This is a genomic window from Mycolicibacterium wolinskyi, from assembly GCF_002101965.1.
GTDB classification, from domain to species: Bacteria; Actinomycetota; Actinomycetes; order Mycobacteriales; family Mycobacteriaceae; genus Mycobacterium; species Mycobacterium wolinskyi.
In genome coordinates, this window is record NZ_LQQA01000030.1 from 512,123 (window position 1) to 569,023 (window position 56,901).

A 56,901-nucleotide genomic window follows, 5' to 3' on the forward strand; every position below is an offset into this window, starting at 1 on the left:
GCTTCCGGGTGCGCCCGCGCGCGCCAACCATTTGAAGCCCGTGAGGGTTTCGGTGTGGTGGGCGCCGTGTGCGGCGGCGATGGCGGCGAGCATGCGCGACGATACGACGGTGCTGGCCACCACGGTGGCCTCGCTGACCGGCCCGGGCTCCACCTGCGACAGGATGTAATCGCCCAGCAGCCAACCCGTTTCGTCGCCGGACAGCATGCGCCAGCCGTCGGGTGTCGGTACTCCGACCGCGCACCGGTCGGCGTCGGGATCCAGCGCGATCGCGATGTCGGCCGAAACATCGGCTGCCAGGCTCAGGAGTTCGTCGACGGCGCCCGGCTCCTCCGGATTCGGGAAGGTCACGGTCGGGAAGTCCGGATCGGGATTGAACTGTGACTCGACCATGTAGACGTCGTCGAGGCCCGCCAACGCCATTGCGTCCAAGATGAACTCGCCACCGACACCGTGCAGCGGTGTGACGGCCACCCGCACCGATCCGGGGGCGCGGCGCACCCGCGCAGCCCGCTCGAGATAGGACTTGATCTGGGCCAGGCCACCCGTTCGGACCGGGACCCGGCGGATCTCGTCGGCATGCGGAGCGCGGCTTACGGCGTCTTCGATCTCCCGGTCGGTGGGGGAGATGATCTGCATGCCGCCGTCGAAGAACACCTTGTACCCGTTGTCGGACGGGGGGTTGTGCGACGCGGTGATCTGGATGCCTGCCGCGGCGGGCATGTGTCGCACCGCGAACGCGACGACCGGCGTCGGGACGGCCGCCAGCATCAGCAGCACCTCGAACCCTTCGGCGGCAAGGACTTCCGCGGCGGCCAGCGCGAATTCGTCCGACTGGTGGCGTGCGTCGCGGCCCACCACCACCTGCGAGCCGCCCAAACCCCGGTCTTTGAGTACGTGTGCGACGGCCCACGTGGTGCGCAGCACGACGGCAAGGTTCATCCCGTCGGGCCCACCGCGCATCGGCCCGCGTAGGCCCGCGGTGCCGAATGTCAGGGGGTGGCTGAACCTTCGGTCGAGTTCATCGGGACTGCAGGCCCGCAATTCGGCGGCGGTCTGCGGGTCGGGGTCGTGGGCGATCCAGTCGTGGGCTGCTGTCGCAATCGACGTCATGAGGCAAGTGTGCCCCCACCAGCCTCCGAGTAAGCAAGCTTGCGCAGCACCGGCGCGACGAGCATCAGCAGATCGAACTCCAGATCGGTGAGGTTGTCGCGCATCGTCGCGTGCAGCCAGGCGTCGCGTTCGGCACGATCCGCCTGTAACAGCGCGGTGCCCGCGGCGGTGATGTCGATGAGTTGACGGCGGCGGTCGTTGTCATCGGGACGCCGGGCGATCAAACCCCGGCCGAGTAGTTCGTTGATGCTGTCGGTCAGCGATTGCACCCGCACGTGCAGGCGCGCGGCGAGTTCGGCCGGGGTGGTGGTGCCGGTCCGGCTGACCTCGCCCAGAAGTTCCATCTGGCTCAGCGTCAGGCCGTGGTCGGGCCGGTGCCGCCGCATCTGACGGGTCACCGCCATCATCGACTCCCGCAGCTCAGTGGCTGACGTCGCGATCATTACCAAGTTATACCTTGGTAACTGTTTGGTTGTCACGGGTATCGATCCAGGCTGAAGTGGTTCATTGTCAAGCTTGTGCTTAAAATATGGGGTCTGGAGGTTGAATGCGACGAATCCTGCGGTGGGCTCTGCTTGTGGTGGTGACGAGCGCCGTCACGGTTCCGCTCACCCTCGTCGGCGTCCCTTCGTCAGCCCTGTTCGCCGCGCTGGCGGTCGGTGTCGCCTTGGCGTTGGCGTCGCTCGCGCCTGATCGGGTGCCGCGTCGGGCCGGCGTGTTGGCCCAGGGTGTGCTCGGCGTCTACATCGGCACCATGGTTCATCAGGACGCCGTCGACGCCCTGCGCTCCGACTGGTTGATCGTGCTGGTGATCGCCGTGGCCACGCTGCTGCTCAGCGTGGTGGCCGGGGCGTTGCTGGGTCTGCATCGCGATGTCTCACCGCTCACCGGATCGCTCGCGTTGGTCGCAGGCGGCGCGTCCGGACTGGTGGCCATCGCCCGCGAACTCGGTGGCGACGACCGCGTCGTCTCCGTCGTGCAATATCTACGGGTGGCGCTGGTCACCGCGACCATTCCGCTCGTCGTGACACTGGTCTTTCATGCCGACCGCTCCCACCCCGCTCCGATGGCGCCCCAAACCGCATCGGCGCCTTGGTATCTCAGCCTGGCCATGATCGCCGTGCTGGTCGCGGTCGGGGCGGTGGGCGGAAAGTTGATCCGGTTGCCCGGCGCCGGGCTGCTCGGGCCGCTCGCGCTGACCGTCGTGCTGCAGTTGACCGGCCTGTCGTTCGGGCTGACCGTGCCGACCGTGCTGGTGCAGGCCGGGTACATGGTGATCGGCTGGCAGGCCGGCGTGGCGTTCACCCGCGAATCGCTGCGGGCCATCGGTCGCATCCTGCCGCTGGCACTGGCTCTCATCGTGGTGCTCGGCGTGGCGACCGCGGGGCTCGGTGTGGTGCTCGCGAACGTCACCGGGGTGACTCAACTGGAGGGATACCTGGCCACCAGCCCCGGCGGCGTGTACGCGGTGCTGGCCACCGCGGTGGAAACCGGGTCGAACGTCACGTTCATCATCGCCGCCCAGGTGCTGCGGGTGCTGCTGATGCTGTTCGCGGCGCCGCTGATGGCCAGGGGCGTGGCCCGCCTCAGCCGTCGTCAGGCCGTCGACGAGCCGGTCGCGGTTGCCACTCGGCGGTAGATGATCGGTTGGGCGGCAACGTCGTTCGCCTTGAAATTCGCGAGCACGAACGTGCGGAACGTGCGAGCGAACAGCAGGCTCGGCAGAAAATCGCGCAGCGCGGGCCAGCTCGCGTGGTTGACCACGCTGTAGTCGTTCTTCTCGCCGGGCAGTGGGCGCAGCAGGGTCGAGTCGGCCAACGCGGTGTGTCGCTGGAACCAGCCCGCGGTGTACTCCCACACGTCGTACACGGTTTCGGCGTCGTCGCAGTGGAAGTAATTGAACAGAAACCAGCGGTCACTGCTGTGGTCGACATCGGCGATGCGGGCGGCGTTGCCTGCCGCGACCCGATACGTATGCCGCGCGCTCTGCTGGATCGCGGCCGCCATGGCGCGGTAGGCGTCGTCGTCGCGCACCGCGTCGGCGGCGTCCGCGGTGGCGGTGCGCACAAGGACCACGACGTCGTAGCGGGCCGGCCGCACACCTGCGTGCCGCAACAACTCCGAACCCTCGCCAGGCGGTCGCAACGTCCCTCTGAACACGACGGTTTCGACGACGTCGTCGCGCTGGGCCAGCTTCTCGGCCGATGCGGCGAGCCGCGCGATCAGCCGGTGTCGTGCTCGCGACGGCGCGGCGATCGGGCCGGCCCAGCGGCCGACCTCGGCCGCGATGACCAGAAATCCGTCGGGCGTGGGTTCCGTCAGGCGCGCCGTGACGGCGAGGTGATCGTTCACGAGTTCCATGGGTTTTCCTTCCTCGATCTCAGCGACGGTCCAGGCCGGACAGTCGCCAGGCCAGCGTGCGGCGCACGGCGGGGAGCTTTCCGGCCAGTCGCATCACGCGGTTGCGGATCGCGCGGCGGCGCGCGGTCGCCAGTTCGGTGAGCCGGCTCGCCATCGCGACCACGCCTTCCGCGGTGCGGTGGCGGCTTGCGGCGTACTCGTCGAGCACGCTGTCGGGGCTGCCGGTCAGCACTTGCGCGAGGCTCTGCGCGACCGCGACGGCGTCCTCGATGCCGAGGTTCATGCCCTGCCCGCCCGCGGGCGAATGCACATGTGCGGCGTCTCCGGCCAGCAGGATGCGGTTGTGCCGGAACGAGTCGGCGATGCGGTGGTGCACCCGGAAGCGCGAGCCCCACACGACACTTTCGACGACGGCGGGCCGGGCAACCGGTCCGCGCTCGTCGAGCAGGCCCTGCACGAATGCGACATCGGGGTGTTGCGGCGCCTCGTCGACGGTCGCGACGATGCGGTACATCCCGTCGGGCAGCGGCGCGACCACCACCAGGCCGGCCGGTGAGAAATAGAGGATGACCTCGTCGGCGGGCACGCCGCCCGAGAGCCGGACGTCGGCCAGCGCGAAGGATTCGGCATAGGTGCCGCCGGTGAACGCGATGCCCGCTTGCTCCCGAACCGTGCTGTGCATGCCGTCGGCGCCCACGAGGTATCGAGCGGTGATCTGCTCGCCATCGACGAAGGTCGCGACGACATGCGTGTCGTGCTGAGCGATCGCGGTGACGGTGGCCGGGCGAATGACCTTTCCGCCCAGCGCTTCCAGGCGATTGAGCAGGAACGCCTCGGTGTCGGCCTGCGAGATCATCAGCGTGTACGGGTAGCGCGTGGGCAGGTCGTTGAACGGCACCCCGATGAGAAGGGCGTCGCGGTCGCGGATCGTAAACGTCGGTGTGTGCACGCCACGCGCGACCAGATCGTCGACCACGCCGTAGGGCTCCAAGAGCTCGAGTGTGTGTGAGTGGACGACGGCCGCCCGGGAGGTGTTCGCCCCTTCGGCTTGGCCGTCGACGACGACCACGTCGTGACCGAGTTGGGTCAGCACGATGGCGGCGGTCAGTCCGACCGGTCCGGCCCCGACGATCAGCACATCTTTCATGTCCGTTCCTCGCTTCCGCTTTGTCAACAACTGTTGGTCAACGCTTGTTGGCATCACGCTATGCGCGTTGTCGCGATATGTCAACACATGTTGGCCTACACTTGTTGGCATGAGACGACCGGCAGCTGAGACGAAGTCCGTGATCCTGGCCGCGGCACGCGAACGATTCGCCGCCGACGGCTACGAGCGCGCGACGATCCGCGCGATCGCGGCCGATGCGGGGATCGACCCGTCGATGGTCATGCGCTATTTCGGCAACAAGGAAGGGCTGTTCGCCGCTGCGGCCGAATTCGACCTGGAGCTACCGGACCTGACCGCGGTGCCACGCGATCAGGTCGGGATGGCACTGGCCGCACATTTCCTGGAGCGCTGGGAGCGCGACGAGGCATTGCTGATCCTCCTGCGCGCCGGCGTCACCAACGACGCCGTCGCCGAGCGCATGCGAACGATCTTCGCCGCACAGCTCGCCCCCGTCATCGCCAAGACCACCGGCCACGCCGCCGACACGCCACAACGGGCCAGCTTGGCGGCCTCACAGGTGCTCGGCATGGCGCTGTGTCGCTATGTGCTGGCGTTTCCGCCGTTGGTGGCTATGGATCGACAGCAGATCGTCGACTGGATCGGGCCGACGCTGCAGCGGTATCTCGTGGGTTAGAGGCGCTCGACCACCGAAGCCAGCAGCGCGCCCATCCGCGTCGCCGACTGCCGCCCGGCTTCCAGCACCTCGGCGTGGCTGAGCGGTTGGCCCGTCATGCCCGCGGCCAGGTTCGTCACCAGCGACACCGCGAACACCTCGGCGCCGGCCGCGCGCGCGGCGATCGTCTCGTGCACGGTCGACATGCCGACGAGGTCGGCACCGAGCGTGCGCAGCATCCGGATCTCGGCCGGGGTCTCGTAGTGCGGGCCGGGCAGGCCGGCATAGACGCCTTCGGCGAGATCGGGCTCGATCTCGCGGGCCAGTGCGCGCAGCCGTGGCGAGTAGGCGTCGACCAGATCGACGAACTGCGCGCCGACCAGTGGTGAGCGAGCGGTGAGGTTGAGGTGATCGCTGATCAGCACGGGCTGGCCCACCTCATACTCCGGACGCAGGCCACCCGCCGCGTTCGTCAGCACGACCGTGCGCACGCCGGTCGCGGCGGCGGTCCGCACCGGATGCACGACGTGCTGCAGGTCATGGCCCTCATAGGCGTGGATGCGGCCGACCAGGACCAGAACCCGATGTGCGCCGATGCGGACCGACAGCACCTGGCCGCCGTGACCGGCGGCGCTGGGCGGGGTGAAACCGGGAAGTTCGGCCATCGGGACCACCGCCACCGGATCGCCGAGTTCGGCGACCGCGGGTGCCCAGCCCGATCCGAGGACGACTGCCACGTCGTGGTGTTCGACGCCGGTCCGTTCGGCGATGGCTTGTGCCGACGCGAGGAGCGAATCTGGTGCTGCGGGGGCGGGGCTGTCGGTCACGATAGGCGAGCTTAACCGCGTCTTCGCGGTGGTGAGATACTGCCAAGATGCCCACCGCCACCGCATCGCTATGCGTCGAAGACGCCGTCAACCGGCGTCGTGGCGACCTCGTCGAACTGTCGCACTCGATCCACGCCGAGCCGGAGTTGGCCTTCGCCGAACACCGCAGCTGCGCCAAGACCCAAACTCTCGTCGCCGAATACGGCTTCGAGATCACCGCGGCGCCCGGCGGGCTCGACACCGCGTTTCGGGCGTCGTACGGCAGCGGGCCGCTGGTGGTCGGGGTGTGCGCGGAATATGACGCGCTGCCCGAGATCGGACATGCGTGCGGGCACAACATCATTGCGGCGTCGGCCGTCGGGACCGCGCTGGCACTGGCCGAGGTTGCCGACGACCTCGGCCTGACCGTCGTGCTCGTCGGCACGCCTGCTGAGGAGCTGGGTGGCGGAAAGGTGTTGCTGCTCAACGCCGGAACCTTCGACGACATCGCCGCCTCGGTCATGCTGCATCCCGGTCCGGTCGACATTGCCGCGGCCCGGTCACTGGCGCTGTCGGAGGTGACCGTCGACTACACGGGCCGCGAATCGCACGCCGCCGTCGCCCCGTACCTGGGCGTGAACGCCGGTGACGCGGTCACCGTCGCCCAGGTGGCGATCGGCCTGCTGCGTCAGCAATTGATGCCGGGCCAGATGGTGCACGGCATCGTCACCCATGGCGGCCAGGCCACCAACGTGATCCCGGGCCGGGCCGAGATGCGCTACACGATGCGGGCCACCGACATGGCGGCGCTGCGCGAACTGGAAGGGCGCATGGCCGGCTGCTTCGAGGCCGGTGCGCTGGCCACCGGCTGCGAGCACCAGGTCACCGAGACCGCACCGGCCTACGCCGAACTATTGCCTGATCCCTGGCTTTCGGAGACGATTCGCGCCGAGATGGTTCGGCTCGGGCGTGATCCGCTGCCCGAGAGCGTCGAGGCGAGCGTGCCGTTGGGCAGCACCGACATGGGCAACATCACGCAGGTGATGCCGGGCATTCACCCGGTGATCGGCATCGACTCGGGCGGCGCGGCCATCCACCAGCCCGCGTTCGCGACGGCCGCGGTGGGACCGAGCGCGGACAAGGGCGTGGTCGAAGGCGCAATCATGTTGGCGCGCACCGTCGTTCGGTTGGCCGAAACGCCTGCCGAGCGTGATCGCGTGCTCGAAGCACAGCAGAGGAGGCAGGTGCGATGAGCGTGTTGTCGCACGCCGCCGCGCGGTGGTTGTCGGCGAACTACGACGAGATGGTGTCGTGGCGTCGCCACATCCACGCCCATCCAGAGCTGGGCCGTCAGGAATTCGCCACCACCGAGTTCGTCGCCCGCCACCTCGCCGACGCCGGGCTCAACCCGAAGGTGCTGCCCGGCGGAACCGGGCTGACCTGTGACTTCGGGCCCGAGGACGGCCCGCGGATCGCATTGCGCGCCGACATGGATGCGCTGCCGATGGCCGACCGGACCGGGGCGTCGTACGCGTCCACCGTGCCCAACGTCGCCCACGCGTGCGGCCACGACGCACACACCGCGGTGCTGCTGGGTACTGCGCTCGCGCTGGCGTCGGCGTCGGAACTCCCGGTCGGCGTGCGGCTGGTCTTCCAGGCCGCCGAGGAACTCATGCCCGGCGGCGCGATCGACGCCGTCAACGCCGGCGTCCTCAACGGGGTGTCCCGCATCTACGCGTTGCATTGCGATCCGCGGCTGCGGGTCGGCCGGGTCGCGACCAAGCCGGGTCCCATCACCTCGGCCGCCGATTCGATCGAGATCACCCTGCACTCACCCGGCGGGCACACCTCGCGGCCACACCTGACCGGCGACCTCGTCTACGGGCTCGGCACGCTGATCACCGGCCTTCCCGGGGTCCTGTCCCGCCGTATCGACCCGCGGCATGACACCGTCATGGTGTGGGGCGCGGTCAACGCAGGCGTCGCCGCCAACGCCATCCCGCAGATCGGCACGCTCGCCGGCACCATCCGGACCGCGAGCCGCGACACCTGGCTGACACTGGAATCCATTGTGGAAGAGACGGTTACGTCGCTGCTCGCACCGCTGAACATCGAGCACAGCCTGAACTACCGGCGTGGTGTGCCGCCCGTCGTCAACGAAGAGGTGTCCACCCGCATCCTCACCCACGCGATCGAGGCCGTCGGCCCCGACGTCCTCGCCGACACCCACCAGTCCGGCGGCGGCGAGGACTTCTCCTGGTACCTCGAAGAGGTGCCCGGAGCGATGGCCCGGCTCGGCGTGTGGAGCGGCCAAGGCCCTCAGCTCGATCTCCACCAGCCCACCTTCGACATCGACGAGCGTGCCCTTGGCATCGGCGTGCGCACGATGGTCAACATCATCGCCGCCTCAGCCTGATTGCCCAGCAGCCTCGCGCCGGCGGGTTGGCGGGTTGCCTCGCACCGCGAGCGACCGTGTCTGTACGCCGACACGCCGCATTTGGGCGACATTTTTGCGTCACTCGCGGCTCACGAGCGCCCATAGGCTGTCGGTGTGACCGACACACCCGATGACGAATTGTCAGCGGCAACCGCGGCCGTGCGGGAAGCGGAGTCTCTGCGGCGGCGGCTCGACGCCGCGAAGGTGGCGGCCAAGGAGTCGGCCGATCGCGCACAAGCGGCCCAGCGGCAGGTCGCGGCCGAGGCCCGCGACGTGGCCAAGCTGGAATCGTTCTCGCTGACGATGATCCTGTCGCATCTCAAGGGCTCACACGACGACGCGATGGCCCGCGAGACGACCGAGCACCAAGCCGCCGAATACGAGTACCGCACACAGCAGGCCCGAGCCGATGCCGACCAGCGCCTCGTCGACCATCTCACCCGTCAACTCCAGGCCCTCGGCGATGTCACAACACGCTACGAACAGGCCCTGGCCGCCAAGGAGCAATGGCTGCACGATCACCACGACCCGACCTCGGTGAGGTTGCTCGAAATCGCCGAGCGCCGTGGGCATTTGACGGCCTCCCACACCGAACTCGATCAGGCATACGAAGCCGGTCAGCAGGCGCTGGGTGATTTGCGTTCGGCTGCAGAGCGACTCGACAGCGCGCGGTCGTGGTCGGCTTACGACACGTGGTTCGACGGCGGGATGATCGCCAGCATCGTCAAGGAGAACCGGCTCGACGATGTCGCCGTCCTGCTGAGGTCTGCGGACGGTGCGCTCCGGCGATTCACAACCGAACTCGCCGATGTCCACATAGCCGGTGTGCAAGCCGTCGAACTCAATTCGTTCACAAGGGTTTTCGACGTGTGGTTCGACAACTTCTTCACCGATCTCATCGTGCGTGACCGCATCATCGAGGCGCAGGAGAACGTCGAGAAAGCGATCACCGGCGTCAAGCGGGTACTCGATAACCTCAGGGTGGCCAAGCAGAGCGTCAGCGACGAACTCACCGCCCTGAGAGCTGAGCGCGCGGTCCTGCTCACCACGCACCGCGAGTGACCGTGTCTGTACACCGACACGCCGCAATTCGTGTACCTCGGCGGTCGGTCGTCGCGCGGGGCTGCCCGTGAAAGGCTCTGAACGGCCCACAAAGCGCAAGTTATCCACAACCACACAAATTCGGGCTACCGCCCAACGCTCCGACTGCCGACGATCTTGCACATGGATCAGCAGCTCGAGTCGATCTTCCAGGGGCAGGGCGGTGTCGCGACCAGCGCCCAGATTCTCGCGTATTTCACACGGCGTGAATTGCAGTCTGCCGTGAACTGCGGTGCGTTGGAACGTATTTGGCAAGGCATCTATTGCATCGGTGAACCGGACCTGCAAACGCGACTACGTGGCCTCGACCTTTCCTGCGGTGCCCGGGTACCGGTGTGCCTCGGGACGGCGGCGGCGGTATTCGGTTTCGACACCGAGCAACCGGCCGATCTGCATGTGCTGGAACCGATCGGTTCGCGGCTGCGGTCGGCTGACGGGCTGGTCGTGCATCGCCGCGAGGGCGCGCCCCTCAATGTTGTCGGCGGGCGCTTGGTGACGACCCCGAACTGGACGGCGATCGAGGTGGCTCGCGGTCTGAGGCGTCCGCGCGCGCTCGCGACCCTCGACGCGGCACTCCGCAGTGGCACCTGCACGCGCGCCGACCTCTGGCGGGCGGCCCTCGATCAGGCCGGGCGGCGCGGCATCGTCCATGTGCGCAACCTCATACCGTTGGCCGATCCGCGTGCCGAGTCTCCGATGGAGAGCGAGGCGCGGCTGGTGATGCTCGACGGCGGTCTGCCGGTTCCCGAATTGCAGTACGAGGTCCGCGACGGCAACGGCCAGCTCAGGCGCCTTGATTTCGCCTGGCCGAACGAGCACGTAGCGGTCGAATACGACAGCGCTGACTGGCATGACAATCCCGACGCCTTGCTGAATGACCGTCGACGTACCGCGGCGCTGATGGCCGTGGGGTGGAGCGTCATCGCGATCGTGTTCGACGATGTTCGGCACCGGCAAGGGGAGATGGTCGCGCGGATCAGTGCGCAGTTGCGTGACGCTCGCGCGGCGCGAGCGACCGCTTAGGTACGCGAATTACGGCGTGTCGGCGTACAAACACGGTCGCTCGCGGTGCAAGGGGACCCAAGACAGGCCAAGGGACCCCAAGAGCTACGGGCCGATGTTGCGGGCCGGGCGGGTGCGGAGGTCGTGGACGTACTCCGGCGGCGCGCCGGCGATCTCGGCCGCGTCGGCCATGACGCCGATGTAGCGGGCGGATGGCAGGCCGCCTTCCCAGGCGTCGACGACGTAGAGCCAGGCCAGCACGGGGTCGGTGGTGGTGTCGGAGGACAGCCGGTCCACGCGGCAGCGGATCTTCTTGTGGAAGCCGAGCTCGGAACCCTCCCAGCGGTCCAGCGATTGCTCGTCGGCCGGGGTCATGTCGTAGAGCACGACGAACACCTTGGACAGCGGATCCTCGACGACCGTTGCCAGGGCACCTTCCCAGCCGATGTCCTCGCCGCCGAAGGTCAGCCGCCAGCCGTGCAACCACCCGGTTCCCGCCATCGGCGAATGGGGAGCACGCTGGAGCATTTGCTCCGGATGCATGTTGGATCCATACGCGGCGTAAAGCGGCACGGTAAGACAGCTTAATCCGCAAAGTTCGTTAGGTTAGTGCCGTGGTTACCCGCATCGTGATCCTCGGCGGCGGCCCCGCCGGATATGAGGCGGCCCTGGTCGCCGCGGCCCGAGGCCCGAAGGTCGCCCAGGTCACCGTCGTCGACTCCGATGGCATCGGTGGCGCGTGCGTGCTGTGGGACTGCGTGCCGTCGAAGACGTTCATCGCATCGACGGGCGTGCGGACCGAGCTGCGCCGGGCCCCCAACCTGGGCTATTCGCTGGATTTCGAGCAGGCCAAGATCTCGCTGCCGCAGATCAACGAGCGGGTGAAGTCGCTGGCTTCGGCGCAGTCCAGCGACATCGCGCAGCGGATGCGCAGCGAGGGCATCGATCTGATCGAGGGCCGTGGCGAACTGATCGACGACGTTCCCGGTATGGCCCAGCACCGCATCAAGGTCACCGGCGCGGACGGCCGTGTTCGCCAGTTGACGGCCGATGTCGTGTTGATCGCCACAGGCGCGAGCCCGCGTGTGTTGCCCAACGCCGCACCCGACGGCGACCGCATCCTCAACTGGCGTCAGCTCTACGACCTCGACAGCGTGCCCGACCATCTGGTCGTCGTCGGGTCCGGTGTGACGGGTGCCGAGTTCGTCAACGCCTACACCGAGCTCGGCGTGACGGTGACCGTCGTGGCCAGCCGCGACCAGATCCTGCCGCACGAGGACTCCGATGCCGCCGCGGTGCTGGAGCAGGTGTTCGCCGAACGCGGTGTCACGCTCGTCAAGAACGCCCGCGCCGAGTCCGTGACGCGCACCGACAACGGCGTGCTGGTCACCATGACCGACGGCCGCACGGTGGAAGGCAGCCACGCGCTCATGACGGTCGGCTCGGTGCCCAACACGACGGGTCTCGGTCTGGAGCGCGTGGGCATCGAACTGGGTCAAGGCAATTACCTGACAGTCGACCGGGTGTCGCGCACGTCGGTCCCGGGTATCTACGCGGCAGGCGACTGCACGGGCCTGCTGCCATTGGCGTCGGTCGCCGCGATGCAGGGCCGCATCGCGATGTATCACGCGCTCGGCGAGGCGGTCGCGCCGATCAGGTTGCGGACCGTGGCCGCGGCGGTGTTCACGCGACCCGAGATCGCGGCCGTGGGCGTGCCCCAAGCCGCGATCGACGACGGCTCCGTGCCGGCCCGCACGCTGATGTTGCCGCTCAGCACGAACGCCCGCGCGAAGATGTCGAGCCTCAGCCACGGCTTCGTCAAGATCTTCTGCCGCCCGGCGACGGGTGTGGTGATCGGCGGCGTGGTGGTCGCGCCGATTGCCTCCGAGCTGATCCTGCCCATCGCCCTGGCCGTGCAGAACGGCATACCCGTCGACGATCTCGCGCAGACGTTCTCCGTCTACCCGTCGCTGTCCGGGTCGATCACCGAGGCGGCGCGCCAGCTCATGAAACACGACGACCTGGATTAGCCACGACGGGCCACGCCACGGCCCGGCGGCGGGCAAATGGTTGGAGGGCCACGTAGCCTGGGGATCGTGACTGTCCCGATCTCAGCACCGGGCGACGGGCAAACCCTCCTCGGGCCGCAGCAACGGGCGCAAGCCTGGCAGCAATTAGGCAGTGAGCAATTCGACGTCGTGGTCATCGGCGGTGGTGTCGTGGGAGCAGGCGCGGCGCTGGACGCCGCCACCCGTGGGCTCAAGGTGGCCCTCGTCGAGGCCCGCGACTTCGCGTCCGGCACGTCGAGCCGCAGCTCGAAGATGTTCCACGGCGGGCTGCGCTATCTCGAGCAGCTGGAGTTCGGCCTGGTGCGCGAGGCGTTGCACGAACGCGAACTCAGCCTGACGACCCTCGCGCCGCACCTCGTGAAGCCGCTGCCGTTTCTGTTCCCGCTGACCAACAGGTGGTGGGAGCGGCCGTACGTGGCGGCGGGCATCTTTCTCTATGATCAGCTCGGCGGCGCGAAATCCGTTCCCGCGCAAAAACATCTGACCAAGGCCGGGGCGCTGCGGCTGGCCCCGGGGCTCAAGCGGAGTTCGCTCATCGGCGGCATCCGCTATTACGACACCGTCGTCGACGACGCCAGGCACACCATGACCGTCGCGCGCACCGCGGCCCACTACGGCGCCGTGGTACGGACCTCGACGCAGGTGGTCGCGTTGCTGCGCGAGGGCGACCGTGTCACCGGCGTGCAGGTCCGTGACTCCGAGGACGGCAGCACGACCGACGTGCACGGCCATGTCGTGATCAACGCCACCGGCGTGTGGACCGACGAGATCCAGGCGCTGTCGAAGGAACGCGGCCGGTTCCGGGTCAGGGCCTCCAAGGGCGTGCACGTCGTGGTGCCACGGGACCGGATCGTCAGCGAGGTGGCGATCATCCTGCGCACCGAGAAGTCGGTGCTGTTCGTCATCCCGTGGGGCACGCACTGGATCATCGGCACCACCGACACCGACTGGAATCTCGACCTGGCTCATCCGGCTGCCACCAAGGCCGACATCGACTACATCTTGGGCCACGTCAACACCGTGCTGGCCACCCCGCTGACCCACGACGACATAGACGGTGTCTACGCCGGGCTGCGGCCGCTGCTGGCCGGTGAGAGTGAGGAAACGTCCAAGCTGTCGCGCGAGCACGCCGTCGCGGTTCCCGCTCCCGGGCTGGTCGCGATCGCGGGCGGGAAGTACACCACCTATCGGGTGATGGCGGCCGACGCGGTCGATGCCGCGGCGGAGTTCGTCCCGGCCCGGGTGGCGACGTCGATCACCGAGAAGGTGCCGCTGATGGGCGCCGACGGCTATTTCGCGCTGATCAACCAGACCGAACACGTGGGCCGGCATTACGGACTGCACCCGTATCGGGTGCGCCACCTGCTCGACCGGTACGGCTCGTTGATCGGCGAGGTGCTCGCGATGGCCGATGGAAAGCCCGAACTGCTCGCGCCGATCTCGAATGCACCGGTGTATCTGAAGGTCGAGGCCTGGTACGCGGCCGCGGGCGAAGGCGCACTGCATCTGGAGGACATCCTGGCGCGGCGGATGCGGATCTCGATCGAGTACCCGCACCGCGGCGTGGACTGTGCCCGCGAGGTCGCCGAAGTGGTGGCACCGGTACTGGGTTGGAGCGCAGAGGATGTGGACCGCGAGGTCGCGACCTACATCGCCAGGGTCGATGCCGAGGTGCGTTCGCAACAGCAGCCCGACGACGAATCGGCCGACGCGCTGCGCCAGGCCGCGCCGGAGGCCCGCGCTGAGATCCTCGAGCCGGTACCGCTCACTTGAGAAGACCCGCACCGCTACCGGTGCGCGACGGATTGGGGCCGGCGCGGGTGCGCGTGCACGGCGGCCGATTGGTCGACGAGTTCGAGCGCCGGTTCGGCGCGGGTGCGAAAGTCCGTGCGGGGGAAGTGTTCTCGGTCGACGGCGCCGTTCTCGACGAATCGACCGTGCTGCCGGCGGGTGCTCACGTCTATCTCTACCGCGAGTTGCCCGACGAAGCGGTCGTGCCGTTCGACATCCCGGTGCTGTACCGCGACGACGACATCGTCGTGGTGGACAAACCGCACTTCTTGGCGACCATGCCCCGCGGCAGTCACGTCGCGCAGACCGCACTGGTGCGGCTGCGCCGGGAACTGAATCTCCCCGAGTTGAGCCCCGCGCACCGGCTGGACCGGTTGACCGCCGGGGTGCTGTTGTTCACGACCCGCCGTGAGCTGCGGGGCCGGTATCAGACCCTGTTCGCGCAGGGGCGCGTCGCGAAAACCTACCTCGCCCATGCCCACGGGCAGCCGAGCGTGGCGCTTCCCACCACGTTGCGCAGCCGTATCGTCAAGCGGCGCGGTCAGTTACAGGCCGTCGAGGAGCCGGGCGAACCGAATGCCGAAACCTACGTGGAACCGCTGAACGACGGCCGCTACCGGCTCACCCCGCGCACCGGTCGCACCCATCAGCTGCGGGTCCACATGACCTCGATCGGACTACCGATCACCGGTGATCCGTTCTACCCGAATGTGATCGACGTGGCGCCCGACGATTTCGGCAGCCCGCTGCAGCTTCTTTCGCATCGCCTCGAATTCGATGACCCGGTCACCGGCCGGGCTCGGGTGTTCGTCAGTGCCCGCGAGCTGACGGGCGGGCTACGGGCGTAGGACGACGCGGATGCAGCCGTCGGTCTTGTTCTTGAACATGTCGTAGGCGCGCACGCCCTCGTGGAGGGGTAGGTCGTGGGTGATCAGGATCGACGGGTCCAGGTCGCCCTGTGCGACGTAGTCGAAAAACTGTGGGATGTACCGCTGTCCGTGTTGTTGGGCGGTGCGCAGGGTGAGGCTCTTGTTGGTGAGCATGCCCATCGGGAACTTGTCGGTGAGGCCGTAGATGCCGAGTACCGAGACGACGCCGCCTTTGCGGCAGGCCAGGATCGCCTCCCGCAGCGGGGCGGCGCGGTCGGTCTCCATGCGGAGGGCCTGTTTGGCGCGGTCGTAGACCTGTCGGACGCCGGTGGAATGGCCTTCCATGCCGACGGCTTCGATGACGGCGTCGGGTCCGCGGCCGCCGGTGGCCTCACCGAGGGCTTCCTGGACGCTTTCGATCTCGGCGTAGTTGATCGTCTCGGCGCCGAGTTGTTGTGCGAGAGCGAGGCGTTCGGGGTATCGGTCGATGGAGATGACGCGGCCTGCGCCGTTGAGCAGCGCGCTGCGGGCCGCCATGAGACCGACGGCGCCCGCACCCCAGACGGCGACGGTGTCGCCGCCGGCGATGTCGCAGAAGTCGGCGCCCATGTAGCCGGTGGGAACGGCGTCGGACATGAACAGCGCTTGTTCGTCGGTGACGAAATCCGGTATGGCGAAGCAGTTCACGTCACCGAACGGCACGCGGATGTATTGGGCGTGCGAGCCGGCGTAGCCGCCGAACGGATGGGTGTAGCCGTAGATGCCCGCGGTGGGGGAGCCGAGGATCGGCCGCTGGAGTTCGGCGTTGGGATTGGTGGTGTCGCACAGCGAGTAGAGGTCGTGGTCGCAGTACCAGCACCGGTTGCAGGCGATGAACGACGGCACGACGACGCGGGCGCCGACCTTGGTGTCGGTGACCTCGGCACCGACTTCGACGACCTCGCCCATGAACTCGTGGCCGAAGACGTCGCCCGCGCGCATGCCGGGCAGGTAGCCGTCGATGAAATGAAGGTCGGAGCCGCAGGTGGTGGTGAGCCTGACGGCCACGATGACGTCGTGCGGATTGAGAATCGTTGGGTCGTCAACGGTTTCGACAGCCAGGTCGTTGGTGCCGTTCCAGACGAGAGCTTTCATGAAAGGCCTTTCAGCGGGAGGAGTCGCGGGCGCTGGGGTTGCGCGCGATGGTGGGCACTTCGCCGGTCTGCAGCAGGGCGCGGGCACGATAGAGGGCCTTGAACGTGAGCACGCCGGTGAGGGCGCCGGGACCCGGCGCGGTGACGTGGGCGACCACCTCGGTGCCGCGGTCCCCCGGGGCGTCGGAGAAGTCGAGGGTGAGCCCGGCGGCGCGCTCCGGATTCACGTCGACATAGCGCAGCCGGTTGTCGCCTTCGCAGGAAACCACGCAGTCCCAGACCGGGCCGTCGTCGCCGGCGAAGGTCCACCGGAGACGGTCGGCCCCCGCGTCGGTGACGTCCGCGATGTCGCCGAAGATGCGGGAGAGGCGCTCAGGATCCTGGAAGAGGTCCAGGACTTCGGCGCGTGGGCGGGCGATGGTGATGGCTTGGACGCGCGAGTCGGCGGTGACCTTTTCACCGACCTTCTCGACGACTTTGTGCGCGAGCTGTTTGGCCTGTTGCTTGGCGGTGTCGACGACGTTCATCGGGCCTCCTCGGCTGGGCGTCGCGGGAGACTACCCGGGGTGAGGCGGCCTAAACAGCGCTTGCGGCGCCCTCGAGTCAGCCGGCGCCCGCGGCGATCACCGCGCGGTTGCGTTCGGCGACGACGGGCAGCTCGACCTTGACCAACCGCCGGTCGTAGCTGAGGTAGCCGTTCACCTCGTTCTCGACATCGGTCGTCTGGGTATAGACCGCGCCCGACAGGCCGTCGCTGCGCACCAGGTTCTCGACATCCCGGCTGACCTCGACATACCGCTGCGTCAACCGGGCCGGGCTGTCGGTCATCTCGTACGCCTCCGGCAGGCCCGGCCACCGGTTGTCGGCGAGCGCGAGACCGAGGCCGCCGTACTCGCCCTGCACGATCACGCGATGCTCGGGGCCCTCCTTGCGGACGGGGCCGACGTAGTTGTGGCTGTCGTAGACGTCCCCGGCCCGGCTGTCCGGACGGGACTTGCAGCAGTTGACGCCGCTGTTGGCGTTCACCATGCGTGAGGGGTCCTGCGCCTTCACCTTGTCGGCGATGCGGGCCGTGTCGAATTCACCCCAGCCCTCGTTGAACGGCACCCAGCCGATGATGGACGTGAAACTGCGCAGCTGGTCGACCATCGCGGCGAGTTCCTTCTCGAAGCGCGCCTTCGCCTCGGGGACCGGATCGGGGGACGGGCCAGTCATCGGACCGTTGATCGATTCGCCCAGCGACGGCATGTCCTGCCACACCATCAGCCCGAGTTTGTCGGCCCAGTAATACCACCGGGCTGGCTCCACCTTGGCGTGCTTGCGAACGAAGTTGAACCCCAGCTCCTTCGTGCGCTCGAGGTCGAACTTGAGCGCATCGTCGGTGGGGGCGGTGTAGATGCCGTCCGGCCAGTAGCCCTGGTCCAGCGGGCCGTGCAGGAACGTGATCTTGCCGTTCAACGCGATACGCGGCCGGCCGACCGCGTCCCTGACCGTGCCGATGGTGCGCAACCCGCCGTAGCTGGATACCTCGTCGATGACGCGGCGGGACGGACTCACGAGCCGGACTTTGAGGTCGTAGAGATAGGGATCGTCCGGTGTCCACAGGTGCGGCTTGGCCACCGGGAGACGGACGGGCTGGCCGGGTTTTCCGTATGCGCGCGCGACCTCCGCGCCGCCGGGCTCGGTGACGACGACCTCAACGCGCTGGTAGGTCGTGCCCGGGAGCCTGGGCGTGACGGTGAAGCCGGTCAGATCCGGAGTGATGTCGAGCTTCTCGATATGGGCCGCACTGACCGGTTCCATCCACACCGTCTGCCAGATGCCCGACGCGCCGGTGTAGGCGAGCCCGCGGGGAGCGTTGCGCTGTTTGCCGACCGGAAACCCGCCTGCCTCGTTGCGGTCCTCGACGCGCACGGTCAGCTCCTGGACGGGCGAGCGCAGCAGCGCGCCGGTGATGTCGGCGCTGAACCCGGTGTAGCCGCCCTCGTGGTGGGCCACCTGCTGGCCGTTGACCCAGACGGTCGCGATCTGGTCGACCGCGCCGAAGTGCAGCAGCACGCGTTGCCCACGCCAGTCGGCAGGCACCTTGACGAGCTTGCGGTACCACATCTGATCGTCGTGACGCTGGATGCCGGACAGTGCCGACTCTGTGGGATAGGGGACGAGGATCCGTTCGGTGTACTGGCTCGCCGATGGCGGTTTCTTCTCGGCGTCCTGCAGCGATCGGCCCGTGTAGCTCCATCCGCCGTTGAGGTTGAGCCAACGTTGCCGCACCATCTGCGGCCGCGGATACTCGGGCAGCGCGTTTCCCGGTCCCACCAGCTGCGTCCACGGCGTGGACAATGGAGGCTTCTTACGTTGCCAGATCTCGACGGCCTTGGCCGGTGTACTCACCATCACGAAACCCATCAACGGCACCAGTGCCACTACCGCGAACCGTCGAAGCCACGCGATGATCCCCACCCCCAAATTGTCAGGTATGCAGCAAACATATCGGCCGGTCAGGCCGCATCGTTACACGGCCCTCGCGGTAATGCGTTCACGTTTCATCACCACAGGATTACCCACACGAAAATCAATGGATTGCAATGCGATACGTCACACCGGCACGTCGCAGGCGGGGGATCCCTGGCAAATCAGCGGCATTGCTGCGAGCCTGACGGCATGGCTTTCGTCCGCTGACGGGCAAACTATCCAAAGGGCCGTCAAAACCGCAGCTTCCCGATAACGCAGGCAAAGCGGCGGCAAACGGCGCAACATGAGCGCGTGCGTAAATTGTGGCCAGCGGCTGCCGCGACGCTGATGTTCGTCGCGGGCCTGGTGGTGACCGGCCCGCCGACCGCGCAGGCGACCATCTGTGGATCGATCGGCGGCAGGCATGTCGACGTCACCGGGTGCTCGGATCCCATGTCCGAACTGAACGACGCGCTGGCTCCGCCGCCTCCGCCGGGTTACGTGCCGCCCCCGCCGCCGCCGCCGAACATCAGCGTGTGCGCGAATGTCGGCCGGCGCGTCAACATCAGTGGCTGCGTGTAGCTAGCGAGGCCATTTGGTGCGGCCGTCGCCGCGATCGAGCAGCACGTGCAGCTCGTCCGACCAGGCGTTGAGCCGGTAGCGGTTGAGTACTTTGCGGGTGGCCGCGACCGCCATCGCGCCGAGGGCGACGGCACTCAACCAAATGCCGATCGCTGCGGCCGTCCCGTAGCCGGTCGCGGTTGCGGGACTGGTCGGCGGTGGAACGCGGCGCCCTTTGCCGTCCACCCAGATCTGCACCTGGTCGCCCTCGCTCACCGGCTGCGACGGCCGGATCACGCCGGTGTGCTCCGAACCGGCCGCGGTCCATTTCACGCTGACGATGCTGACGGCGGCGTTGTCGGCGGCCGGCGCACTGTCGGAGACCACGGTGGCCTGGGTCGGGATGCGGGTCTGCGCCTGTTCACGCGCCGAGCGGAGACTCTCGCCGTACACGTCCTCGCCGACGCTGACCGCATAGGGGATGACGAGGACCGCGAACACGGTGGCCAGCACCACGGCCATCGCCTCGATGCGGTCGAATCGCCGAACCAAGGGGTTGCGACCGAGGGCCCGCAGGACCCACCAGCGACGCCGGCTCAACGTGGACACTTTCTACCAGCCTGTTTCGTTCGTGTTACGGCTACATAGCCATGCTGGCACCGCGGCCGCCGGACATGCCAGTTTGCAGGGGGGTTTGGAGGCCAACGTCACATCCAGCTAGAACGTGTTCTACTGACCGGGTGGACCGCCAGAAATTCGATCACCTCTTCGATATGAGCGACCGGACCGTCGTCGTCACCGGCGGCACCCGTGGCATCGGGTTCGCCCTCGCCGAGGGTTTCGTGCTCGCCGGCGCGCGCGTCGCCGTCGCGAGTCGCAAGTCCGACGCGTGTGAGGCGGCGGCCGCCAAGTTGCGTGAGCTCGGCGGCCAGGCGATCGGGGTTCCGGCCCACAGCGGCAACATCGACGATCTCGGCGCGCTCGTGGAGCGCACGGTGTCGGAGTTCGGCGGCATCGACGTCGTGGTGAACAACGCCGCCAATGCGCTGGCTCAGCCGTTCGGCCAGATGACGCCGGAGGCCTGGGCCAAGTCCTACGACGTCAATCTGCGCGGCCCGGTGTTCCTCGTCCAGCACGCGCTGCCGCATCTCAAGGCGAGCCCCACGGCGGCGGTGCTGAACATGGTCTCGGTGGGCGCGTTCAACTTCGCCCCCGCGCTGTCGATCTATGCCTCGGGCAAGGCCGCACTGATGTCGGTGACGCGGTCGATGGCGGCCGAGTTCACACCGTTCGGCATCCGCGTCAACGCCTTGGCGCCCGGGCCCGTCGACACCGACATGATGCGCAACAACCCGCAGGAGGCCATCGACATGATGGTTGGCGGCACGCTGATGAAGCGGCTCGCCACTCCGGACGAGATGGTCGGTGCGGCGCTGTTGCTGTGTTCGGATGCCGGCAGCTACATCACCGGTCAGGTGATCATCGTGGACGGTGGCGGAACGCCTCGCTGAACTCGGCCACGCCGCCGCCCGACGACGCCAGGATCTGGCTGCGGTTTTCCACCTGGAGTGCGGTTTCCAGGCAGCCCGCGTCGATATTCGCCCACAACACCTGCTTGGTTGATTCCAGGCCGAATTTGCCATAGCCGCACAGGGTTTCGGCGATCTCCAGCGCGTCGTCGACCACGTTGGCGCACACCCGCGACACCAGGCCGAGACGCAGCGCCTCGGCCGCGTCGACCCTGCGGGCGGTCAGGATCATGTCGAATGCCGGGCCTGCGCCGATGATGCGGGGCAGGGTGTAACTGACCCCGATGTCGCAGCCGCCGATGCCGAGTTTGATGAATTGCGTGCAGAACCGGGCGGATTCAGACGCCAACCGGATGTCGCTCGCCGCGGCGAGCGCGAACCCGCCGCCGTATGCCGGGCCGTTGACCGCGGCGATGACGGGCTGGCGCAGCCGGTGGAGTTTGACCGTGAGATTGGCGATGCGTTCCTGCCAGCGCATACCGGATCGCGGAAACTCGGTGCCGCCTGCGGCTTCCGGTGGATTCGGGGCGCTCAGGTCCAGCCCGGAACAGAACCCGCGACCGGCGCCGGTGAGCACGACGACGCGGCAGTCGTTGTTGGCGGCGATGTCGTCGATTGTCGCGTGCAGGCCCTCCACGAGCTCGTAGGACAGTGCGTTCAGTTTGTCCGGCCGGTTCAGCGTGATGACGGCGATGTCGGGGCGCGGGTAGGCGACGTCGAGGGCCATGACGGGACCCTAACTTTCACTGTGCCAGCCCTGGACGCCGACGGCGATCATTCGCAATTGTTTGACCGCGGTGCGGTGGATGACGTCGATGGCCGCTGCATCCCCTGCGTCTTCCAGGGCCTCGGCGATCGAGATCATGGCGTTGACGAAGAGGCTGGCCAGGATGTTGAGGTCCTCGCTGCTCCAGTCCTTGAGAGCCGGGAAGCGGGCCAGGTCGATCGCGAGCTCCGAGGTGATCAGCCGGACCTCGGTGCGAATCGCGTAGCGCAGCACCGACACCCCGCTGGAGCGTTCCCGCGCGATGAACCGCCAGTGCTCACGGCGTTCGTTGAAGCTGCCGATGAGGATCTCCGCCGAGGATTCGATGACGTGGTGCGGATCGAGCTTGCCGGCGCGCGCGCCACGCAACATTTCGCGCAGAGAACGGAACGATTCGTCGATGAGTACGAGGCCGAGCGCGTCCATCGAGTCGAAATGGCGGTAGAACGCCGCGGGCACGATACCGGCCTCACGCGTGACCTCACGCAGGCTCAGCGCGCTGAAGCTGCGGTCCTCCAGGAGTTTGAGCGCGGCCGCGATGATCGCCCGACGGGTGGCTTCTTTTCGTTCGTCTCGGGAGAGGGTGTCCCGCGAACGCGACGATCGAGATGTTTCTGCGCGTCGTGTTCGGGTACTCGGCGTACGTCTGTTCACTGATGTGAACCGTACCACAAGCAGCAAATTTATCGTTGACAGCGCCAGTTGTATGCGCGCACTGTGTACACATGTTCACTCAAACACTGACTGAAGGCGTCGGCCGGCGCCTCCTCGCGAGTCGGCGGGTGAGCGCGTTGGCCAACTTGCTCACAGGTCCGCATGGCGTGGACCGCTACACCGAGCTCGTCGAACCGACGTGGACGCGGCGTGACGCGCGCGCCAAGGTGGTCGCGGTACGGCGGCAGACGCCCCGGAGCGTGACTCTGACGCTGGAACCCAACGAGGCGTTCGCCGGCTTCCGGGCCGGCCAGCACATCAACCTGTCCGTCGAGATCAACGGCAGACGCAGGACTCGCTGCTATTCGCCGGCCAGCGCGGAAGGCGCCCGCTACATCGAATTGACCATCGGCCGACACGACGGCGGTCTGGTGTCGAACTACCTGTGCGACCACGCCTATCCGGGCATGGTGCTCGGTCTGGATGCGGTGGGCGGGGATTTCGTCATGCCCGAGGTTTTGCCGCGGCGCATCCTGTTCGTCTCCGGTGGCAGCGGCATCACGCCGGTGATGTCGATGCTGCGCACACTGCGTGCACAGGCGTTCACCGGCGACATCTCGTTCGTGCACTATGCCCGCGCCGCCGACGAGGCCTGCTATCGTGACGAACTCGCCGCGACGCGCGGGGTGCGGGTCCTGCACGGCTATACCCGCAGCACCGACGAGTCCGATCTCGACGGTCACTTCGGGCCCGCGCACCTGGCCGCGGCATGTCCCGACGCCGAACCGGACGCGGTGTTCGTGTGCGGCCCGCCGGCCCTCGTGGACGCGGTTCGCGAGCACTGCCGCAACGTCAGTTCGGAGAGCTTCGTGCCGCCGACGTTCGCGGTGCCTGCCGCATCGACCGGCGGCACCGTCACATTCAGCACCAGTGGCGTCGACGTCGTCGACGACGGCAGGCCGCTGCTCGTGCAGGCCGAAGCCGCCGGGCTGACGCCGGAGAGCGGATGCCGCATGGGGATCTGCCACAGCTGCACCCGCTTCAAGTCCAGCGGCGCGGTCCGCAACCTGATCACCGGTGCGGTCTCGTCCGCCGACTGCGAAGACATCCAGATCTGCGTCACCGCGCCCGTCGGCGACGTCGCCATCGACCTCTGAGCACTCTGACCCGAAAGGATTTGTCATGAATGCACCGAAGTACGCCCTGACCGCCGAGCAGGCCGACGCGTTCGGCCGCGAACTCGACGCCATCCGTGAGCGCGTGATCGCCGACCTCGGCGAACGCGACGCCACCTACATCCGCAAAATCATCAAGGCGCAGCGAACCCTCGAGGTCGGTGGTCGCGCCCTGATGTGGTTCCCGCTGACCTGGCTCCCGGGCACCGCGATGCTGGCGATCTCGAAGATCCTCGACAACATGGAGATCGGCCACAACGTCATGCACGGCCAGTACGACTGGATGGGCGATCCGGCGTTGTCCAGCAAGGCCTTCGAGTGGGACACCGCGTGCCCGGCCGATCAGTGGCGCCACTCGCACAACTACATGCACCACACCTACACCAACATCGTCGACATGGACCGCGACATCGGCTACGGCATCCTACGGATGAGCGAGGACCAGAAGTGGAGCCCGTACTACCTGGGCAACCCGCTCTACGCGTTCCTGCTGATGGTGTTGTTCCAGTACGGCGTGGCACTGCACGAGATGGAAACCGAGCGGATCCGGGCCGGTGAGATCAGCATCGCCGACAAACGTGATGTGCTACGCGGCATCTGGGCCAAGACCAAGAAGCAGACGCTCAAGGACTATGTGGCCTTCCCGCTGCTGGCCGGGCCGTTCGCGCCGTTCGTGTTCGCCGGCAACCTCACCGCGAACCTCACCCGCAACGTGTGGGCATTCATGATCATCTTCTGCGGTCACTTCCCGGACGGCACACAGGAGTTCTCCATCGAGGAGACCGAGAACGAGACGCGCGGCATGTGGTACTTCCGTCAGCTGCTCGGTTCGGCAAATCTCACCGGCGGCAAGTGGTTTCACATCCTGAGTGGCAACCTGTCGTTCCAGATCGAGCATCACCTGTTCCCGGACATCCCCGCGCATCGTCATGCCGAGATCTCCGTCGAGGTCCGCGAGATCTGCGAGCGCTACGGCCTGCCGTACAACACCGGCCCGCTCTACAAGCAGTTCGGGACCGTGGTGCACAAGATCGTCAAGCTCGCGTTCCCATGGGGTGGCAAGCCGAAGGATTCCGAGCCGGTAGACGTCAAAGAGCCTGCGCCCGAACCGGCTCCGCAGCCGATATGTGAGCCCGAGCTCGTCAACTGCTGACGGGCAAGCTGCGTTGCAGCAGCACGGTGTCCAGCCAACGGCCGTGTTTGAACCCGACGGCGCGCAGCCGCCCGGCCTCGACGAAGCCGTGCCTGCGGTGCAACGCGAGCGATGCGGCGGCGTCCTCGGTGTCCACGACGACCGCGATCACCTCACGAATGCCTGCCGCCGCGCAGCCGTCGAGCAGCGCCGTCATGAGCTGCGCCCCGATACCCCGCCCGGCCGCATGCGGCACGAGATAGATCGAGTTCTCGACGGTGTGCCGGTAGGCGGGCCGGGTCTTCCACGGCGCGCAATAGGCGTAGCCGACGATGCCGCCGTCGAGTGACGCTGTGAGAAACGGCAATCCGAGGTCACGAGCCGTCGTCAACCGCCGCTCCCACTCCGCCCGGTCCGGCGGGGTCAGCTCAAACGTCGCGACTCCGCTATCGACGTGGTGGGCATAGATCGCGGCGATCGCGTCGAGGTCATCCGGTGAGGTGGGGCGGATGGCGGCGTTGCACATGAACTCACCCTAGGTGAGCGTTGACCGGTCGGTTGGCTGACTTTCCGGCCATCGCCGTGAAACCCGGTTAAGGTTCGTCGTCTTCGGGCCGCGGTCATCCACAACTTGTACTTCATCCACAGGTACAGCGGCGCAAGGCAATCGAGGTTGACAACCGAGCGGATCTAGGTCTGACAGGTCGGGCACCAGTACGTCACCCGCTCGCCGCTGTTGCCTGTCTCGATCGGGGTTCCGCAGCGGCGACAGGGCTCGCCTGCCCGGCCGTAGACCCACAGTTGCCGACCTCGGCGGGTGTCGCCGGTCGTGGTTCGATTCCACCGGGACCGGTTGAGCCACAGCATGTCCCGCGCACGTTGCACGACCCGCAGCGGATCGCTCAGTGTGCTGACCGGGGAAGTGGGACGGCGGCCGAAGACAAAGCAGAGTTCGTTGCAGTAGACATTCCCGACACCGGCCATGACGCGTTGGTCGAGCAGTGCTTCGGACAGCGGCCGGTCCGGATCGGCGGTCAGGTTGGCGGCCGCGGTGCGGGCATGCCAGTCAGGACCGAGCAGGTCGGGGCCGAGATGTGCGACGGCATCCATGTCGGCGGCCCGGTCCAAAACCTCCAACACGCCGAGGTCGATCCCCGAGGCCCGGCTGTCGGCCGTCTCCAGCACGATGCGGATTCGGTGGGCCGCGCCGGCAGACCAGCCGATGCGCCAGCTGCCCTCCATCTTCAGATGGGAATGGATACTGGCCGGTCCCACCCGGATGAACAGGTGTTTGCCGCGGCTGAGAACTTCATCGACGACCTGCCCGGTCAGATCGACCGTGGCGTAGCGCGGCACCCTGATGTCGCAGCGGGTCAACGTCTTACCCACCAGCGCCGTGCGGAGCGCCGCGGCGGTGTGAAAGACGGTGTCCCCTTCAGGCATGCCCTATTGAACCAGCCGTTGCGAAAGTTCCCACAGCCGTTGCGCGTTGCCAGGGTCGAGGGCGTAGGGAGCGACACCGCTGATACCGAACTCATCGCGGTGATCGACCACGACCGCTTCGTTGCAGTCGTCGAAGTATCGTCCGCCGACACCTTCCAGCAGTGGTGACGCGGCCAGCAGCACCGACGTGGCCGCACCCTGCTCGACGGTTTTCAGTCGGCTGCCCGCCTGGCGGAATCGCTCGGCTGCTTGTTCGCCGTACGCCGGATCGAGGTGGCGTTGCAGCGCGGTGAGAATTCCGCCCGGCATCAGCGCGTTGGCGGTGATGCCGTCGTCTCGCCAGCGTCGGGTCGCCTCGACCGCGAACAGCACGTTGGCGGTCTTCGACTGGCCGTATGCGCCGAAGGGGTCGTAGTCGCGGAACGCGTAGTCGATGTCGTCGAACACCACGGGGGAGCGCAGGTGTCCGGATGAGCTGACCGACACCACGCGGGCACCGCCCGCGGCGGCGAGTGCCCGGTGCAGGCCGGTCGCGAGGGCGAAATGGCCGAGGTGGTTGGTGGCGAACTGTAGTTCGTGTCCGCCCGCCGACCGGGTCAGCTGCTGCACCGCCATCACACCCGCGTTGTTGACGAGGATGTGCAGCGGCCCGCTCCAGGCCCGGGTGAACGCCTCCACACTGGCGAGGTCGGTCAGGTCGAGCGCACCGACAGTGATGGCGTCGTTGCCGGTCGACGTACGAAGGTCGGCAGCTACGCGCTGGCCCGCGGCAACGTCGCGGACCGCCAATGTCACCGCCGCTCCGGCAGCGGCGAGCGCGCGGGCCGTTTCGACACCGATGCCCGACGCCGCTCCGGTGACGATCGCTGAGTTGCCGGACAGGTCGACGCCGTCGATCACATCGGCGGCCGTCGATTCGGAATTGAAGGGTGTGGTGATGGGAGTGGTCACGACTCACACGAACAGGTCGCGGTCCTTCGCTGTTCCCGCCAAGTCAGCGCAACCGCAGCCCACGGGGCGTCCGGGTGAACCCGGCTCCGGTTAAGGCGTCCTGCACGGCGGCCCGCGCGGCGTCGACGTCGGGGTCGAGGACCGCGACGCCGTTGATCCGTTCCACCAGTAGTGCCGGGATCCGTCGGGCGCTCACCAGATCGGCCAGCGCGGCGGCCGCGGCCCGCTGCGCGTCGTCGTCGGACCCGAAGCTGAGCAGGGACCGTCCACCGCGCTCCAGGAACCACACCAGTTGACCGTCGACCATCGCCACCAGGGCGCCGGCTTTGCGGCCCGGCCGGTGCGCTTCGCCGTCGCCTGCGCGTTCGGGCCAGGGGAGCGCAGCCCCGTATGGATTGGCGGGGTCGGTCGCGGCGAGCACGACCGCGTGGTACTCGGGCCGCTCCGGGTCGACACTGTCGATGTAGGAGCGGAGCCGGTCGACGGTCGACGCCACCGCGAACTGTGCGCCGCCCAGCGATTCCACGAAATACCCGCGTTGGCAGCGGCCGGCGTCCTCGAATGCGCTCAGCACCTTGTAGAGCGTCGCGAACCCGCCCGGCACGCCTTCGGCCGCGACAGCGCCCTTCGTGAGAACGCCGTGGCGGCTCAACAGCAGTTCGGCCTGGAAATGGGCCCGGACCGTGGAGTCGGGCTCGGCTGCCGGCAGCGCCGACCACCGGCCCGACACCGTCGGATCGCTGGACCGGGTCTGGGCGTGGGCGACGCTGTAGCGGCTCAACCGTGGTGGCCGCTTCTGCTGACGGTGTGCCGGGGTACGTCGCGTGCCCGACAAGATCGCACGTACCGGTGCGAACGTGTCGCCGGTGACCCAGCCGGCCCAAATAAGTTCCCACAGCGCACCTTTGAGCTCCTCGGCAGGGGCGCCGTCGGCGAGCTGGCGGAAGAAATAGGCGCCGCCGTGACCGAGGGTATGCATGATCGCGCGGTGGGTGTCGGTGAACTCGATCTCGGTGGGCATGGCCAGCGTGAGCGGTGCCGAGTCGGCCAGGTGGAACGCGATCCAGCCGTCACCGCCGCCGATCTGGCCGGCCCCCGACCAGGTGACCTCACCGGAGGCCAGCAGTTCGTCGAGCATCGCGGGCTGATAATCGCCGACGCGTTGCGGCAACACCAGAGACTCGACCGCGGACGCGGGTAGCGGCACCCCGGCCAGCTGTTCGACGACCGCGGCCAGCCCGTCGATGCCGGTGCTGTGCGCCGACCCGACATGCTGCCATCCCGGCAGGAATCGACCGTAGGCCGCGGTGCTGACCGGTTCGACCTGTGCTCGCAATGCGGCAAGCGACCGGCGGCGCAGGATCTTGAGCACGTCGGCGTCACACCACTGATCACCGGCCAGGTCGTCGACGAACTCGCCCCGCACCAGCCGGCCGTCGATTGCCATGCGGCCCAACAGGTCCGCGGTCACCCGAAGGCCGAGGCCGAACCGGGTGGCGGCTGCCTCGGTGGTGAACGGGCCACGCGTACGGGCGTAGCGGCCGATGAGGTCGCCGAGTGGATCGGCCACCGACTCGGTGAAGGCCGCGGGAACACCGATCGGAACGGGCGCGCCGACACCGTCGCGGAGCAGGCCGATGTCCTCGACCGCGGCCCACCATGTCTGGCCGGCGAACGTGACCGGAAGGGCCCGCTTGGCGGCATGCAACCCGTCGAGCCAGCCGCCCACGTTGTCGGCGGTCGAGCGCTGCGCGACTTCGGCTTCGGTGAGCGGGCCCAGCAGGCGCAGCAGGTCGGCAACGCCTTCGGCATCACGCGCGGCCCGGTCTTCGGTGAGGTGCTGCAATTGCGCGGCCGTCGACGCGACGATCGCCGGGTCGAGCAGTTCGCGCAATTCGATGCGGCCCAGCAGTTCGGACAGCAGAACCGTGTCGAGCGCCAGTGCCGCCGCACGTCGCTCGGCCAGTGGGCTGTCGCCTTCGTACATGAACGCGCCGACGTAGCCGAACAACAACGAGGCCGCGAACGGCGAGGGGGTCGGGGTCTCGACGTCGACCACCCGGAGTCGGCGCTGAGCCACCTTGCGCATCAACTCGGTCAGGGCCGGTACGTCGTAGACGTCCTGCAGGCATTCGCGCACCGCTTCCAGCACGATCGGAAAGTCCGGGTACTTGCGGGCGATGTCGAGGAGTTGCGCGGCCCGCTGCCGTTGATGCCAGAGCGGGGATCGTTTACCCGGATGGCGGCGCGGCAGCAGCAGCGCGCGTGCCGCGCATTCGCGGAACCGGGAGGCGAACAGTGCCGAACCGCCCACCTCGGCCGTCACGATCGGCTCGATCTCGTCGGCGTCGAACACGAACAGGTCGGCGCCCGGCGGGTTTTCGCCCGTATCGGGCAGCCGCACGATGATGCCGTCATCGGAAGCGGTCGGTTTCTCGTCGATCCCGTAGCGTTCGCGCAGCCGGCGTCCCACCGCGAGTGCGAGCGGGCCGTGCACCCGCAGGCCGTACGGCGAATGCAGAATCACCCGCCAATCGCCGAGTTCGTCGCGGAAGCGCTCCACCACGAATGTGGTATCGCTGGGAACCACACCGGTGGCCTCACGCTGTTCGCGCAACAGCTGGTGCAGATTGTCGGTGGCATATCCCGCGAAACCCATGTCCCGGCAGCGTTCGTCGAACGCCTTGCGGTCGAGGCTTGCCAGTTCCCCGGTGAACGCGCCGACCGCCGCGCCCAGTTCCGCGGGGCGTCCGACACTGTCGCCGCGCCAGAACGGGAGCCGGGCCGGCTGGCCGGGCGCCGGGATCACCAGCACCCGGTCATGGGTGATCTCGGTGATCCGCCAGCTCGTTGCGCCCAGCGAGATCACGTCGCCGGGCCGTGACTCGTAAACCATCTCCTCGTCGAGTTCACCCACCCGCGAAGGCTTTTCGGAGTCGGTCGCGAGGTACACGGTGAACAACCCGCGATCGGGGATGGCACCGCCGGAGGTGACGGCCAGACGCTGCGCGCCCGGCCGGGCGGTGAGGGTGCCGGCATCGCGGTCGTACACGAGCCGGGGACGCAGCTCGGCGAATTCGGTTGACGGATACTTCCCGGACAACAGATCCAGCGTCGCCTCGAACGCACTGTGCGGCAACGTCGCAAACGGTGCGCTGCGGCGCACCGCATGGAACCAGGCGTCGGCGTCGAGCGGCTCAAGCGCGGCCGCTGCGACGGTGTGCTGGGCGAGCACGTCAAGCGGATTGGCCGGCACCCGCATGCTTTCGATGTCGCCGGAACGCATGCGCTGCACCGTGACTGCGCAGCCGATCAGATCGGTGCGGTGTTTGGGGAACAGCACGCCTTGCGAGATCTCACCGACCTGGTGGCCGGCGCGGCCGATGCGTTGCAGCCCGCTTGCCACCGACGGTGGTGCCTCCACCTGGATCACCAGATCCACTGCGCCCATGTCGATGCCGAGTTCGAGGCTCGAGGTCGCGACCACCGCGCGCAGCCGACCGCTCTTGAGGTCGTCCTCGACCTGCGCACGCTGTTCCTTGCTGACCGAGCCGTGGTGCGCCCGGGCCAGCAGTGGCGGTGCGCCATTGGCTTGGCCACTGGCCATCAATTGCGCGGGCGCGCCGCCGCCGACCTGAGGGTTGTGGGCGGACGGCAGCTCGATGCCGCTGCGCTCGGCGTGAATCTCGTTGAGCCGGGAGGTCAGCCGTTCCGCGAGCCGGCGCGAGTTGGCGAACACGATCGAGGACTGGTGCGCCTCGACCAGATCGACGATGCGCTCCTCGACATCGGGCCAGATGGAGTTGTTGTCGAGATTGGCCATGTCCGGCACCGGCACCTGGACCGAAAGGTCGAAGGTCTTGGTAGCCGGCGGCGAGACGATGGTGGTCGGGGCTTGCCCGGACAGGAAGCGTGCCACCTCCTCGGGGGGCCGCACGGTCGCCGAGAGCCCGATTCGCTGTGCGGGCTTGTCGAGGAGCTGGTCGAGCCGTTCGAGCGACAGCGCCAGGTGCGCGCCGCGTTTGGTCGCGGCCACGGCATGGACCTCGTCGACGATGACCGTCTCCACGGTGGCGAGCGTCTCGCGGGCGGCCGAGGTCAACATCAGGAACAGCGATTCCGGAGTGGTGATCAGGATGTCGGGTGGCTTGCTGATCATCGCGCGCCGTTGGTTGGGCGGTGTGTCGCCCGAGCGCACGCCGACGCTGATCTCCGGTGCGGGCAGCCCGTGGCGCTCGGCGACGCGGGTGATGCCCGTCAACGGCGTACGCAGGTTGCGCTCGACGTCGACGGCGAGCGCCTTCAGCGGGGACACATACAGCACCCGGGTGCCCGGCCGATGCTCGGTGGCGAGCTGGTCGATGGCCCACAGGAACGCCGCGAGCGTCTTGCCCGACCCGGTCGGTGCGATGACCAGGGTGTTGTCGCCTTTGGCGATCGCCGCCCAGGCCTGTTCCTGGGCCGACGTCGGGGCGGGGAAGGCGGCAGTGAACCACTCCCGGGTCAGCGTGCTGAACCGGGTCAGTGGATCGGCCGATTCGGTGGTCATCTAGTCATCGTGCACGCCGGCACCGACAAGTGATTCCGGTTGCGGTTCCCCGGCCCGCATCCGGTTCTTCCGTCGTCGCCATTTGCGCAGCCAGTGGTAGCGGTTGTGCTGACTCACCGGGGTGTATTGCAGGTGGATCACGTCGGAGTGTTCGTGTTGATCGGTCCCGTGCCAGCGAATACGCATCCGGCCGGCCAGCCCGATGATGGTGTCCAGTTGTACGAAAAGTGCGTCATCCGGTCCGAGTCGGGCCGCGACCATCGCCGCCGACCGGGTGTGGTTCACCTCGATGTTCTCTGGCTCCACCGTCACGCTGAAGGCAGTCGACCCGGTCCGGTTGGTGATCCGGTACCGATCCTGGAGCTGTCGGTCGATATACGTCGGCGCGCGGTGCTGATAGCACCATTTCACCTCCCACCTGGGGTGTGCGGGTGTAAGCGGCTTTGGTGGGTTGTCGTGCAGCCAGTGGCCCAGGCGCGCAGTGCGCGACGGGGCTGAAACCGCGAGCCGCCGATAGCGCAGGCAGCCGTTCTGCTCGGCATTGCGGATCTTCTGCTTGCACCGGCGCGTGGTCTGTTCCAGCCGCGCAGACGCCGCGACGTATGCGCGGCGGCGGCCGACGACGACGACCGCGTAACAGAAACTGATCACGCCAACGACCACCAGGTACGTCAACGCCCAATTGATCGCTGAACCGACCATGGCCATTGGCAGGACGTGCTCGATGTTCTCGGCCGACAGACCGGCAGATCGTGCTTGGCTGCCGACGATTTGTACGGCGCCTGCGACATCGGGCCAGATCTTGAGCAGCATGAAGCTCATGACTGCCGTGGTGAGATAGGTGACGATCTCGAGTCGTTTGCCCCACCGAGCCACGCGTTCAAATCGGCTCGCCTGAACCATTTTCGAGATGCAGAACACCGCACCGTGGCTCATCGCAGTGGTGTAGACGAGTGGAGCGAGAAAGCCCCAATCGACACCACCGTCTGACAAACCTGCCATGTCCGCATGGTGTCACCACGTACCGACAAGTCGGCGCTAACGGTGCTCGGGCGCGGCCGCATCCGCCAGTTCGGGAGGCAGGCCCGGCACCCGGCCGACCGCGTCGAGCAGGGCATGCGCGCAGGTGTCGGCCACGAAGCCGGCGTCGATGGACGGGTCGACGAGACGTTGCCTGCACATCTCGAACGTCAGCGCGAGCCAGCCGTAGATGGTGGCCCGCAGGTCGCGCTCGAGCTTGGGGTCCAAGGGCTCGGCGGCCGCCTCGCCGATGCGGCTCATGATCCGGTTGGCCTGCCGGTCGTTGTCGAGGTCGTCGATGCCGCGCAGCACGGGGTCGGCGCGGCCCATGCCCATGTACGCCGCCCACGCGCCATGCGGATGCTCCTCGTCGTAGCGCAGGTAGGCCAGGACCCCGGCGCGAAGCTGTCCGAACAGGCTCTGGCCGGGTTCGGGCGGGGTGTTGGTGGCCTCGAACAGTCGCTCACCCTCGGCCCGCACGACCGCAGCGAAGAAGGCACGTTTATCCGGGAAATAGTGGTACATGAGCGCGCGAGACACCCCGGCACGTTCGGCGATCTCGTCGATGCGGACCTCGTCGTACGGTCGTTGGCCGAACACCTCGGCCCCCAACGCCAGCAGCTCGCTACGCCGATCGGCGGGGGAGAGTCGTCGTCTCGACTCAGCACCCACCCGGCCAGCTTAACCGGGCTGCCGGTCATCGCCTGGTACGACGTGCCGCCGCCCTACTTGACACATGTAGAATAACGGGGCAGCCTTGGATCATGACCGTCCTGGACGAACGGCATCGCTACCCGAACCTGCCCCATCCGCCACGGCGAATCCCACTGCTGGGCGACGTGTTCGGATTCGACGCGGATTCTCCTTCGCAGTCGGCGGCCGAACTCGCCCGGCTCGGGGCGGTATTCGAATTCACGTTTCTCGGCGCGCGGTACGTCGTGGCGGCAGGCGCGGACGCGGTCATGGACCTCAACGACGAGAACCGCTTCTGCAAGCACGTCGGCCCCGATATCGAGGCGCTGCGGATCATCGGCGGGGACGGCTTGTTCACCGCGTACAACGATGAACCGAACTGGCTCAAGGCGCATCAGCTGCTGATGCCGGCTTTCAGCCAGGCCGCGATGCGCCGCTACCACGCGGTGATGTTCGATGTCGCCGGCGAGTTGACCGACCGCTGGGACACCAGCGATACGGTCGACGTGTCCGCCGACACCACGCGCGTCACGCTCGAGACGATCGGCCGCTGTGCGGCCGGATACTCGTTCGGCTGCTTCGAATCTGACGAAATCCACCCGTTCGTCGAGCACATGGTGTCCGCGCTCAAAGGTGCCGACCGGGTGGGCGTGCTGCGGGAGACGTTTCTTCCCGGCTTCGTCGCGCGTATCTTCGAGCGCCGGGTTCGACGCGACGCCGCATACCTACATGACCTGGCCGACGACATCGTCGCCGAACGCCGAAAGGCCGGCCCGGGACGGCACGGCGATCTGCTGGACATCATGCTGGGCTCGGACCTCGACGCCGCGAACATCCGCTACCAGCTGATCAACTTTCTGATCGCCGGCCATGAGACCACCTCGGGCGCATTGTCTTTCGCGCTGTTCTTTCTGTCTCGCCACCCGGAGGTGTTCGCCCGCGCCCGCGCGGAGGTCGACCAGGTATGGGGAGACGAGGAGCGGCCCGAGTTCGAGAAGATCGCGAAACTGCGCTATATCAGGCGGGTTCTCGACGAATCGCTGCGCCTGCAGCCGACGGTGCCGGGTTACTACCGCGCCGCTCGTGAGGACACCGTGCTGGCGGGTATTCACCCGATGCGCAAAGGCGATTGGGCATTGGCGCTGACTTCGACACTGCACCGCGATCCCCGATGGGGCGCCGACCCAGAGGGGTTCGATCCGGACCGGTTCGCTCCCGAGCGTGTGCGAGCGCGGCCCGGCGGTTTGTACAAGCCCTTCGGCACGGGTGAAAGGTCTTGTATCGGGCGACAGTTCGCCCTGCACGAGGCGGTCCTGCTCCTGGCGGTGCTGATCCGTCGATATGACTTCGAGGCCGAACCCGACTACCGGCTTCAGATCCAGGAGCGGCTGACGATGATGCCGTTCGGTTTTCGGCTGGGATTGCGGCGGCGCTAGCGGTCGTCCTCGGTGCGCGCCTCCGCGCCGGTCTCGCCCGCGTCGAACGCGTCGTCGGAGGTCGTACGCCCGACATAGCGCCCGCCGGCACGGGATTCGGCCACCTTTTCGTCGTCGTCGACGTCGGATTCGGACTTGTCGTCGGCATCGTCCGCGCTGCGTTCTGACATGCTGGTCGCGTACCCCGCAGGCATCGGAGTGAAACACCGCGAATCGGGGTACCTTCATGTGGTCAGACCGGTGTCTTCGAAGGTCCGTACATGGAGTGGTTCACGGCACCCGAATACTGGTTCGCCAGGCAGGTGTTGCAGCGGGGAACCGCGGCGATCTATCTGGTCGCCTTCATCGCCGCCGCCCGCCAGTTTCGCGCGCTCATGGGTGAGCGCGGTTTGCTGCCCATACCCGCATTTCTGGCGCGCACCTCATTCCGCCGCGCCCCGAGCATCTTCCACCTCCACTACTCGGACCGGTTCTTCGCCGTGGTCTGCTGGACCGGTGCGGCGATCTCGGCCGCGCTGCTCGCCGGTGCCGGCGATCTGTTGCCGTTGTGGGCGGCGATGCTCGCCTGGCTGCTGCTGTGGGTGCTGTATCTGTCGATCGTCAACGTGGGGCAGACGTGGTATTCGTTCGGATGGGAATCGCTGCTGCTGGAAGCCGGATTCCTGGCGATTTTCCTGGGCAACGACGACATCGCGCCGCCGGTGCTCGTGCTGTGGTTGACCCGCTGGCTGCTGTTCCGCGTCGAGTTCGGGGCCGGTCTGATCAAGCTGCGTGGCGACCGGTGCTGGCGTGATCTGACCTGCCTGTACTACCACCACGAGACGCAGCCGATGCCCGGCCCGCTGAGCTGGTTCTTCCACCATCTTCCGCGGCCGCTGCACCGAATCGAGGTCGCGGGCAACCACTTTGCCCAACTCGTCGTGCCGTTCGCGCTCTTCGCTCCGCAGCCCATCGCCTCCGGTGCTGCCGCGATCGTGATCGTCACGCAGCTGTGGCTGGTCTTGTCCGGCAATTTCGCCTGGCTCAACTGGGTGACGATCGTCTTGGCGGCCAGCGCCATATCCGACTCCGCCGCGGCCACCGTTCTTCCCGTCGCCGCACCCGAGCTCTCCGACATTCCGCTGTGGTTCGTCGTCGCGGTCGTCGCGGTCACAGCGGTGACCGTCGTCCTGAGCTTCTGGCCGGTGCGCAATCTGGTGTCGAAGCGTCAGCGAATGAACGCCTCCTACAACAACTATCACCTGGTGAACTCCTACGGAGCCTTCGGAGCGGTGGGGCGCAGCCGCGACGAGGTGGTGATCGAGGGCACCGACGACGACGTGGTGACGGCCAGCACCACATGGCGCGAGTACGAGTTCAAGGGCAAACCGGGTGACGTGCGCCGCCGGCCACGCCAGTTCGCGCCGTACCATCTGCGCCTGGACTGGCTCATGTGGTTTGCGGCCATCTCACCGGCATACGCTCAACAGTGGCTGCGCACGCTGCTGGTACGCCTGCTCGAAAATGACAGGCAAACACTGAAACTCTTGCGGCACAATCCTTTCCCGGACCATCCGCCCCGTTACGTACGGGCGCGCCTGTACCGGTACCGGTTCAGCACGTGGGATGAACTGCGCCACGACCACGTGTGGTGGGAACGGACCCTGCTGACGGATTATCTGCCGCCGGTGGCGTTGCGCGGCTCAGCCCAGGGGGCACGCCCCGCGCGCCCGGGCTGAGTTCCGGCTCGGGGCTACGACGACGGGACGTTGCGAGGGATCAGCTCGTCCTGGACGAACTGCGCGAGAATCTCTTTCATCGCCGAAACCGTCATGTTCGGTGCGCCGGTAAGCACCTGGATGGCAACACCATCGGTGAGCGCGGTCAACCGGTGGGCGACGGTCTCGGGATCGACGTCGGTGCGGAAGATGCCCTGCCGCTGCCCGCGCCGCACGATGCGGCCGACTGTCTCGTGCCACCGGGCGTAGTACGTGTTGTGAATCGGCCGCAGCTCGGGGCGGATGGTTGCCTCGGCCCAGAACTGCATCCAGATCGACCATTCGTCGCGTAGCGGCCCGACCCTCGGCAGCTGCATGTCGATGAGCTTGAGCAGCCGCTCGTGCGCGTTGTCGATCTTCTTCAACTCGTCGCTCTGGCGCTCGAACGCGCGGTCGAGGGCATGGCGCAGCGCCGCGGTCAACACGTCGCTCTTGCCGGGAAAGTAGTAGTGCACGGCCCCGGTGCTGGTTCCGACGACTGCGGCGATGTCGGAGATGCGGACGGAGTGATATCCACGCTCGGCGATGAGTTGAGCTGCGGCATCGAGGATGGCTGTGCGCCTGATGTCCTCGGTGAGTTGAGCGGTCACACATCCTCCCGAACTCGCGCCGGTTGCTCACCAGGCGATCAAGCAGCCGGCGTGGTGTTTCTGACGCTTCAATCAAATCACATGTCGTTGACTGATGCATCAGTCAGTCGAAAGAAAGCCATGACCTGAGTGACAAACCTGCACTTTCAGTTTGCTCAAATGTCGCTTGAACTGTGTGTTTAGTCCGACAGTCAATCGCTGAATGCAGTGGCGCTAATTACAACCCTTGACAGCTGTGGGGTAGGTCACGGTAGAACTGATTCATCAGTCAGACGGCGAGGAGATGTGTTCGCGATGCAAATCAGGAGTGCCGGCGGCGGGGCAGCACAGGTGCTGCGGCCTGACGTGCACCGGGGAACGGTCGCTGTGATCACCGGCGGCGGTACCGGAATCGGCCGTGCGGTTGCGCTCGATCTGGCCGCGTGCGGCGCAGACGTCGTGATCTGCGGGCGGCGAGAAGAGCCGCTCGAGAAAACCGCGGTCGACATCGAGGCGCTCGGTGCGCGGGCGCTCGTCGTCCCGGCCGACATCCGAGACGACGCTGCCGTGACAGCACTGGTCGACCGGGCGTTGGGCGAGTTCGGCAGGATCGACACCCTCGTCAACAACGCCGGAGGACAGTTCGCCGCGCCGGCCGAGGAGATCACGAGCAAGGGGTGGCGCGCCGTGCACCGACTCGCCGTCGACGCGACCTGGGCGGTGACGCGTGAGGTCGCGGTACGGGCCATGATCCCGCAGCGGTCGGGAGCGATCTTCTTCATGGCGTTCTCCCCGCGCCGGGGTATCGCATCGATGGTGCATGCCACGTCGGCCCGCGCCGCGCTGGAGAACCTTGCCGCCGGGCTCTCGCTGGAGTGGAGCCGGTTCGGCATCCGCAGCGTGTGCATCGCTCCGGGGACCATCGCCACCGAGGGCATGGAGGAGAACTACACCGAGGCGGCCCGGGCCGAATGGGCGGCGGCGGTACCCCTCGGCCGACTCGGCACGGCCGAAGAGGTGTCCGGCGTGATCGCCTTCCTCGCCTCGCCTGCCGGCAGTTACGTGACAGGGACCACGATCGTCATCGACGGCGGCGCCGATGCGTGGGGTGCCGGTCATCCCGCGCCGCGGCCGGAGGCGAAGCTGTGACCGGCCCACGCGACCTGACGGCGCTCTTCGATCCGAAGACCGTCGCCGTGCTCGGCGCCAGCAATGACGAGAGCAAGTACGGCAACTGGCTGAGCGTGCAGGCGTTGCGGATGGTTTCGCATCGCACCGTGCACCTGGTCAATCGCCGCGGCGAGACCATCCTGGGGCAACCGTCGTTGCGCAGCCTCGCCGAGGTCGACGAACCGGTGGAACTGGTTGTCGTGACCGTGCCCGCGCACGGATTCGAGCAAGCCGTCGACGATGCCCTCAACGCAGGGGCGCGCGCGATCGTCGGTGTGACCGCCGGATTCGCCGAGCTCGGCGACGACGGGCGAGCGCTGCAGGAGCGCATCGTCGAACGTGTCCGAGCCGCCGGTGCGGTTCTGCTGGGGCCCAATTGCCTTGGTGTGCTCGACTCCAGCACCTCGCTCACCCTGGCGTCGAATCCCTTGCCGCCGGGGCGGATTGCGCTGCTGTCGCAGAGCGGCAACATGGCGTTGGAACTGAGTGGATTCCTCGCGGCCCGCGGCCACGGTTTCTCCCGCTTCGTATCGCTGGGCAATCAGGCCGATCTCGGCGCGGCAGACCTGATCCGATCGTGCGTGGCTCACACCGAAACCGATCTCATCGCCCTCTATTGCGAGGATTTCGGTGATGGCCGGGCCTTCGTGGCGGCTGCCACCGCAGCAGCCGAGGCAGGCAAACCGGTGGTGCTGTTGACGGTGGGCGGTAGCGAAGCGTCGATTCGGGGCGCACAGTCGCACACCGGCTCACTGACCTCCGACAGCGCGGTGATCGACGCGGCTTGTGAGGCGGCGGGCGTATACCGTGTCGCAAGCCCCCGGCAACTGGCGAACGCCGCGGTGACTCTCCTGAGTTACGGTGCGGCACCGGTGCATCGCGTCGGGGTGATCGCCGACGGTGGGGGACACGCGGGCGTGGCCTCCGACGTTGTCGAGGCGAGCGGTCTGAGCGTGCCGGAGTTTCCCGCCGATATGAGTGTGGCGCTGCGGGCCCGGCTCACACCATCGGCCGGCGTTCGCAATCCGGTCGATCTGGCCGGCGCCGGCGAGCAGGACATCACGTCGTTCGTGTCGGTGCTCGACACCGTCCTGTCGAGCCCCGACATCGATTCGGCTTTGGTGACCGGCTATTTCGGGGGTTATGGCGGGTATGGCGACAACCTGGCGCGGGGCGAGATCGCCGCCGCGGCCGCGATGGCCGATGTCGCGCACCGCCACGGCAAGCCGGTCGTCGTGCACACCATGCACTCCGACAGCGAGGCGGCCAAGGTGCTCGCCGATCGCGGGGTTCCGGTGTTCACGGCGGTCGAAGATGCCGCGGGCACCCTGGCCATTCTCGACCGGGCAGCGGTGCCGCGCGTCCTGCCCGAACTTCCGGCACGAGCGGCGGACCCCGTTCCGGCGGCCGGCTACTGGGATGCCCGCGAGCTGTTCCGGGCCGCGGGGGTCACGTTTCCCGAAGCCCGGCTCGTCGATGAGGTCGACGAGGCGGTCGCCGCGGCCGAACGCATCGGATATCCGGTCGTGCTCAAGGCAATGGGGCTCCTGCACAAGTCCGACTCCGGTGGTGTCGCCCTCGGCCTGACCGGACGAGACGAGGTCGCCGACGCGGTGAGGCGTATGCGAGAACGCTTGAACCCCTCGGGCTTCTGCGTCGAAGGTATGGCCGACACGTCGGACGGGACAGAGCTCATCGTCGGTGTGCAACGCGATCCCCGGTTCGGGCCCGTCGCGATGGTGGGCCTCGGCGGTGTGTTCACCGAGGTGCTCGCCGACGTGACCTTCGCGCTCGCACCGGTCGACGCCGCAACCGCCCGTCGGCTGCTGGAGAACTTGCGGGCAGCTGCCCTGCTGCACGGGGTTCGAGGCCGGCCACCGATCGACATCGACTCAGCGGCGGCGGCGATCGCCACGATCAGCGAGGTCGCGGCCGCCCATCCCGAAATCGCCGAGCTCGAGATCAATCCACTGCTCGCCACGCCGCGCGGCACGCTCGGGCTGGACGCCCGGATCGTGCTCGGCAACCACTGACCACCTCCAACATTCTGAAAGGAACCAATTACCAATGGAATTCGCTTATACCCCCCGCCTCGTCGAGCTCAAGGACCGGGCTCGCACGCTCACCGAGAAGATCATCCCGTTCGAGGAAGAATGCGAACGCAACAACCGACTGACCGCGGAATCGCATGCGACGATCAAGGCCGCGGTGCTCGACGCGGGTCTCCAGGCCATCAACACCCCGACCGAATTCGGCGGCGCCGGGCTGACAGTCCTCGAACAGGTGGTCGTGCAGGACGAGTTGGGCAAGCTGACCAACGCGTTGTGGGATGCGGTCTGGCGGCCGGCCAACCCCCTTGCGCATGCCACCCAGGAACAACGCGAGCGTTACCTCATCCCCGGCGCGCGCGGGGACCGTCGCGACGCGGTGGCGATCTCCGAGGCCGACGCCGGGTCGGATTTCTCCGCCGCGAAAACCACTGCGACGCCCGATGGAAACGGTGGTTACGTCATCAACGGTGAGAAGTGGTTCGTCACCGTGGGTGACGTCGCCGACTACCTCATCGTGCTCGCCTACGTGCAACCTGAGCACGCCCCCACGATGTTTCTGGTCGACGTGGACACGCCCGGCGTGCAGATCACCAAGATCCCCCGGTACACGCACACGTTCGTCTACGAGCATCCCGAGTTCACGTTCACCGATGTCCGGGTAGGCGCGGAGGCGGTACTCGGCGGCGTGGGGGCAGGCCTGGAACTGACCAGGGACTGGTTCACCGAGGAACGACTCATGATCGGCGCCAGGACGATCGGTGCGGCTGAGCGTGCCCTGACCTTGGCGGTCGATTGGGCCCGTGAACGTGTTCAGGGCGGGGAGCCGCTGATCAACCGGCAGTTGATCCAGGGCATGATCGCCGACTCGGTCGTCGACATCACCACCAATCGAGCGCTCACCCACCAGGTCGCGTGGGAGTTCGACAACGCCGATCTCAACGACCCGAACCAGCGAAAGACGCTGCACGCCAAGGCGGCGACGGTCAAGCTGGCCGCCTCCGAGGCGTCCAACCGGGTCGTCGACCGCGCCGTCCAGATCTTCGGCGGCCGGGGCTACATCCGCGACTACCCCGTCGAGCGGCTGTGGCGCGAACTGCGCGTCGATCGGATCTGGGAGGGCACCTCCGAAATCCAGCGGCTGGTCATCGCCAACGAGGCCAACAAACGCGGCTTGAGCAACCTGCTGTCGTTTCCCGCTCCGGTCGCGGCGAGCTAGCGCCATGTCGGCCGAGAACACCGGAACCGTCGAGGTTCACCGCGAGGACACGGTCGCCGTGGTGACGCTTCGGCGCGAGCGCAAACGTAACGCGCTGTCGACCCACATGGAATCCGAACTGCTACGCGCATTGCGAAGCCCGGAGGTCGAGTCCAGTCGGGCGATCGTGATCACCGGTGGGGACACGGTGTTCTCGGCAGGCGCGGACGTCACCGAGTTACGTGAGATGACCCCGCACGCCATCGCCGATTATTACCGCGGGTCGGGTTCGGTGTACGAGATGTTCGCCGGCCTGCCGCAGCCCACGATCGCGGCCATCACCGGATACTGCCTCGGTGGCGGGCTCGAACTCGCCCTGGCGGCGGATATCCGGATCGCCGACCCCGCAGCGATTTTCGGGTTCCCGGAGATCGGCATCGGTATCCTGCCCTCGTCCGGGGGAGTGACGCGGATGGTGCGGGTGGTCGGTGCGGGCCGTACGCGGGACCTGGTGCTGCGCGGTCGGCGATTCGATGCCGGGCAGGCCGAACTGTGGGGGATCGTCAGCGAGGTCACCGCGCCTGGCGAGCACATCAAGAAGGCCATCGAGATCGCGCGCGAACTCGCCGAACGGCCGCCGCTGGCGCTGCGTATCACCAAGCAGGTTCTCGACGTGAGCCTCGATGCCCCGACTCAGGCTGCCCTGCTGCTGGAGCAGCTCGCCTATGCCGTGCTCAACAACGCCCCCGAGAAAGACGAGGACTGAAGCGATATGAGCTCACTGGATGTAATGGACCTGCCGGCCAGGCGAGGTTTTCACGCCAAGCTGCTGACCGCGTGCTGTGGTGGTCCGTTCCTCGATGGCTACGTGATGAGCATCATCGGCGTCGCAATGCTCGGCGTTACCGCCGAACTCAATCCGTCGACCGCGGAGTCAGGTCTGATCGGCGCGGCGTCGTTGATCGGTATCTTCTTCGGGGCCACGGTCTTCGGATTCCTCACCGATCGCCTCGGTCGCGAGAAGATGTACGCATTGGACCTCGTCGTCCTCGTGGTGGCCTGTGGGCTGTGCGTATTCGTCCAGGCGCCTTGGCAACTCATCGTTCTGCGGTTCGTCATCGGCGCCGCGATCGGCGCGGACTACCCGATCGCCACCTCTCTGCTCACCGAGTTCACGCCGTCGAAGAAGCGTGGCGCGATGATCGGCATGTCGGCCGTGGCGTGGTCGGCGGGTGCGGTGTTCGCCTACATCGTCGGCGCGTTCTTCGTCGGTTTCACCGGTGGCAACGACCACTGGCGGCCGCTGCTGGCCACCAGCGCCGTGCTCGGCGTGATCGTCATCATCATGAGGCGCGGTATTCCCGAGTCACCGCGCTGGCTGCTGCAGCACGGCCGGGTGGCCGACGCCGAGGCCGTCGTCAAGAAGATCTATGGCACTGCAGTCGATTTGAGCTCGGTGGCGGTCGACGATCCGGACGCGAATCCGCTGAAGCCGCGCGCGAACCTCGGGGTGTTCTTCCGCGGCCAGTACATGCGCCGGCTGGTGATGTGCAGTGTCCTGTACCTGGCGGTCGTCACGCCGCTGTACGCCTTGCTGACGTTCCTGCCCGCGATCCTGTCGGGTTTCGCGATCTCGGGTGAGGGACCCATGGGCCTGATCGTCGAGACGGTCATCATCGGGCTCATCGTCGCCGGATCCATTCCCGCGCTGTATCTCGTCGAGCGGTGGGGCCGACGCCCGATCGCGGTGGTCCCGTTGGGACTCATGGTGCTTCCACTCGCCGGGCTGTGGTTGTGGGCCGACGGCCCCTGTGGTTCATCGTCGCAGCGTTCTGCGTGTACACGTTCATCTCTGGCGGGCCGAGCATCCTGGTGTGGATCTATCCGAACGAGTTGTTCCCCACGGAGTTTCGCGCCACGGCCGTCGGGATCGCCACCGCGGTCAGCCGTTTCGGCGCGGCCACCGGCACCTATCTCCTGCCGCTGAGCATATCGTCGTTGGGCACCGGCACCACGATGCTGTTCGGTGCGGTGCTGACCGCGGTCGCGTTCGTCGTCTGCTTCTTCATGTCCCCGGAGACCAAAGGTAAGTCGCTGGAGGAGGTTTCCGAGCTGCCGAGCGCCGCGGCGACTGCGGTGAGTCCCACCGCGCCCGGACCGGACGGCGCGATGGCGCGCCGCGGCTGAACGAAGCCGGCACCGCACGAGTGTCCCCGCCGAGGGCGATCGACCGGCGGGGACACCGTGTTGTGTCGTCTACTTCCAGATCAGCAGATCCTGTGCGCCGTTGTTGAACACCACGGTGTCCGGGGCCGGTCCGACGACGTCGAAGTACACCTCGCCGGTGGTCGCATTGCCCTGGGGCAGTGGCGTGGGATTCACCCCGTTCGCGGTCGGCGCGGTGAAGATCGCACGATAGTTCTGCCCGTTCGCGGCTCGGGCATTGAAGTCCGACACGACCGGGGTCGCGGTGCCCTGCACCGCCGTTGCGGTGGCCGTGGCCTCCCATAGCTGCCCGGAGACCGGGTGCGGAATCTGATCGTCGCTCGGCCGCAGATCGCTGACCGTCCAGCCGGTCACGGTGGCGCCGGTGACGTCCGGCAGGTTCTGCTGCATGCCGAAACTGCGCACAGTGGTGTAAGCCGATGCCGGCGACGCACTGAACACCGCTGCGGCCGTGGTGGCGAGCACTGCTGAAGTCATTGCCGCCGTCTTGCTGAACTTCATGGTTTCTCCAATCGTTCGGGCGGCGGCCGCCCTGTTCGCGGGCGGTCACCTTCGGTTTATCGCCCTTTTGCAGCGCTACCCGATCCGTCCGCGGGCTAACCCTCTCGCAGAGATCGCTGGTAGCGGCGCATGCCGGCGATCCACCGGTCGTAATCAGAGCCCTTGTGGCGATACATGTCGAGGACCTGGGGGTGGGGGAGCACCAAGAACCGCTCCGAACGCACTGCTTCGACGGTCGCCGTGGCAACGTCCTGCGGGCTGATGACCAACCCGGATTGCACGATCGATTCGGCGCCGACAAGCGCATCGGGTTCGTCCGCATTGCGCACGGCATGCAGTAGCGGGGTGTCCACGCCGAGCGGGCATACACAGCTGACGCCGATGCCGTCGTCGCCGTAGGTGATCGCCAGCCACTCGGCGAACCCGACCGCCGCATGTTTGGTGACGGCATAGCCGGCCGCACCGATCTGTGACAGCAGCCCGGCCGCCGAAGCGATCGATACGAAGTAGCCCCGGCCTCTCGAGCGCCACTGTGGGACAAGTACTTCGGCGGCCCGGATGTGCGCACGCAGATTGACGCCCAGGATGCGGTCCCAGTCGGTATCGGTGCCGAGCCCGCTCGCGCCGATGATCCCGGCGTTGGCGACGTATATGTCGGTAGGCCCGAACGCGTTGTCGGCCAACGCCTCGATATCGGCCGGGTCGGAAGCATCCGCGCGCAGCGCGACCGCCGAGCCGCCGGCCGCGGAAATTCGCGATGCGGTCTCGTTCGCGCCCGCGTCATCCACGTCACCGATGACCACGCGTGCGCCGCCCGCGGCGAAGGCCTCGGCGAGTGCCCGACCGATCCCCGAGCCTGCGCCGGTGATGACGACAACGCGCTGTTCGATATCCATGCACTGTGCCTACCGAATCTCGGCGACGAGTGCGCGAGGACACGCGATACCGACGCCGAGGGACTTGTAACCCGACTGTGTCCGGGGTTCATCACGCGGAAACAAACCGTCCCTAAGTTATGGATCCAAGTTTGGATCCGAATGCGATGGCCTTCCGATCAGAGGAGAACACATGGTCGCCCCGACGGCACCCGGAATTCACATAGCCGGGCTGACGAAGCAGTTCAAGGTGGGCCGGTCGCAGATCACCGCACTGGACGGCGTCGACATCCACTCCGAGCAGGGTGAGTTCGTCACGCTTCTCGGACCGTCCGGATGCGGCAAGAGCACCGTGCTCCGGATCCTCGCCGGCCTGGAGGTCCAGAACGAGGGCACCGCGCTGGTGCACGGCGAAACTCCGCAGGAGATGCGGCGACACCATCATCTCGGCATTGCGTTCCAGGATTCGGCGCTGCTGCCGTGGCGTTCGGTTCGGTCCAACGTCCGGCTGCCGTTGGAGGTGTCCAAGCAGGCGGTCTCCGACGAATTCGTGCAAGAACTCATCGACCTGGTGGGGCTGACGGGGTTCGAGTCGGCTCGCCCCGCCCAACTGTCGGGCGGCATGCGTCAGCGCGTGTCCATTGCCCGCGCCCTCGTGGTCAAACCGCGTGTGCTGCTGCTCGACGAGCCGTTCGGGGCGCTCGACGACATGACGCGCCAGATGCTGAACATCGAACTGCTCAGAATCTGGACCGAGCGTCCGGCGACGACGTTGATGGTCACCCACGGCATCGCCGAGGCGGTGTTCCTTTCCGACACCGTCGTGGTGATGAGCGCCCGGCCCGGCCGGGTGGTGAAGTCGGTGCAGATCGACCTGCCCCGCCCGCGCCTTCCGGAAATGATGCGCACCAGCGAGTTTCACGAGTATGTCGACCTGCTGTCGTCCATCCTGTTCGGCACGCGAGCCGACGAGTCGCAGGTGCGGGTACCCGTCCACAGTGGGCAACGATGAGACGCGGGCGCCTCGCGGGACTCGTCGGCTCACTTCTCGTGCTGATCACCTGGCAACTGATCGGGATGACCGGAATCCTCGGCCCCGCAATCGCATCGCCGACCGAGATCCTGGCAGGAGTGATGTCTGACGGGCCTGGGTTCTACGGCATCCACGTACCGGTCACACTCGCGTCGGCATCAGTTGGCTACTTCTGGGGCAACCTCGCCGCGATCGGTTGTGCCGCACTCGTGACCACGATTCCCGCGTTGGAGAAGCTGGTGCTGCAAGCCGGGATCGCCTCGGCATGCATACCGCTGATCGCGATCGCGCCCATCCTCGCCGCCTGCTTCGACGGCATGGTCACCTCGGCGATCATGGCGGCCGTCTCGGTCTTCTTCACCACACTCGTCGGCAGCATCAACGGCCTGCGCCAAGCGGATTCGCTCAGCAAAGACCTCGTACGAGCCTATGGTGGCGGCAAGTATCTGGTGCTGCGCAAGGTCGAGCTGCTCTCGGCGCTGCCCAACATCCTGACCGCGCTCAAGGTGGCGGTCCCCGCCGCGATCCTGGGCGCCATCATCGGCGAGTTCATGGGGCAGGAACGCGGGCTGGGCGCCGCGCTCGTCGTCGCCCAGTCCTCCAGCGATGTCGTCCGAACGTGGGGCATCACGCTGGTGTCGAGTCTCATTGCCGGCGTGGCCTTCGCGGTCGTCAACATCATCGAGAAATTCGCCACCCCATGGGCGGCAGCGGTGGCGGGAGGAAAGGCATGACGACAACCCTGCAAACCCGCACCCCGGCCATGCGCAGTGCGGCGCGCAGCTTGATCACCACATTCGGTGCGGTGGTGACGATCCTCGTGGTCTGGACCCTGTTCATCGGCGTCGTCGACGTCAGCTCCTACGTCGCGAAATCACCCGCCGACGTGTGGACCTACCTGGTTTCCGGAGCTGACGCCGCAGCCAACCGAGCCGACATCGCCGCACACCTCGTACGGACCCTCGTCGATGCCTCATACGGGTTCGTCCTCGGACTCGCCCTGGCAGCAGGTGTTTCACTGCTGTTTTACTTCTCCAGGACCGTCGAGAACATGTTCCTGCCCACCGTCACCGCGCTGCACGCCATCCCGATGGTGACGGTCGCGCCCATCCTGGTGCTGATCTTCGACCGCGGAGTGGTCGGCACGGCGGTCATCGGCGCTGCCATCGTGGTGGTGCCCGCACTGCTCACGATGCTGCACGGCATCCGCAGCACTCCGAGAACCGATGTCGAGATGGTCGTGGCATACGGCGGCTCCACGCTGACGGCATTCTGGAAAGTCGCCCTGCCCCACGCGATTCCCACGTGGTTCGCCGCCGCCCGCGTCGCGGTCACCACCTCGGTGGTCGGCGCACTGCTGGCCGAGTGGCTGGCCACCGGACAGGGACTGGGTGGCCAGATGCTGCGCGACGCCAACGAATTCGAGTTCGCGCGGCTGTGGTCCTCGGTCGTGGTCCTGACCATCACGTGCATCGTCATCTACCAGATCGTCAGCGTCATCGAAGCCGCTGTCACCGCCCGCATGAGCGCTCCCCGCTGAGTACAACCCACCTGAACGGACATTCCATGAGCAAGCATCTCGATCGCCGGCAGTTCATCACCAGAGGACTGGCATTCGGCGGTCTCGCACTGACCGGTCCGGCCGTCCTGTCCGCCTGCGTATCAGGTGAATCCAGCGGTGCTGCCGACGGATTCGGCGTGGCGTCCCAGCGCTTGGCGTGGATCAAGAACACCCAGTTCGCCGGCAGTTACATCGCCGACAAGAAGGGGTACTACCGCGACGCCGGCTTCAGCGGAGCCGAGCTCGTTTCCGGCGGTCCGACCGCTCCGCCGATCGAGTCCGACGTACTGTCGCGCACGTTCGCCGGAGTGTCGCAGGTACCGATCGTCGGCTCGGCGGTCGCGAAGGGGGCGCCGCTCAAGATCGTCGGAGCGGTGTACAGCCGTTACGCCGGCTGCATCATGACCATGGCCGACAAGCCCGTCAACACGCCCGAGGACCTGTACGGCAAGACGATCGGCTGCGCATCGTCGAGCGAGCCCGTGTGGCGCAACTTTCTCGCCGCGCTCAAGCTCGACGAATCCAAGATCAACACCGTTCCGGTGCAGGGCGATCCGATCGGTATGACGGTCGGGGAGATCGACGGATACCTGGGATTCATCAACAGCCAGGTGGTCGACCTGCGGCACAAGGGTTTCGACATCAACACGATGCTGCTGGCCGACGTCGGATTCCCGCTCGTCGGGCAGACCTATATCACGACCCAGGACAACATCGACAACAACCGCGACAAGCTCAAGGCGTTTCTGCACGCCGAGATCCGCGGCTGGCGCGAGGTGCTCGGCGACCCGCAGATGGCCACCGATCTGACCGTCGACGAGTACGGCAAGGATCTGCACCTCAATCCCGCCGCCACCTACGACTGCTGTCTTGCCGGCAACGACCTGATCCGTAACGGCCAAGCGTCGCAACAACTCGTGGCGATCTCGGACGAGACCGCGGCCGCCAACATCGAGGCGATCGCCGCCGGCGGCCTCAACCTCTCGGCGGGTGACTTGTTCGAACTCGGTCCGATCCGAGAGGTCTACGAAGAGAACCCGGACCTCGCGCTGACCTGACGCGGGTACCGAAACGGCCGCTCCCACAACCAGAAAGGTTCACATGACCGCTCCGATCACTTCCGATCTCGTCGTCACCGGGGGAACAGTGGTGTCGCACGACGGCCGCCGCCGGCAGGACATCGCCGTGTCAGACGGGCGCGTCGTCGCGGTTGGCGACGATCTCACGACCGAAGGAGTGCGGACGGTCGACGCCTCCGGTCTGCTGGTTCTGCCCGGACTCGTCGATGTCCACGTGCACCTGCGTGAGCCGGGCATGACGGAGAAAGAGGACTTCGCGAGCGGTACGTCGGCCGCGGCGGCGGGCGGCGTGACAACGGTCGTCGACATGCCCAACACCAAGCCGCCCGTCGCGACGGCCGAACGCTACCAGGACAAGTTGGATCTGGTGAAGAACAAGGCGTACGTGGATTTCGGGCTCTACGGCATGCTCGATCACGACAACGCCGACGAGATCGGCGCCATGGCAGAACTCGGCGCCATGGGGTTCAAACTGTTCATGGGGCAGACCACCGGTGACAACCGCTGCCCCAACGACGCCGCGATCTTCCGCGGCCTGGAAGCGGCGGCCGACGCGGATCTGGTCGTGGGTGTGCATGCCGAGAACGACCACCTGCTCCGGATGTTCGGTGACCGGCTACAGGCGCAGGGCCGCCGGGACCCACGCGCCCACCTGGAGGGCAGGCCGGCATTCGTCGAGGTCGAGGCCATCACCCGGATCATCACCATGGCCACCGAGGCCAAGACCAAGCTGCACATCCACCATCTGTCCACCGCCGCCGGCCTGGGGCGCGTGGTCGATCTGCGGGCGCAGGGCCACCGGGTGACGGTCGAAACGCTGGTCTCTCATCTTTTCCTCGATGAGAGTGCTTACGACGCGTACGGGAACCTCATCAAACTCAATCCGCCGATCCGGCCTGCCGCGGACGTCGCCGCGCTGTGGGCGGGCATCGAACGGGGTGACGTCGATGTCATCGCCACCGACCACGCCCCGCACACCGCTGCCGAGCAAGCCGAGACCGACGTGTGGAAGGCCTACGGCGGTTTCATCGGCGTGGAGACGATGCTCCCGCTCATGCTCACGGCCGCTGCGCAGGGCAGGCTGACCGTCGAGGACATCGTTCGGCTGTGTTCGTACACCCCTGCCAAGCGGTGGTCGATGGCCGGAAAGGGACAATTGGCACCGGGTTTCGACGCCGATTTCGTCCTGGTGGACCCGGAGGCGGAGGTGGTTCTCGACCAGCGCGACCTGCATTCCAAACACAACATCACCCCCTACGACGGATGGGAGCTCACGGGAAGCGTGGTGGCGACCTACCTGCGTGGGGGTTTGGTCTACGAGAAGGGGACCGTGGTCGGTGAGCCGACCGGCCGCCAGGTCAGACCGCAGAGCGCATCGGCAGGCGTCAGATGACCAACATGACACTCTTGGGGGCCGACGGCGCAGCGACGATGCGTGCGGCCGTCGGGCAATGCATCGACGAGGTCGCAGTCGTCACAGCAGAATCCGCCCCATCCGGACCGGCGGTGATCGCCGGCATCGGTACGACTGCCGCGCATGCCCTCAAAGGTAAGCTGTTGCACGACGCACTGGCCGCCCAGCACGTCGAACTCGCCGACACGCTGCATTTCGACAGTCCCGCCGAGCTTTTCGCCGATTCGCGATGGACCCTGGCGCTCGTTCTCAGCCCATGGAAGCAGGATGTCGTCCCGTACCTGCAGGCATTGGTACCGTCGGCCGCGCACACCGGTGTGGTCGACACCATCGTCCGGGGCCCGGCCGGACTGGTCGGCGTCAACACCAACAGCTGGGCCGCACAATCGGCCATGGAGACGTTGATGGGCGGCCGTAACCCCGCTTCGGTGCTCGTGCTGGGATCCGGCGGCTCGTCGAACTCGGTGGCGCTCGCGTGCCGACGGGCCTGGCCCGGTGGGCGGTTGGTCGGGTCGGCACGCAACGCGCAGGCCGTGGCTGCCTGGGCCCAGCGGTTCGACGCCGAGCATGTCCGCCCCACGGAGCTCGGAGATGCGTTCGCGGCAGAACCGCCGTCGCTGCTCGTCAACACCACGACGTGGGGTGAGACCGACGCATCCGAGGACACGCCGTTCGTGTTCGACTTCGGCCCGTTGACCTCACCCGGCAACCAGTTCTTCGACCTGAACAACCGCGTCAGCGCCTTGCAGACATCGGCGCTGCAAGCGGGTATGAACGTCATGTCGGGCACTTTCATGCAGCGCGCGACCAACGCCTGCCGCGCAGCACTGTCGAAAGCGAGGATGACATGAGCCCATTGGACAGTGCGGCGACCATCACGACGCCGACCGGCGAGCCGTTGAGCGTCCGCGAACGCGTGTACCGCTATCTGCGTCAACAGATCACCACCGGTGAGTACGGCGGCGGCATCAGGCTCACCGAAGAGGAGATCGCCGAAGACCTCGGGGTGAGCCGCACGCCCATACGCGAAGCGCTGCAACGCCTCACCAGCGAGGGCCTCGTCGAGCGGGTTCGGCGCGGTCAGCTCATCGTGGTCGAAGTCGACGCCACGGCACGCGCCGAGCTGCACGAGCTGAGGGTGGCCTTCGACCAGGTCGCCGCGAAGCTCATCACGGCCAAAAGCGCTGAGGTCGACTGGGACTCGTTGTACGGCATGCTCACCCCGCTCGAAGCCGCGTTACACGAGTACGGCGTGAGCAGCCCACAGTACGCGATGGCACATCTGGAGTTCCACATGGCCATCAACCGTGCCGCGTTCTGTCCGATCACGTCGTCGTTCCTCGAGCGTCAGGCCTTCCTGTACCCGACCGACGACTACGTCCAGCAATCCGGCCACGAGCCGATCTCTCAGCACCGCACGCTGCTCGACGATCTCGCAGGCGGCGATCTTGAGCGTGCCGCCACCGCGATGCGCGTGCACGCGCTCCGCGGTCATGGCAACACGACGCTGTCCTGACTGCTGAGTTGACCTTTTCGCTACGACACGGAGTTCTTTCATGTCCCATGACACTGTCCTGATGTTCGTCAACGGCCAGGCGATGAGCGGTGGCCCACTCAATGACGCGTTGGCATCAGCGCGCTTCGTCGGCCCGGTGCGAACCGCCCCGGGATACCGGTTCTTCTCGTTCGGCGACGTGTTCCCTGGGCTTGCGCCCGTGCGCGACGGCGGTTGGTCGGTGCCAGGTGAGGTCTACGAAGTCACGTACGCCGAGCTGCGCGACAAGCTGCTGCCGCGCGAACCCGCCGAACTCGAGCTGTCGGTGATAGAACTCGAAGACGGCCGCGGGGCGCTCAGCATGGTGTGCCGGTCGTATCCCGGCAGCGGTGGCCAGGCACGCGAGATCACCGCGCCCGGCGGCTGGCGTGAGCACCTCGGCGAGCCAGCCGGGTCCCGGTGACGCGGGTTCTGCAAGCCGGGCGGGACCACCGATCCGCCGGCCACTATCTGCGGTGTACCCCCGAAAACGTCTGCTGGGGAACACTTCCCACGCCGGATACGGCTCGAGTGCTCGCCGTCGATAGCGGCGCGACCGTCACCTTCGACACGGTGTCACAGGAAGGACTGATGGAGGATCAGGGCCGCGACCCGGTGACCTACTTCGGCAGGCACGGAGTCGAGCGCGCCGACGTGCTTGACGATGCCGTCGAACTGGCGGCATCGGATCTCCGCAAACCCGAACCGCCCAAGGCGCCGCACATTGTCCTCGGGCCGGTCGATGTCCGCGGCGCAGAACCGGGTGACTGGCTGCGGGTCGACTTCCTGGACCTGCGGCCGCGAGTGCCGTACGGGGTCGTCTCGAGCAGGCACCAGCGGGGCGCCTTGCCCGACCGGTTGCCGCGCGACTTCGACGGCAGCAGTCCCGCGGTGTTCAGCAAGTTCTGCCGCCTCGACGACAGCGGCACCCGGGCGGTATTCGAATTCTGCGGTGGCCGAGCCACAATCGCCGTTCGTCCGTTCATGGGACTGTGCGGGGTCACGCCTGCCGGTTCGGAACCGCTCAGCACCATTCCGCCCGGCCCGTTCGGCGGAAACATGGATGTGCGCGAAATCGTCTCGGGCAGCTCGCTGTATCTGCCCGTGCAGGTTCCCGGCGCCGGGTTCTACCTCGGCGACCCGCATTTCGCCCAGGGCAACGGCGAGATCGCGCTGACCGCGCTGGAAGGCTCACTGCGGGTGACGGCACGGCTCACCGTCGTCAAGACGGTCAGTCCGGCGCGGGCACGCATGCCGTTCGTCGAAACCGACGACCACTGGATCATCCTCGGGATGAACGAGAGCCTCGATGAGGCGATGCGCCAGTGCGCCGGGCTGTCGGTCGACTTCTTGTCCGCGCAGATGGGCATGACACCGAGTGAGGCGTATCTCTATCTCAGTGCCGCAGGCGATTTTTCGGTGACCCAGGTGGTCGACATCGTCAAAGGCGTGCACTGCTCTATCCGCAAGAGCGACTTCCGCGAGGAGTGCCGTGCCTGAATCAATGCCGATGATCGCCCACGGGCGGGCCGTACCGACGTTGCACAATGCGACGCTGCCGGACGGGCGGATCGTCGACGTACACCTCGACGGTGGGCGCGTGCGTGACGTCGTCCCCGCGGCGGGCCTGCCACCGGTCGGAGATGGACTCGACCTCGCGGGGCATCTGCTGCTCACCGCACCGGCCGAACCGCACGCGCATCTGGACAAGGCGTTGTCATTCGACGAGATACGGCCACCCATGGGGAATCTCGACGCAGCGATCGCCGCGTGGGAGAACCACACCCCAACCTTGACGGTCGAGGGCATCGCCGAGCGGGCCCGTCGCGCGGCCATGCTGTTGCTCGGTAACGGAACCACCGCGGTGCGCACTCACGTCAACCTGCTGCGCGGTGATGACCCACTGCGCGGGATCCGTGCGCTGGTGGCGGTGCGGGAAGAACTCGCCGACCTCGTCGACATCCAGATAGTCGCCATGGCACCGTATTTCGCGAGCGACGAGGCCATACACGCGGCGCTGGATCTCGGTGCGGAATTCGTCGGCGGCCATCCTCACCAGACTCTCGATCCGAGCGGAAACCTGCGGCGGCTGTTGGCGATCGCACAAGCCCGGAAAGTCGGCGTGGACATGCACACCGACGAGCAACTCAACCCCATGATGCTGACGTTGGAAGAACTCGCCCACTTGGTGCGGCACTGGCCGGGGTCGATGCCGGTCACCGCCGGACACTGTGTCAGCCTCGGCGTTGTCGAACGCGATGTGCTCGACCGGGTGATCGGCGCCGTAAAGGCAAGCGGCATCGGGATCGTGAGCCTGCCGATCACCAATCTGTATCTGCAGGGGTGGGGCGATCCGGTCGCCACGCCCCGCGGACTGACCGCACTACGGGCGCTGTTGGACGCCGGGGTGCGGGTGGCCGGTGGTGCCGACAACGTGCGCGACCCCTACAACCCGCTCGGGCGCAGCGACGCGCTGGAAACCGCCATGCTGATGGTGACGGCGGGTCATCTGTCGGTCGGCGAGGCATACCGTGCCGTCAGCGACGGTGCCCGCGACGTCATGGGCTTGCCGGTGGCCGGTGTACGGCGTGGGGCCTCGGCGGAGCTCATGGCCATCCGGGCGTCGAGCTTGGAGGAGGCGGTCGCCGCCGCGCCCCACGATCGCGTTGTGCTTCGCCGCGGAAGGCTGGTGTCGGTGAGCCGCACCAGCCGATCCGTCGCGGTGCCTACCCGAAGTGAACGCCCTGAGCCAGCGGCAGTTCCGATGAGTAGTTGACGGTATTGGTGGCGCGGCGCATGTAGGCCTTCCACGCGTCCGAGCCCGACTCGCGGCCGCCGCCGGTGTGCTTCTCACCGCCGAACGCCCCGCCGATCTCGGCGCCCGACGTGCCGATGTTGACGTTGGCGATGCCACAGTCGGACCCGTCCGCGGCCATGAACCGCTCGGCTTCGCGCACGTCGGTCGTGAAGATCGCCGACGAAAGTCCTTGCGGCACCTCATTGTTCAAGGCAATCGCCTCATCGAGGTCGTCGTAGGTGAGGACATAGAGGATCGGGGCGAACGTCTCGGTGTGTACCACGGCGGTCTGAGCTGGCATCACCACCACCGCGGGCGCGACATAGAACGACGTGTCACCGGACTCGCCGGAGAACATGCGGCGTTCCCCACCGAAGACCTTCCCGCCGTCCGCGCGCGCCTGCTCGAGCGCACCGACCATGTCGCGATAGGCGCGTTCGTGGATGAGCGGGCCGACGAGCGTGCCCTCGGCGCCCGGCGCACCGATCGGCAGGCTCTGATAGGCCGACACGATCCGCTGCACCAGTTCGTCGGCCACCGAGGAATGTGCGATCAACCGGCGCAGGGTCGTGCAACGCTGGCCCGCGGTGCCCGCGGCCGAGAACACGATCGCGCGTACCGCCAGGTCGAGATCGGCCGACGGCGTCACGATCGCCGCGTTGTTCCCGCCCAGCTCCAACAGGGCCTTGCCGAATCGCGCGGCCACCCGCGGGCCGACCTGCTGGCCCATCCGGACCGAGCCGGTCGCGCTGACCAGCGCGACCCGCGGATCGTCGACAAGCCGTTCGCCGATGTCGCGCCCGCCCTGCACGAGCCTGCTCACCGCCGCGGGTGCACCCACATCGGCAGCCGCGCGCTCGATCAGCGCCTGACAGGCGATCGCCGTCAAGGGGGTCAGCTCGGAGGGCTTCCACACCACGGTGTCGCCGCACACCAACGCGACCGCGGTGTTCCACGACCACACCGCGACCGGGAAGTTGAACGCGGTGATCACGCCGACGACGCCAAGCGGATGCCAGGTCTCCATCAGGCGGTGGCCGGGGCGCTCGGAGGCGATCGTGCGCCCGTACAGCTGCCGGGAGAGGCCGACGGCGAATTCGCAGATGTCGATCATCTCCTGTACCTCGCCGAGGGCCTCGGAGGTGATCTTGCCCGCCTCGATCGTCACGAGCGTCGCAAGATCGGACTTGTGCTCGACGAGCAGCTCGCCCAGCCGCGCCACCACGGCGCCGCGCACCGGGGCGGGAGTGGTGCGCCACACCGAAAAAGCCTGGGCGGCTTCGGCAATCGCGGCGTCAGCCTGTTCGGCGGTGTCTTCGGGAACCGTGAACAACACCTCACCGGTGATCGGCGTGCTGGCGGGCAGGCCGGCCTCGCCGGGTGCACCCAACGCGACATTCGCGCCGATCGAGTCGAATGCTTGCCGTGCCTGCGCACGCAGGTCGTCGGCGGTGGGGAGCATGGTCTGCTCGGTCGTCGAATCTGGTCGTGTCATATCGCGCCTCTCTGGTCGGCAGCCCCGGGATGGAGAAATCGAACGGCTACAGTGCGGGCCATGGGTGAACCGGACGAACAGCCGCTGGACGGGATCGACCGGATCCTGGTTCGTGAACTCGTGGCCGACGGCCGCGCAACGTTGGCGCACCTCGCGTCGGTCGCAGGCCTGTCGGTGTCGGCGGTGCAGGCGCGGGTACGCCGGCTGGAATCGCGTGGCGTGGTGACCGGGTATGCCGCACGGCTCAACCCGGAAGCACTGGGCAGCATGCTGTCGGCGTTCGTGGCCATCACCCCTCTCGATCCTTCTCAACCCGATGATGCGCCTGCGCGGCTGGAGCACATCCCCGAAATCGAATCGTGCCACTCGGTGGCCGGCGAGGAGAGCTACATCTTGCAGGTCCGGGTCGCTTCCGCGCGGGCCCTGGAGGACCTGCTGCAACGCATCAGGACCGCCGCCAATGTCCGCACGCGAAGCACCGTCATCTTGCAGACATTTTACACAGGCAGAGACTACATTCCGTAATCGTTACGGTTGTCAAGCGTAATGACCGTAAAAAATGCGATAAAGTGGTGCCATGACCGCAGTGCTGACATCGCAATCCCTCACGCCCGACCACGTGCGCGAGGTGCTGGCCCGCAGCATCCTGGCCGACGGTTTCGATTTCGTGCTCGATCTGGACCGCTCGTCGGGCTCGCATCTGGTCGACGCGCGCACCGGTGAGCGCTTCCTGGACATGTTCACGTTCTTCGCGTCGTCGGCGCTGGGGATGAACCACCCGGCGCTCGCCGACGACCGTGACTTCATGGCCGAACTGG

General features: G+C 67.2%; 54 protein-coding genes and 1 pseudogene (2 of these 55 only partly in view). 32 read left to right on the forward strand and 23 right to left on the reverse strand.

The window, feature by feature from the left end:
• Together AWC31_RS26145 and AWC31_RS26150 are read right to left on the reverse strand one after the other, a co-directional pair.
• Nucleotides 1-1,113: the 5' portion of a phospho-sugar mutase gene (locus AWC31_RS26145; RefSeq protein WP_085146889.1), read on the reverse strand. The gene continues 516 nt to the left of window position 1, outside the view; only the first 1,113 of its 1,629 coding nucleotides appear in the window; it begins with the start codon at nt 1,111-1,113; its stop codon lies beyond the left edge, outside the window.
• Nucleotides 1,110-1,556, reverse strand: coding sequence for a MarR family winged helix-turn-helix transcriptional regulator (locus tag AWC31_RS26150; RefSeq protein ID WP_085146891.1), 447 nt, complete (start codon nt 1,554-1,556; stop codon nt 1,110-1,112). Before AWC31_RS26150 ends, AWC31_RS26145 begins: the two co-directional genes overlap by 4 nt.
• Before the next feature lie 104 nt (nt 1,557-1,660).
• Here AWC31_RS26150 and AWC31_RS26155 point away from each other — a divergent pair, with 104 nt between their 5' ends.
• Nucleotides 1,661-2,752: an AbrB family protein gene (locus AWC31_RS26155; RefSeq protein WP_085146893.1), complete on the forward strand. Its 1,092-nt coding sequence runs from the start codon at nt 1,661-1,663 to the stop codon at nt 2,750-2,752.
• On the opposite strand, the gene AWC31_RS26160 is transcribed toward AWC31_RS26155, so the two are convergent.
• Both AWC31_RS26160 and AWC31_RS26165 read right to left on the reverse strand, forming a co-directional pair.
• Nucleotides 2,710-3,474, reverse strand: coding sequence for a hypothetical protein (locus AWC31_RS26160; protein WP_085146895.1), 765 nt, complete (start codon nt 3,472-3,474; stop codon nt 2,710-2,712). The two genes, AWC31_RS26155 and AWC31_RS26160, sit on opposite strands and share 43 nt — an antisense overlap.
• Before the next feature lie 19 nt (nt 3,475-3,493).
• Nucleotides 3,494-4,621 carry an FAD-dependent oxidoreductase gene (locus AWC31_RS26165; protein ID WP_085146897.1) on the reverse strand — a complete coding sequence of 376 codons (1,128 nt, stop codon included), beginning with the start codon at nt 4,619-4,621 and terminating at the stop codon, nt 3,494-3,496.
• 109 nt (nt 4,622-4,730) lie between these two features.
• Here AWC31_RS26165 and AWC31_RS26170 point away from each other — a divergent pair, with 109 nt between their 5' ends.
• A complete protein-coding gene (locus AWC31_RS26170) occupies nt 4,731-5,276 on the forward strand; it encodes a TetR/AcrR family transcriptional regulator (protein WP_085146899.1) in 546 nt (181 codons plus the stop codon).
• Here AWC31_RS26170 and AWC31_RS26175 read toward each other — a convergent pair.
• Nucleotides 5,273-6,082, reverse strand: a complete 810-nt coding sequence (locus tag AWC31_RS26175) for a purine-nucleoside phosphorylase (protein WP_110775260.1) — start codon at nt 6,080-6,082, stop codon at nt 5,273-5,275. The genes AWC31_RS26170 and AWC31_RS26175 overlap by 4 nt on opposite strands.
• A gap of 47 nt (nt 6,083-6,129) precedes the next feature.
• On the opposite strand from AWC31_RS26175, the gene AWC31_RS26180 reads away from it, so the two are divergent.
• The 4 genes from AWC31_RS26180 to AWC31_RS26195 all read left to right on the forward strand — a co-directional run bounded on the left by AWC31_RS26180 (nt 6,130) and on the right by AWC31_RS26195 (nt 10,622).
• Nucleotides 6,130-7,314: a M20 family metallopeptidase gene (locus AWC31_RS26180; protein WP_085146901.1), complete on the forward strand. Its 1,185-nt coding sequence runs from the start codon at nt 6,130-6,132 to the stop codon at nt 7,312-7,314.
• Entirely contained in the window at nt 7,311-8,477 is a 1,167-nt protein-coding gene (locus AWC31_RS26185) for a M20 family metallopeptidase (RefSeq protein WP_067843138.1), read from the forward strand. The genes AWC31_RS26180 and AWC31_RS26185 overlap by 4 nt, the downstream gene beginning before the upstream one ends.
• A 135-nt stretch (nt 8,478-8,612) precedes the next feature.
• Nucleotides 8,613-9,560, forward strand: a complete 948-nt coding sequence (locus AWC31_RS26190) for a hypothetical protein (protein ID WP_085146903.1) — start codon at nt 8,613-8,615, stop codon at nt 9,558-9,560.
• Between the two features lie 162 nt (nt 9,561-9,722).
• Nucleotides 9,723-10,622, forward strand: a complete 900-nt coding sequence (locus AWC31_RS26195) for a type IV toxin-antitoxin system AbiEi family antitoxin (protein WP_085146905.1) — start codon at nt 9,723-9,725, stop codon at nt 10,620-10,622.
• 84 nt (nt 10,623-10,706) lie between these two features.
• On the opposite strand, the gene AWC31_RS26200 is transcribed toward AWC31_RS26195, so the two are convergent.
• Complete coding sequence (locus tag AWC31_RS26200; RefSeq protein ID WP_067843146.1) at nt 10,707-11,174, reverse strand: gamma-glutamylcyclotransferase family protein; 468 nt, start codon at nt 11,172-11,174, stop codon at nt 10,707-10,709.
• 41 nt (nt 11,175-11,215) lie between these two features.
• Between AWC31_RS26200 and AWC31_RS26205 the strand changes: the two genes are divergently transcribed.
• The 3 genes from AWC31_RS26205 (at nt 11,216) to AWC31_RS26215 (ending at nt 15,309) form a co-directional block, all read left to right on the forward strand.
• Nucleotides 11,216-12,631, forward strand: coding sequence for an NAD(P)H-quinone dehydrogenase (locus AWC31_RS26205; protein ID WP_085146908.1), 1,416 nt, complete (start codon nt 11,216-11,218; stop codon nt 12,629-12,631).
• A 66-nt stretch (nt 12,632-12,697) separates the two neighbouring features.
• On the forward strand, nt 12,698-14,443 hold the full coding sequence (locus AWC31_RS26210) for a glycerol-3-phosphate dehydrogenase/oxidase (protein ID WP_085146910.1): 1,746 nt from the start codon (nt 12,698-12,700) through the stop codon (nt 14,441-14,443).
• On the forward strand, nt 14,440-15,309 hold the full coding sequence (locus AWC31_RS26215; RefSeq protein ID WP_085146912.1) for a pseudouridine synthase: 870 nt from the start codon (nt 14,440-14,442) through the stop codon (nt 15,307-15,309). Before AWC31_RS26210 ends, AWC31_RS26215 begins: the two co-directional genes overlap by 4 nt.
• Here the strand turns inward: AWC31_RS26215 and AWC31_RS26220 are convergent.
• The 3 genes from AWC31_RS26220 to AWC31_RS26230 form a co-directional block, all read right to left on the reverse strand.
• A complete protein-coding gene (locus AWC31_RS26220) occupies nt 15,298-16,464 on the reverse strand; it encodes a zinc-dependent alcohol dehydrogenase (protein ID WP_085146914.1) in 1,167 nt (388 codons plus the stop codon). The genes AWC31_RS26215 and AWC31_RS26220 overlap by 12 nt on opposite strands.
• A 10-nt stretch (nt 16,465-16,474) precedes the next feature.
• Nucleotides 16,475-16,990 carry an SRPBCC family protein gene (locus AWC31_RS26225; RefSeq protein WP_085146916.1) on the reverse strand — a complete coding sequence of 172 codons (516 nt, stop codon included), beginning with the start codon at nt 16,988-16,990 and terminating at the stop codon, nt 16,475-16,477.
• 76 nt (nt 16,991-17,066) lie between these two features.
• On the reverse strand, nt 17,067-18,872 hold the full coding sequence (locus tag AWC31_RS26230; RefSeq protein WP_085147337.1) for a glycoside hydrolase family 2 protein: 1,806 nt from the start codon (nt 18,870-18,872) through the stop codon (nt 17,067-17,069).
• Nucleotides 18,873-19,229: 357 nt separating this feature from the next.
• Between AWC31_RS26230 and AWC31_RS26235 the strand changes: the two genes are divergently transcribed.
• A complete protein-coding gene (locus AWC31_RS26235) occupies nt 19,230-19,499 on the forward strand; it encodes an RNA-binding protein (RefSeq protein WP_110775261.1) in 270 nt (89 codons plus the stop codon).
• On the opposite strand, the gene AWC31_RS26240 is transcribed toward AWC31_RS26235, so the two are convergent.
• A complete protein-coding gene (locus tag AWC31_RS26240) occupies nt 19,500-20,087 on the reverse strand; it encodes an Rv1733c family protein (RefSeq protein ID WP_085146920.1) in 588 nt (195 codons plus the stop codon).
• Between the two features lie 131 nt (nt 20,088-20,218).
• Between AWC31_RS26240 and AWC31_RS26245 the strand changes: the two genes are divergently transcribed.
• Nucleotides 20,219-20,989, forward strand: coding sequence for an SDR family NAD(P)-dependent oxidoreductase (locus AWC31_RS26245; protein ID WP_085146922.1), 771 nt, complete (start codon nt 20,219-20,221; stop codon nt 20,987-20,989).
• Here the strand turns inward: AWC31_RS26245 and AWC31_RS26250 are convergent.
• Nucleotides 20,958-21,734, reverse strand: coding sequence for an enoyl-CoA hydratase/isomerase family protein (locus AWC31_RS26250; RefSeq protein WP_085146924.1), 777 nt, complete (start codon nt 21,732-21,734; stop codon nt 20,958-20,960). The two genes, AWC31_RS26245 and AWC31_RS26250, sit on opposite strands and share 32 nt — an antisense overlap.
• 9 nt (nt 21,735-21,743) lie before the next feature.
• Nucleotides 21,744-22,427, reverse strand: coding sequence for a TetR family transcriptional regulator (locus AWC31_RS26255; protein WP_085146926.1), 684 nt, complete (start codon nt 22,425-22,427; stop codon nt 21,744-21,746).
• A gap of 71 nt (nt 22,428-22,498) precedes the next feature.
• Here AWC31_RS26255 and AWC31_RS26260 point away from each other — a divergent pair, with 71 nt between their 5' ends.
• Both AWC31_RS26260 and AWC31_RS26265 read left to right on the forward strand, forming a co-directional pair.
• Complete coding sequence (locus AWC31_RS26260) at nt 22,499-23,584, forward strand: ferredoxin reductase (protein ID WP_085146928.1); 1,086 nt, start codon at nt 22,499-22,501, stop codon at nt 23,582-23,584.
• 25 nt (nt 23,585-23,609) lie between these two features.
• Nucleotides 23,610-24,755, forward strand: coding sequence for a fatty acid desaturase family protein (locus tag AWC31_RS26265; protein WP_085146930.1), 1,146 nt, complete (start codon nt 23,610-23,612; stop codon nt 24,753-24,755).
• On the opposite strand, the gene AWC31_RS26270 is transcribed toward AWC31_RS26265, so the two are convergent.
• The 6 genes from AWC31_RS26270 to AWC31_RS26295 form a co-directional block, all read right to left on the reverse strand.
• Entirely contained in the window at nt 24,745-25,260 is a 516-nt protein-coding gene (locus AWC31_RS26270; RefSeq protein ID WP_085146932.1) for a GNAT family N-acetyltransferase, read from the reverse strand. The two genes, AWC31_RS26265 and AWC31_RS26270, sit on opposite strands and share 11 nt — an antisense overlap.
• A 164-nt stretch (nt 25,261-25,424) precedes the next feature.
• On the reverse strand, nt 25,425-26,177 hold the full coding sequence (gene nei2, locus AWC31_RS26275; RefSeq protein WP_085146934.1) for an endonuclease VIII Nei2: 753 nt from the start codon (nt 26,175-26,177) through the stop codon (nt 25,425-25,427).
• A gap of 3 nt (nt 26,178-26,180) precedes the next feature.
• Nucleotides 26,181-27,128 (reverse strand): SDR family NAD(P)-dependent oxidoreductase, encoded by a 948-nt coding sequence (locus tag AWC31_RS26280; RefSeq protein WP_085146936.1) that lies wholly within the window; start codon nt 27,126-27,128, stop codon nt 26,181-26,183.
• A gap of 43 nt (nt 27,129-27,171) precedes the next feature.
• Entirely contained in the window at nt 27,172-31,677 is a 4,506-nt protein-coding gene (locus tag AWC31_RS26285) for an ATP-dependent helicase (protein ID WP_085146939.1), read from the reverse strand.
• Entirely contained in the window at nt 31,678-32,679 is a 1,002-nt protein-coding gene (locus AWC31_RS26290) for a hypothetical protein (RefSeq protein WP_085146941.1), read from the reverse strand. It lies immediately after the preceding gene.
• Nucleotides 32,680-32,715: 36 nt separating this feature from the next.
• Complete coding sequence (locus AWC31_RS26295) at nt 32,716-33,369, reverse strand: TetR/AcrR family transcriptional regulator (RefSeq protein ID WP_067843206.1); 654 nt, start codon at nt 33,367-33,369, stop codon at nt 32,716-32,718.
• A 92-nt stretch (nt 33,370-33,461) separates the two neighbouring features.
• On the opposite strand from AWC31_RS26295, the gene AWC31_RS26300 reads away from it, so the two are divergent.
• Nucleotides 33,462-34,826: a cytochrome P450 gene (locus AWC31_RS26300; protein ID WP_085146943.1), complete on the forward strand. Its 1,365-nt coding sequence runs from the start codon at nt 33,462-33,464 to the stop codon at nt 34,824-34,826.
• On the opposite strand, the gene AWC31_RS37530 is transcribed toward AWC31_RS26300, so the two are convergent.
• Nucleotides 34,823-34,996, reverse strand: a complete 174-nt coding sequence (locus AWC31_RS37530; RefSeq protein ID WP_165766057.1) for a hypothetical protein — start codon at nt 34,994-34,996, stop codon at nt 34,823-34,825. The two genes, AWC31_RS26300 and AWC31_RS37530, sit on opposite strands and share 4 nt — an antisense overlap.
• Before the next feature lie 90 nt (nt 34,997-35,086).
• Here AWC31_RS37530 and AWC31_RS26305 point away from each other — a divergent pair, with 90 nt between their 5' ends.
• A complete protein-coding gene (locus AWC31_RS26305; RefSeq protein ID WP_085146945.1) occupies nt 35,087-36,544 on the forward strand; it encodes a lipase maturation factor family protein in 1,458 nt (485 codons plus the stop codon).
• A 14-nt stretch (nt 36,545-36,558) separates the two neighbouring features.
• On the opposite strand, the gene AWC31_RS26310 is transcribed toward AWC31_RS26305, so the two are convergent.
• Nucleotides 36,559-37,173 (reverse strand): TetR/AcrR family transcriptional regulator, encoded by a 615-nt coding sequence (locus AWC31_RS26310; RefSeq protein WP_085146947.1) that lies wholly within the window; start codon nt 37,171-37,173, stop codon nt 36,559-36,561.
• A 294-nt stretch (nt 37,174-37,467) separates the two neighbouring features.
• Here AWC31_RS26310 and AWC31_RS26315 point away from each other — a divergent pair, with 294 nt between their 5' ends.
• The 5 genes and pseudogenes from AWC31_RS26315 (at nt 37,468) to AWC31_RS26335 (ending at nt 43,755) form a co-directional block, all read left to right on the forward strand.
• Nucleotides 37,468-38,301, forward strand: a complete 834-nt coding sequence (locus AWC31_RS26315) for an SDR family NAD(P)-dependent oxidoreductase (protein WP_085147339.1) — start codon at nt 37,468-37,470, stop codon at nt 38,299-38,301.
• Nucleotides 38,298-40,355, forward strand: coding sequence for an acetate--CoA ligase family protein (locus AWC31_RS26320; protein ID WP_110775294.1), 2,058 nt, complete (start codon nt 38,298-38,300; stop codon nt 40,353-40,355). The genes AWC31_RS26315 and AWC31_RS26320 overlap by 4 nt, the downstream gene beginning before the upstream one ends.
• 34 nt (nt 40,356-40,389) lie before the next feature.
• Nucleotides 40,390-41,589, forward strand: a complete 1,200-nt coding sequence (locus tag AWC31_RS26325) for an acyl-CoA dehydrogenase family protein (RefSeq protein WP_085146953.1) — start codon at nt 40,390-40,392, stop codon at nt 41,587-41,589.
• 4 nt (nt 41,590-41,593) lie between these two features.
• The gene (locus tag AWC31_RS26330; RefSeq protein WP_085146955.1) at nt 41,594-42,334 is read left to right on the forward strand and encodes an enoyl-CoA hydratase/isomerase family protein; all 741 of its coding nucleotides are present in this window, start codon (nt 41,594-41,596) and stop codon (nt 42,332-42,334) included.
• Nucleotides 42,335-42,340: 6 nt separating this feature from the next.
• A pseudogene (locus tag AWC31_RS26335) lies at nt 42,341-43,755 on the forward strand (MFS transporter).
• Nucleotides 43,756-43,824: 69 nt separating this feature from the next.
• Here AWC31_RS26335 and AWC31_RS26340 read toward each other — a convergent pair.
• Both AWC31_RS26340 and AWC31_RS26345 read right to left on the reverse strand, forming a co-directional pair.
• Nucleotides 43,825-44,295: an MPT63 family protein gene (locus AWC31_RS26340; protein ID WP_067843232.1), complete on the reverse strand. Its 471-nt coding sequence runs from the start codon at nt 44,293-44,295 to the stop codon at nt 43,825-43,827.
• A gap of 95 nt (nt 44,296-44,390) precedes the next feature.
• Nucleotides 44,391-45,191: an SDR family oxidoreductase gene (locus tag AWC31_RS26345; protein ID WP_085146957.1), complete on the reverse strand. Its 801-nt coding sequence runs from the start codon at nt 45,189-45,191 to the stop codon at nt 44,391-44,393.
• Nucleotides 45,192-45,363: 172 nt separating this feature from the next.
• Here AWC31_RS26345 and AWC31_RS26350 point away from each other — a divergent pair, with 172 nt between their 5' ends.
• The 10 genes from AWC31_RS26350 (at nt 45,364) to AWC31_RS26395 (ending at nt 54,567) form a co-directional block, all read left to right on the forward strand.
• On the forward strand, nt 45,364-46,182 hold the full coding sequence (locus AWC31_RS26350) for an ABC transporter ATP-binding protein (RefSeq protein WP_085146960.1): 819 nt from the start codon (nt 45,364-45,366) through the stop codon (nt 46,180-46,182).
• On the forward strand, nt 46,179-46,937 hold the full coding sequence (locus AWC31_RS26355; protein ID WP_067843240.1) for an ABC transporter permease: 759 nt from the start codon (nt 46,179-46,181) through the stop codon (nt 46,935-46,937). Before AWC31_RS26350 ends, AWC31_RS26355 begins: the two co-directional genes overlap by 4 nt.
• Nucleotides 46,934-47,743, forward strand: a complete 810-nt coding sequence (locus AWC31_RS26360) for an ABC transporter permease (protein WP_157894362.1) — start codon at nt 46,934-46,936, stop codon at nt 47,741-47,743. The genes AWC31_RS26355 and AWC31_RS26360 overlap by 4 nt, the downstream gene beginning before the upstream one ends.
• A 26-nt stretch (nt 47,744-47,769) precedes the next feature.
• Nucleotides 47,770-48,822 carry an ABC transporter substrate-binding protein gene (locus tag AWC31_RS26365; protein ID WP_085146963.1) on the forward strand — a complete coding sequence of 351 codons (1,053 nt, stop codon included), beginning with the start codon at nt 47,770-47,772 and terminating at the stop codon, nt 48,820-48,822.
• A gap of 43 nt (nt 48,823-48,865) precedes the next feature.
• Entirely contained in the window at nt 48,866-50,236 is a 1,371-nt protein-coding gene (gene allB / locus AWC31_RS26370) for an allantoinase AllB (protein WP_085146964.1), read from the forward strand.
• Between the two features lie 5 nt (nt 50,237-50,241).
• Nucleotides 50,242-51,108: a hypothetical protein gene (locus AWC31_RS26375; RefSeq protein WP_133060227.1), complete on the forward strand. Its 867-nt coding sequence runs from the start codon at nt 50,242-50,244 to the stop codon at nt 51,106-51,108.
• Nucleotides 51,105-51,773, forward strand: a complete 669-nt coding sequence (locus tag AWC31_RS26380; RefSeq protein WP_067843252.1) for a GntR family transcriptional regulator — start codon at nt 51,105-51,107, stop codon at nt 51,771-51,773. Before AWC31_RS26375 ends, AWC31_RS26380 begins: the two co-directional genes overlap by 4 nt.
• Nucleotides 51,774-51,813: 40 nt before the next feature.
• Nucleotides 51,814-52,215: an allophanate hydrolase-related protein gene (locus tag AWC31_RS26385; RefSeq protein WP_067843255.1), complete on the forward strand. Its 402-nt coding sequence runs from the start codon at nt 51,814-51,816 to the stop codon at nt 52,213-52,215.
• A 107-nt stretch (nt 52,216-52,322) separates the two neighbouring features.
• Nucleotides 52,323-53,291, forward strand: a complete 969-nt coding sequence (locus AWC31_RS26390; RefSeq protein WP_234816999.1) for an acetamidase/formamidase family protein — start codon at nt 52,323-52,325, stop codon at nt 53,289-53,291.
• On the forward strand, nt 53,284-54,567 hold the full coding sequence (locus AWC31_RS26395; protein WP_234817000.1) for an amidohydrolase family protein: 1,284 nt from the start codon (nt 53,284-53,286) through the stop codon (nt 54,565-54,567). The genes AWC31_RS26390 and AWC31_RS26395 overlap by 8 nt, the downstream gene beginning before the upstream one ends.
• On the opposite strand, the gene amaB is transcribed toward AWC31_RS26395, so the two are convergent.
• Nucleotides 54,518-56,083: an L-piperidine-6-carboxylate dehydrogenase gene (gene amaB, locus AWC31_RS26400; protein ID WP_085146967.1), complete on the reverse strand. Its 1,566-nt coding sequence runs from the start codon at nt 56,081-56,083 to the stop codon at nt 54,518-54,520. The two genes, AWC31_RS26395 and amaB, sit on opposite strands and share 50 nt — an antisense overlap.
• 60 nt (nt 56,084-56,143) lie before the next feature.
• On the opposite strand from amaB, the gene AWC31_RS26405 reads away from it, so the two are divergent.
• Nucleotides 56,144-56,608 (forward strand): Lrp/AsnC family transcriptional regulator, encoded by a 465-nt coding sequence (locus tag AWC31_RS26405; protein WP_067843260.1) that lies wholly within the window; start codon nt 56,144-56,146, stop codon nt 56,606-56,608.
• Nucleotides 56,609-56,660: 52 nt separating this feature from the next.
• Nucleotides 56,661-56,901, forward strand: partial view of an L-lysine 6-transaminase gene (gene lat / locus AWC31_RS26410; protein ID WP_067843263.1) — the start only. It continues 1,085 nt past the right edge of the window; the window shows 241 of its 1,326 coding nt (coding positions 1-241); the start codon lies at nt 56,661-56,663; its stop codon lies beyond the right edge, outside the window.

Coding starts and splice junctions, on each gene's coding strand:
- AWC31_RS26150 (WP_085146891.1), bottom strand. CDS start 1,556: ATGATCGCGACGTCAGCCACTGAGCTGCGGGAGTCGATGATGGCGGTG.
- AWC31_RS26155 (WP_085146893.1), top strand. CDS start 1,661: ATGCGACGAATCCTGCGGTGGGCTCTGCTTGTGGTGGTGACGAGCGCC.
- AWC31_RS26160 (WP_085146895.1), bottom strand. CDS start 3,474: ATGGAACTCGTGAACGATCACCTCGCCGTCACGGCGCGCCTGACGGAA.
- AWC31_RS26165 (WP_085146897.1), bottom strand. CDS start 4,621: ATGAAAGATGTGCTGATCGTCGGGGCCGGACCGGTCGGACTGACCGCC.
- AWC31_RS26170 (WP_085146899.1), top strand. CDS start 4,731: ATGAGACGACCGGCAGCTGAGACGAAGTCCGTGATCCTGGCCGCGGCA.
- AWC31_RS26180 (WP_085146901.1), top strand. CDS start 6,130: ATGCCCACCGCCACCGCATCGCTATGCGTCGAAGACGCCGTCAACCGG.
- AWC31_RS26185 (WP_067843138.1), top strand. CDS start 7,311: ATGAGCGTGTTGTCGCACGCCGCCGCGCGGTGGTTGTCGGCGAACTAC.
- AWC31_RS26195 (WP_085146905.1), top strand. CDS start 9,723: ATGGATCAGCAGCTCGAGTCGATCTTCCAGGGGCAGGGCGGTGTCGCG.
- AWC31_RS26220 (WP_085146914.1), bottom strand. CDS start 16,464: ATGAAAGCTCTCGTCTGGAACGGCACCAACGACCTGGCTGTCGAAACC.
- AWC31_RS26225 (WP_085146916.1), bottom strand. CDS start 16,990: ATGAACGTCGTCGACACCGCCAAGCAACAGGCCAAACAGCTCGCGCAC.
- AWC31_RS26230 (WP_085147337.1), bottom strand. CDS start 18,872: ATGGGTTTCGTGATGGTGAGTACACCGGCCAAGGCCGTCGAGATCTGG.
- AWC31_RS26250 (WP_085146924.1), bottom strand. CDS start 21,734: ATGGCCCTCGACGTCGCCTACCCGCGCCCCGACATCGCCGTCATCACG.
- AWC31_RS26260 (WP_085146928.1), top strand. CDS start 22,499: ATGTTCACTCAAACACTGACTGAAGGCGTCGGCCGGCGCCTCCTCGCG.
- AWC31_RS26265 (WP_085146930.1), top strand. CDS start 23,610: ATGAATGCACCGAAGTACGCCCTGACCGCCGAGCAGGCCGACGCGTTC.
- AWC31_RS26270 (WP_085146932.1), bottom strand. CDS start 25,260: ATGTGCAACGCCGCCATCCGCCCCACCTCACCGGATGACCTCGACGCG.
- nei2 (WP_085146934.1), bottom strand. CDS start 26,177: ATGCCTGAAGGGGACACCGTCTTTCACACCGCCGCGGCGCTCCGCACG.
- AWC31_RS26285 (WP_085146939.1), bottom strand. CDS start 31,677: ATGACCACCGAATCGGCCGATCCACTGACCCGGTTCAGCACGCTGACC.
- AWC31_RS26290 (WP_085146941.1), bottom strand. CDS start 32,679: ATGGCAGGTTTGTCAGACGGTGGTGTCGATTGGGGCTTTCTCGCTCCA.
- AWC31_RS26300 (WP_085146943.1), top strand. CDS start 33,462: ATGACCGTCCTGGACGAACGGCATCGCTACCCGAACCTGCCCCATCCG.
- AWC31_RS37530 (WP_165766057.1), bottom strand. CDS start 34,996: ATGTCAGAACGCAGCGCGGACGATGCCGACGACAAGTCCGAATCCGAC.
- AWC31_RS26305 (WP_085146945.1), top strand. CDS start 35,087: ATGGAGTGGTTCACGGCACCCGAATACTGGTTCGCCAGGCAGGTGTTG.
- AWC31_RS26315 (WP_085147339.1), top strand. CDS start 37,468: ATGCAAATCAGGAGTGCCGGCGGCGGGGCAGCACAGGTGCTGCGGCCT.
- AWC31_RS26325 (WP_085146953.1), top strand. CDS start 40,390: ATGGAATTCGCTTATACCCCCCGCCTCGTCGAGCTCAAGGACCGGGCT.
- AWC31_RS26330 (WP_085146955.1), top strand. CDS start 41,594: ATGTCGGCCGAGAACACCGGAACCGTCGAGGTTCACCGCGAGGACACG.
- AWC31_RS26340 (WP_067843232.1), bottom strand. CDS start 44,295: ATGAAGTTCAGCAAGACGGCGGCAATGACTTCAGCAGTGCTCGCCACC.
- AWC31_RS26345 (WP_085146957.1), bottom strand. CDS start 45,191: ATGGATATCGAACAGCGCGTTGTCGTCATCACCGGCGCAGGCTCGGGG.
- AWC31_RS26350 (WP_085146960.1), top strand. CDS start 45,364: ATGGTCGCCCCGACGGCACCCGGAATTCACATAGCCGGGCTGACGAAG.
- AWC31_RS26355 (WP_067843240.1), top strand. CDS start 46,179: ATGAGACGCGGGCGCCTCGCGGGACTCGTCGGCTCACTTCTCGTGCTG.
- AWC31_RS26360 (WP_157894362.1), top strand. CDS start 46,934: ATGACGACAACCCTGCAAACCCGCACCCCGGCCATGCGCAGTGCGGCG.
- AWC31_RS26365 (WP_085146963.1), top strand. CDS start 47,770: ATGAGCAAGCATCTCGATCGCCGGCAGTTCATCACCAGAGGACTGGCA.
- allB (WP_085146964.1), top strand. CDS start 48,866: ATGACCGCTCCGATCACTTCCGATCTCGTCGTCACCGGGGGAACAGTG.
- AWC31_RS26375 (WP_133060227.1), top strand. CDS start 50,242: ATGACACTCTTGGGGGCCGACGGCGCAGCGACGATGCGTGCGGCCGTC.
- AWC31_RS26380 (WP_067843252.1), top strand. CDS start 51,105: ATGAGCCCATTGGACAGTGCGGCGACCATCACGACGCCGACCGGCGAG.
- AWC31_RS26385 (WP_067843255.1), top strand. CDS start 51,814: ATGTCCCATGACACTGTCCTGATGTTCGTCAACGGCCAGGCGATGAGC.
- amaB (WP_085146967.1), bottom strand. CDS start 56,083: ATGACACGACCAGATTCGACGACCGAGCAGACCATGCTCCCCACCGCC.
- AWC31_RS26405 (WP_067843260.1), top strand. CDS start 56,144: ATGGGTGAACCGGACGAACAGCCGCTGGACGGGATCGACCGGATCCTG.